Genomic DNA, 57,671 nt, shown 5'->3' on the forward strand with positions numbered 1-57,671 from the left:
AGCTTATTCTCTCCCAAAGTGCCAGTATAAATATCGACAAAACGGGCTATATTACGTGTCCCAATATTCACACAAGAAAAATTCATTGTAAACATGAGTTTAGAATGTCCAATTTTGCTCAGTTGTCAAAATTGGACAAAGTGCAGAGTAATAATGTTATTGGACAAACCACAAAGCACTGTATATAAAAACAGTTAAATTATTTTTTATTTTATATAAATTTATTAACTAATTGTCAGACCTTGAATGTACTGAACAGCCTAAGCGTTTTTTTAAAAATACTATAATTAGGATTACGAAAGGTAAACTAAAAGAGAACAGTTTAGTTTTATATAAGATAATCTATTGAAGGGTTAGGAAAAGCTGGTCGGCATAGCAGGATTTGAACCTGCGACCCCTGACACCCCATGACAGTGCGCTACCAGGCTGCGCTATATGCCGACTTGGTAGCAACTATACAAGATTAATATTAAAAGGCAACAACCTGTTGGATTGTTTGAACATTTTATGTTCTTTGTTACTTGTTTGTTGCCTCTCGCTACATCATTTGTTTTTAAATAACTTTTTAGTGGTATTCAATTTAAAGTTTTATTGAGCAATCGACTTTGCATGCCAGTCGCTAGAGCGATATGTTAGTTCACTGACTATTAGTTTTGTGTTATGCGCATCAAAGCCATAAATGCGTTGAAAATCATGAAGTCTTAAATGCTGGCCCTGGCTATCAAGTTGTTGAATTTGTTTTTTATTTATTTGCTGATAAAAATATGGGCCTGCATTGATAATTTTTCCAGTATCTTGAATTGACCCATTTAACTCTTTGGCTATTTTAAGCTCAACATCAGGATTAAACATTAGCGGTTCTAATTCCACCAGCCCATGTGATGTGTGCAGCGCAAACCATCTCGCTTCACCATACTCTGAACGGAATAACTGTAGCCACTGTGATGGTAATTTTTTAATGCTATTGAGTTCTGTGTCATATATTTCTAACCAAGTGGCCGACTTAGTTTTATGGCGCACTATTAGGTGTTTATCGTCTAGCCATGTCACATCTTCTAACCAGTCAATGTTATTAAATACTTTAGTGATTGGTAAGCTTTGAGCATTGGTTGCAAACAATAAAAGTTGGTTATCAACTATGGCTGCTAATCGATTATCGTTTGGGCTAACCGATAGTGCATGAACAATATGGTAGCGCGTAAAGTTACTTATCTGTTTTGGTGGTGAGAGCTTTTGTTGCGAATAAATTTGGCTTTTGCCAGAGCGTTTAGACACAAATGCAATCCCCTTTTTATGGTGCATCAACGACGGAGTCATGTCGTAAACTGTGGAGTTATCTACTGTAAAATCAGGCTCCCCTACCCACTCAATTTGGTAGTTTGTGGTATTTGTTCGATAAATAATCTGATTCAATGATTGCGAAAAAATCATTTCACAGCATAGGTATTCGCTCGATGTCGCTACTATTGTAGGGCTAGAGTTCTGCTCTATCGAGCGCTTCAATATGCGCTGAGCAGGTGGCGTGTCGGTATGTAAAATAAATTCATTGTGCCAAATGGCGTCTCTCACATATGCGTCAAACTCATGTACTTTATTGAGTTCTTTGTTTTTTGGCGTAAACGCATAAACAATTGAACGCGCATTAGGGCGCTGACCCAAAAGTAATATCGCTTCTTTGTTTATGCCACTATCAACTCTGGTTAATAATACATTGTCATTTTTAGGCAAATAAAGCGGGACTATGTCAGTTAAGTTTTGATCAACCCGATATAAGCCTCGGTCTTTTATTGAGGTTGTTTGCGCAATTAAATAGAGTTGTGCGAGATGGCTTGAAAATTCGATATCATAAATTGCAAGCTCTGAAATATCGAGTTGCTGCTCAACAATAAAAGTGTTGTTGACAATATAGCCTTTGACCAGCCAATTTTTGCCTCCTTGTTTACCCACTATATAGAGTTGCGGTTTTGAAATAGCACCGACAACAAAAGATAAAAAGTCGAACTGATGTTGAATTAACTGAGTTTGTTGGGTGTTTAGATCTTGAAGAATTAATTCTGAATTCTGCGGCTTTTGATTAATAAACACTGTTGTTAAGTCGTTCTTATAAAAGCTTATGCTCCATTTATCACCTTGCATACGAGTGAGTGTTTTTATGTCTTGCGCAGCTGTGGAACTAGGATTCAGCCATAAGAATAAGTAAATAGATACTAAAATAAGGACCGTAACAACCAAGCCAAGCAAAAGGAGATTCGGTTTGAATGAAACGGTGTTGTTATTGTGCTCGATGTTTACCTTAGAGGGCGCTCCATCAAAGATCTCAAGGTTAGCAATAAAGCGATAGCCTTTTCTTGCAACTGTCTCTATGTATTTGGGTGATTTTGCATTGTCACCTAATAACTTTCTGAGCACTGCGATATGTTTGTTTATGGTGTTCTCACTGACTATCACCCCGCTCCAGCTAGTTTCTAAAAGCAGCTCCCGAGTCACTATTTCATTTTGATGCTGACACAATAAAAGTAACGTTGAGTATTGCTTAGGCTCTAACTCTACGCGTTGTTCGTTGGCAAATAACAACTGTTGTTTTGTATCTAGAACATATTCGCCAAAAGCATATCGCATGTTTGTACAACCTAATTAAAAGCAGGGCTTTGCCCATAATAGAAAACACTTGCGTTAAGAAATATACGTGAATTTTCATGATTTCACCACATTGAGCAGCGTTCAAAAGTGTATATTTCACAACTTCACCACAACTTCTAAGCTACTAATTATTAAAGTAATGGCGCTCAATAACAAAAATCTATAGGACCTATTATTTTGAAAAAATATCTGACAAATTTTATTGTGTTAAGCGTGTTTATTTCGATGATGCTCTTTGAAGTATCAGCAAAAAATAAAGACGTTACTGAAGATTATATAAAAGTACCCCAAGGCAAAATTTATATTCGCACTGAAGGCCAAGGCCACCCTGTTGTGATTATTAATGGTGGACCAGGTGGTGGTCACACTGTATTTGTAGGTTGGTTTGATTTTTTAAAAAAGCAGGGTTATCAATTGGTGTTTTTTGATGACATTGGTCGGGGTAGATCAACACGTAAAATAGAGGGGAAATTTACCCCACAAATGACAGTAGACGACATTGAGTCAGTCAGACAGTATTTGGGGGTTAAAAAAATAACTTTAATGGCACATTCTTATGGTGGTATTCCAGCTATGCAATACGCACTTCAACATAGCCAGCATGTCAAAAAATTAGTGATGCTAAATGCCTCTTACGACACTAAAAGCCAACAAATGAATGCTAATCAATACTTTCATATTATCCGCACGCGATACCCTGAAAAGTGGCGTCAACTAGAATCACTCAAAGCACAAGGTATAAAAAGTACTGATGATAAATTTGCCGAGATTGCTTATGGTCGTTACATGGATTGGTATCAATGGTTTGATGTTGCAAATAGAAGTAAAAATAGAAAATACCAAACAAATGATGAGCGTGACTATTTTAACCTTCAGGTTTTTGACGACATTATTGACTTAGACTACGGAGAAATACGAGGCACTTTACTCGGCATCAATATTGAAGAACAAATAAAAGACTTTGCGATCCCTACCCTTATCACAGCTGGACGCTATGATAATGCATCTACACCTGAACTCGTGCATCGATTGTACGACATGCTACCAAAAGGCATCGCAACCTACAGCATGTTTGAGCAAAGTGGCCACTGGCCATGGGTAGAAGAAACTGCAAAATTCGAGCAAGTGCTGAGTCACTTTTTAAACAACTAACAATTTTAAATCTTAGTTTAAATACGCATATTTTGGTGTATGCGTATTTATCTAAGCTACTTTTTTTCTGATTGAAATGCAGTCTTGCTTACTGTGGTATTCAAGCTCACCAAATTGCCTGAGTGCACATCAAATGTGAAGAACTTGGGAGAATCCCCTTTTTGAGAAATAATCAATTTGTTGTTGGCAATCAAATTAAATGAGCCAACGTTGTTAAGTATCAGTACCAAGTTTTGTCCATCATAATTTGAAGAAAATAATTTTGCAGCGTCTTTTTGATCTAGGTATCCATTTTGATTGGTATCTTCATCGATGATCAAATAAAGATTCTTATCTAGATGATAAGCGCCTTCGACTGGCTCTGGCGTAACCTTAGAAAACTCGACGATTAACCCGTCTCTTTTTAGAAGCATGGTTTGAGTGCCGTCTTCTCTTACAAACATTAAATTAACTGCATTGTGCGATAAATAGCCATCAACATACAAATCGTGCGAAATTGAGGCTGAGTTAAACATTTCTAACACTTCGGTTTCGTGAAACTCGTTTGTATCTATCACATCAGATGTTAATTCAAATATATAAACGTCTTTTAGCCGTGTTAAATATTCAACGGTATAAACAGGCCGTTTAAGCTCATCTTTAGATTGAGTGCTATCAACAAGTTCTATTTTAGGTGGCTCATAATTCTTTTTGAAAAGTTTTGAGGCCATTTCAAAAGTAAAACCACCAATAAACACGACTATGACTAGAAAGAACAATACATGATTAGATTTTTTAATGAAATTTAATGCTTTTTCCATATAAGTTTCCCATCTTTTTATTTTTTATGCGACATCATGCGCCACAAACTACTCAGTTTATTAGTGTAACTATTTTTAAAAGCTCATCACTTCGCTTTAATTCAAGCCAATTTTATTTAAGGGTCTTTTTAGCTCACATTAAAATACGCATGTCGTCGTTTTTATTTAATTTACACTCAATTCTATTTCGTTTGAAAGCGTTATAACCGGCTTAAAGAGGTCAAATTAGCTCAAAAAGGCTATTTTTGGGTATCTAAAAGATGTAATTACTTCTTCCAAGGCTTCCCCGTAAGTCAGCTGAAACATTTATGTCATTTTTCATCGTTACTGTCTGCCGCAATGATTTAGTAACAGCTTTAAGAGCTCAACATGACAAACACATCTTTAAAATTATCTTTGTTGATTGGTGGATTACTTTGTAGTGGCGTTGCCAATGCTTCGCAGACTAATAAGCAATGGCTAACCGAGTCTGAGTTTATTTCGCCTATTGATGCCGCTCATACTGCCCATAAGCAGCTTGCTGTGAGTGAAGCGCACGGTATCGCTTTACTCGATGAGCAATGGCGAGCTTTATCGACAATCAATTCTAAGTCTGAACATTTAGATTTTAGGTGGCTACCAAATTCTCAGTCTGTTGGGGTGTTATCAACACTAAATAAAAACACCGGTAATATCGAGCTCGTTAAAGTTGATTTTAAACACAATCGTATTGAAAAAGCGTATGAGCTTTTGGCTGATAAAACAGCATTTGATGCAATTTGCTTAGGCTCATCATCTGAACATATTGAGTTATTCACTGTTGATGTAAACGGCATCGTTAGTCAAATGGCGCTAAATACCGCAAACGATACTGATTGGCAGTTAAGTGAAATTCGACATTTTGCAGCGGGCCTTAATATGAAGTCTTGTGCAGTGAACGACCTCACCGAGTCACTCTATATTGCTGAAGAAAATATTGGCGTTTGGCAGTACTCGACTAACCCTGAGCTTGAAATTATTCGAGAACTTTTACAGCTTCCTGAGGGGCTCGAAGTAGAATACTTAGATACAACCGCTTCGGGTGATGTGTCTGTGGTGTCACCGAGTACAAACCAGCTTTGGCTACTTGACCAAAATAATCACGCGTTCAAACCTTTTGAGCTGCCCAAAGACATAGCGCCTAAAACTGTTCAGCTTTACCGCTCTGACAAAAACTTAATTGCTTATGTCTTCGATGATGAGACATCAAAGAATATCAAAATCAATTTGGGCAAACATAAGTTACCCTTGAAAAAGAAGAATGAGCAACCGATTGCCAATCTGATGGCCTTTGCACAAACGACCCCTGTTGTATCTCATGGTGATGCCGCAGATGACCCTGAGATCTGGGTAAATAGAGTTAACCCTTCAAATAGCTTGGTTTATGGTACTGATAAAAAGTCAGGTCTCAACGTATACGATCTTAAGGGCAATCTTGTAAAAACTTTACCTGTTGGTCGAGTAAACAATGTCGATATTCGTTACGGCGTTGAATTCAATGATGAAGTTGTTGATATTGCAGCAGCCAGTAACCGAACCAATAAAAGCATCAGCCTATTTAAAATCGATCAAAAATCTGGGCTCCCTACTTTGCTTGCCGATATTAAAACAGACTTGGCTGATCCATATGGTTTATGTCTGGGACAATACGGTAGTGAACTGGCGGTATGGATTAATGACACCGATGGTCGCTTTCAAAAATACGAGATCGCATTTAATAAGCAAAAGGTAACAGGCCAGAAAACTCAAGAATGGACAGTGCCTAGTCAACCTGAAGGCTGTGTAAGCGATGATGCGAATAGACGCTTGTTTTATGGTGAAGAGTCAACGGGTGTATGGTTAAAAGACCTTAAAGGTAAACAACCTGACAAGCTAATCACAGGTCTAAATGAGCAAGTCGAAGCCGATATTGAAGGCATGAGCTTATATCGCTTAAACGGCAAACAATACCTTGTTGTATCTAGCCAAGGTAATAACCGCTATGCGGTATACGCCGTAGATAATAACAATGAATTTTTAGGTGTTTTTGAAGTCGGGGCAAACTGGGCAAGCATGATCGATGGTGCTTCAGAAACCGATGGTTTGGCAGTAACAAGCAGCTATCTTGGTGAAGCCCTCCCTAATGGTTTATTGGTTGTTCAAGATGGTCATAATGTAATGCCTAAAAGCACACAAAACTTTAAGCTAGTAGATGGCAGTTTGTTAAGAGATTGGATTTTAAATAAAGTCGCAAAGTAGCTTCTAAAAATACAGTGCAGATCAACATTGCAATGTTTGAGTTAATATAAAAGCTCACATGTCTAAGTGAGATGCTAGAAGAAGCGTCTCACTCATACTTGCTTTCAGCTAGCGTAAGATTTACCTGCTTATTATTCATTTTTACCAAATGATTTATACGCTCGAACTCTCCAGATTTAAAGCTACCGTAAATTTCTAATTGAGTTAGATTAGGTGTTTGTAATTCAGATAAAAATGAATCTACCAATGTATATTCTTTGTCTTCTTCAAAACGTTCTAAATCTATTTCAACTTCTTTAAGTTTTGGAAAGCGAGATTTAAGAAGATTATCTAACGTAGCTTGTGCAATCGGTCCACCATTTACGCACGTATAATAATCATCTAGTTGGATAGTTAACCTTTCTAACTCAGGAAAATAAAGAGGTTTATGTAATTCAAAGGCCCCACCTAAATATAAGTCTTTTAATTTAGGCATACCTGTAAAACTATTAGTTATGTCACCTATGGTGCCAAAAACACAATGAGCATTACAAAATAGTTCACTTGCACCCAAAGAGAACTCTTTAACATTTGCAAAGTTAACTTTCGAAACTGCTTCAGTTATCTTGTCATACTTTAGGCCAGACCCTAAAGCATAAGTTGAATCTCCGATAACCAATCGTTCTACTTGATTTACATATTCTGACTGTAAAAATTGTTCTATGACTTCGATGCCATCTGAACCTAAATAAAAATAAAAACCTTTAGCTTCTGTCGGTAAGTTTCTAAATTCACGATAACTTTTAGGTAGGTTTGAAGGTATACCAAAATAAACATCGCTTTGACGTTCCATCTCAATTAGTCGTTGCTTTTCTTTTCTGGCGTTTATTTCTTCTGATCTTTTAGCATTACCATCTGAGTCAGAATTAAATTCTAATATAGGTAAAAATTCTAAAGCCCACTCATCAACTCTGTTGAGATGAATACGTGCAGAGACAAAGCTAATACCAAATATTAAAGGAGTTAATAAGTAATAAAGTGGACTTAACTCTAAATATAAACAACCAGTAATATGCAGGCAAACTGCGATTAATCCTACTGGTATTCTATGCTTGGCCTTATGTGTTTTTCCTAAAAATTTTGCAGTAACTCCAACAATCAATGGGGGTAAAAGAAACAATAGTATTGCTGCAATGCGAATGTCTTCGATTAATAAATACACGCATGCAGCTGGTATTGAACCAATAAATGCCCCTAATATAGCACCCGATGGACTTTCTTTTCTTATGAGTTCTTCATAAGCTGTTTTCATTTCTTCATTTGAGAAAAGCATGCAACATTCCTTTATACTTATAAATATCAGTTTTCTGGATAGACTGAATTAAGTATTGATTTCTGCAAACTGTCCTTGCGTTAATTCACATAGAGTATCTGCCGCCAGTTCTATTTCGAGCCCTCTGCGCCCTGCACTCACAAAAATGGTTTCAAAAGTTTTGGATGAGCTATCTATTACGGTGGCGAGGCGTTTCTTTTGTGCCAATGGGCTAACGCCACCTAAAATATACCCTGTTGAACGCTCGACTAATTGCTGTGGTGCCATGGCAGCTTTCTTTGCACCGATAGCTTTTGCCAACGACTTTAAGTTCAGTTGTTGGTTTACGGGTAAAACCGCGACCACAAGTTGTTTGCTGTCAGTTTCAACTACTAAGGTTTTAAATACTTGGGATGGGTTTAAACCTAGCTTTTCAGCCGCCTCCAAGCCATAAGATTGCGCTTTTGGGTCGTGCTTATACTCGTGTACGTTAAATGTAATTTTGGCTTTTTTGGCGAGTAAAATCGCAGGAGTCATAACTTTAATCCTTTTACTTAACTTTTCCAATGTAATCGCTGTTACTTTGGATAACAAATAAATTTAATAAAAGTTGTCACACTTTAGGTTGCTCAATTGACTTAGTTATATAACTAACAGGAGCTAATATGATTAAGTCACACATCAAACCAAATAAACCTACAAAATTAAGCCTATTGATTGTTTTGTTCATCGCGATTGCGACAGCATTAAATAGCGCACAAGTATGGGCGCATAATCACTTTACTGTTAAAACAGTCGGAAATGACCAAACAGAAAATGCCGATATCATTCTGATCCCGGGTCTTATGTCTAACGGAGAAGTTTGGCAAAGCACCCTAGACAAATTCAAAGATAAACACCGCGTACATGTGGTATCAATCACTGGATTTGCCGATAATCAAAAACCCACAAAATTTTCGATGACCGCGTTACTAAACGAGCTAATTGATTTTATTACTGAAGAGAGTCGAAAGTCAGAAGCTTCAAATGCTGTAGCAAATAAAACAATTCTAATTGGTCATAGTCTGGGAGGCTTTTTAGCTATGTCTATCGCATTAGAAAAGCCAGAACTTATTAGTAAGGTCGTTTCAGTTGATAGCCTACCCTATATTGGCCCGATATTTACCGGCACAAATCAAACGACACCTGCTTCACTTAGCAACCAAGCTGAACGTATACTTTTAATGCACAAATCAATGACTCAAACACAACTAGCTGAGCAAACTAAGCGCGGTATATATATTCATGCGACTCAGGCTATGCATCAAAAACACATCATTGATATGGCTGAACACTCTGATCCGGTTACTGTTGGCAAAGCTATGCACTATTTAATGAGCAATGATTTAAGACCATCACTGGCTAAAATAAAAGCGGACTTACTTATTCTGGGTGCATCTGGTGGATTTAACGATAACTCGCGTAAACAAGGCGTTGAACAACTTTATAAAGGGCAAGTGGCAAATTTACCTAACGCTGTAGTCAAAATGAATACAACTTCTCGCCACTTTATTATGTATGATGATCCTAAATGGCTAAATAACCAAATTACGGCATTCATTAAGGATAAATCATGAATACATTAGCGTATAAACTAGACATAAAAGACAGTGCCAGTATTGCTTTATATGTGTCGCATGCACGAAAAGGTGATGTAAATGCCTTTGAAGCACTTCACAAAGCATGTCGACAACTCATTTGCAGCATTGCGCTCGCTATCACGAAGGACGTGCATGCGAGTGAAGATGTAGCGCAACAAGTATTTATCAATGCATGGCAAAACCTCGATAAGTTAAAAAACGATCACAGCTTTTTACCTTGGCTTCGCCAAACTGCTCGTTATAAAGCTTTAAACGTATTGCGAGAAAAGTCGAATTTAGTATCTGACAATGATGAGTCACTCGAGCAATCACTTGAGCAGTTACTTGCTCACCATGATTGTCCTGATAGTGATTTATTAAAAGATGAACAAGTAATGCTGATGAATCAACTTGTTTCAGCTTTACCAGAAGAGAGCCGTGAGATTTTAATCTTATACTATCGAGAAGAGCAATCGAACAAGCAAGTCGCTGCATTATTAGATATCTCTGAGGAAAAAGTACGTCAGCAGTTATCAAGAAGCCGAAAGAAGCTTAAGTCTCAATATTTAAATCGCTTTGGTACATTGGCAATTTCGACGATTACCCCAGCTGTTGCTTTAGGCTTGGTCGCCCCAAGTGCACCCGTTGCTGCGGCAACACTGGTCAGCAATACAACGTATAGCTCACCAATATTTAAACTTTTTGCTGTGCTTGGTGGTGCTTTTATCGGCGCATTCGCAGCTATGCTCGTGGTGTTTTACAGCATGAAATTGCCAATTAAGTATGCAAAGACTGAGCAGACAAAAGCAATACTTAAAGTTATGAGAACCAGAATGTTAATCACCACGTTTGTATTTGGGGTGCTATTCGTTATGAGTTACTCATTTAGCTCGGGGTGGATTATGCCAGCGCTCGCTTATACAGCATTTGCATTGATACTTGGCTTACAGATTTTCCAAGCTCAAAATATCATTAACAAAGACCTGCAACACATGACTGAAAGTGAAGTGGCAGCAAAACCATTTCTATGTCGCCCTAAATGGCAAAAGCTTTTTGGCCGAATTGGTCTGGTGCTTGGGTTTGCCAGCGGCGGCTTTGGTTTAGTGATGGGATTAATTGGCTCGGGCAGATTGGTTTTATGAGGTTGTTCTGTTCGAAAGTAGCAAGATTGCGCGATGTAAAAAGAAAAACGCGACATTAAGTCGCGTTTTCATACATCTGTTTCAATTTAATAATCGCACCTTACAAATTTTCTTTATACACTTGCAATGCTTGCTCTAAATCTGCTACCAGGTCTTCAACATCTTCTAGGCCTATGTGCAGGCGAATAATCGGGCCATGCTCCCACCCTGTTGTTGAACGAAGCTTCGCCATGGTTTTATTGGCAGTGACTAGGCTTTCGTAGCCTCCCCATGAAAAGCCCATTTTAAAATGATGCAATGCATCTAAAAATGCATTGATTGATTTTAGGTTGCCCTCTTTCATAACAAACGAAAATAAACCGTTACTGCCATCAAAATCGCGTTTAAAGAATTCATGCCCAGGGCATGTTTCAAATGCAGGGTGGCGAACATGATCAACCAATTCGTGTTCAGACAACCACTGCGCCACTTGTAAGGCCGCTTTTTCGTGTTGGGCCAAACGCACAGGCATAGTACGAAGACCACGTAATGCTAAGTAAGCATCATCGGCTGACGTACATTGACCTAACAAATAAGAGTGTTCACGTAATGTCGGCCAATGGACTTCGTTTGCAACTGCAACGCCCATCATCACGTCTGAGTGACCAACAATGTACTTGGTAGCAGCTTGAATACTGACATCAACGCCAAAATCAAGCGGTCTAAAATGCCAGCCATTTCCATAGGTATTGTCTAGCATTGTGATGATGTTATGTTTTTTCGCAACCTCAACAAGTGCAGGCACATCTTGAATTTCCATGGTGATTGAACCCGGCGATTCCAAGAAAATCACTTTGGTATTTTCTTGTATATGGGCTTCGATGCCAGCACCAATTGTCGGGTCATAATACGTTGTGGTGATCCCTAGGCCGGCTAAAATCTTATCGCATAGATCACGTGTCGGCTCGTATGCATTATCAACCATTAATAAATGGTCACCTGACTTCAAAAAAGACAATAAAGATTGACTGATGGCAGCGGCGCCCGATGGATAAAGTGCACACCCTGCACCATTTTCAAGTTCGGTAATGGCATCTTGCAGCGCATAGTGTGTGTTTGTACCACGGCGACCATAAAATAAAGTGCGATCAGCACGCTCTTTGATGGCAGTTTGCATTTCTTCTACGGTATCAAATACGACCGTTGAGGCACGTTGAACAACTGGGTTTACGACCCCTTGGGTATATTGTTTTTTTCTGCCAGCACTGACAATCTTAGTGTTCTTTTTCATTGTTAAACCTTGGTATTTCTAACTTAATTTATTCGCCAAGTGCGCGCCAATATTCGACCAAATAGCGTGAAATTGAATCTCTTCGGGTAAGTTTGAACCCAGGCGTATCATCGCCCCACTCAGCAAATGTATTTAATTCTGCTCTTGAGAACCACTTAGCATCTTGTAATTCATCTTGTTCCACTGAGACCTCTGTGGTTTTCGCTTTAGCAATAAAGCCCAGCATTAATGACGACGGAAAAGGCCATGGCTGCGATGCAATATATTGGGCATCATCTGCGATAATACCCGACTCTTCTTCTACTTCACGCAGTACCGCTTGCTCCAGTGATTCCCCCGGGTCAACAAAACCTGCCAGCGTTGAATACACGCCTTCTGGCCAGCTTTCTTGACGACCCATTAAACAACGCTCAATGCCATCGGCAAAAGTATGGGTTACTAACATGATCACCGCCGGATCAGTGCGCGGGAATGTAATATGACGACATTCACTATTTTGACAACGACGCGCATGACCGCCTTCATAGGGCTTATTTGCTGTACCACACCGGCCACAAAAAACATGAGTTTTATGCCAATAACACATGCCCCTTGCGAGCACACCAATAGACGCTTCAAAGCCATTCAGTTTTGGCCCAACTTTACGCATATCTTCAAATGTGCCACCGGCAGATAAATCATTCACTTCATCTGGATCTATATTCGACACATCTAACACAAAATAGTGTAATTCGTCTTGATGACCAATATACACGGCATCATCGGTATTTAAGTGTGCGACTGAAGACCAGAGTAATAGCTGAAGCTTTTGTAAATCAGCGCTAAATAAGTTTTTATCTTGGTGAATTAAAAGCCATCGGCTGTTGGTCGTTTTTTGCGTGTTTAGCCAGTTGCTATCTTTGCGTTGCTGCGACGCTCTGTCTAAACTCATCTGCGTGTAATGAAGCATATTCACTCCTTTGCGTGATTTGAGCCTAAGCTAACACACAGACACTCTAAGCTAAATAAATAAGCCGTAAAATTTGCAAAAAAAAAGCCCTAACGGGCTTTTAAAACATGTAGTTGCGTAAAGGGCCTGTTACTCTTTGCTGTTCGAGTTTTACTCTTTCTGAGCGGGCTTTTATCGCGGCACTCAGTTTTATACCTAGTGGGCTAAGTAAAAATTGAGTAACAATGAGAAAAGTTCGCTCAGAAGAGCCAATTTGGCAGCGCTTGATTAGCATTTCTACTGTGTTATCGCCTGACTTACATGGAAAAACCATGCTACGCAGGCTCTGCCGTGTATAAATACCAATCAAACTGCTGTAAAAACGAACTTGAAAGATCAACAGGTCCTTAGGACAAAGAGGCTAAGTAGGCCTGAAGCTTTTGATTTTCAGCTTCGATGTGCTGATAAAACTCAATGTCTTTTAACTTGCTTGCTGCAGCCTTATCAATCACGATAACCGCATCACGGTGCATTTGTAGTGCAGATGCTGGGCAAGCTGCCGTTAACGGGCCTTCAATCATTGCATGAACCGCTTCAGCTTTGTTTTCACCCGTTGCCAGTAACACCACTTTTTTGGCATCAAGAATAGTACCGATACCCATAGTGATAGATAAATGCGGTTGGTATTCGTCTTCTTTGAAGAAACGCGCATTATCATCAATGGTTGCTTTGGTTAATGTTTTAACACGTGTACGTGAAGTTAAGCCTGAAGACGGCTCGTTGAAACCAATGTGACCGTTACGACCAATACCCAATAGTTGAACATCAATACCGCCTGCCGCAACAATGTGACCTTCATATTCTTGACATGCAGTGATTGGGTTTTTCGCATCACCAGGTGGTACATGGGTTTTATCTTTGTCTATGTCTACATGGTTGAACAACTGCTCGTTCATAAAATAACGGTAGCTTTGTGGGTGTGAACCATCTAGACCTAAGTATTCGTCTAAGTTGAATGTTGTCGCATCTTTAAAGCTAATTTCACCTGCTTCGTTACGACGAATTAGTTCTTGGTAAAGCGCTACTGGTGTTGAACCGGTCGCTAAACCTAACACAGACTCTGCTTTCTTTTGTAGTTGTTTTGTAAAGATATCTGCGCCATAAGCTGCAACTTCATTGGCGTCGTTTAAGATTACTATTTGCATGGTTTTGGCTCGTTGTAGAAGAAAAGAAAAAATGGGATCTGGGCTTACTTCGCGTGCAATCAAAATAAGCGCCAGATCAAAACCTAATCGGGATAATCTTATTAGGCTGTACCATTATGACAACGCTGTCATTATTATCATTAATTGAGCGCTTGTAAAGTAAAAGTGAAAAAAAAATTGTGTTTTTTTATAACAAAAAGGCCCATTAATATGAGCCTTTTGCATAAGTAAATAATCAAGGTTTGAAATTAAACGCTAACAAAGATCTTACGACGATACATCCAGTGTAGCACTAACATTTGCACCGCCATTAGCGCAGTGACCGCCAATACCGGCTGCCATTCACTTGGGGCTGCGTTTACCACACCACCGAACACACTGCGGCTAATGTACTCCCAATCAACTAAAGATGACGCTAGATAGATAATGATTGAGTTTGCACCAATAATTACAAACGGATAAGCCAGCTTTTGACCATTTAGAATGTCGACTGCTGCGTAGAAAACAGCGAGTAAAATCGCACTCCACCCTACTGTTACCAATACAAATGAACTGGTCCAAAGCTCTTTATTAACTGGGAAGTGTAAATCCCATGTCCAACCAAGCACTAAACTTACAACACCTGCGCCGAATAAAATGCCACAGGTTTTCCATTCACCGCGCTCATTGGCTCTGGCAATCAGTTGTCCTGCAAATACACCTGCAATCGCATTCACAATCGCTGGCAAACTCGACAAAATGCCTTCAGGGTCAACTACACGGTTTTGATATGAAATGCCAGGTAAAAGGTGCTTATCGAACCACGCATTCCAACTACCTGCCGCAGATAAGTCACCTGCAACGCCACCCGGTACAGGAATAAAGCAAAGAAGTACCCAATAGAAGATTAAAATACCGATACCAGAGTATGCTAAAACACGTAAGCTAAAGTGCCAAACTAATAAAGCACAGAAGAACCAAGCGATTGCGATTCGCCCTAACACACTGGCATAACGTACTTCTTCAAATGCAAATGGTGCACCTGTACCCCAGCCGTGATTATACAAAACACCAAATGCCATAAGTAAAAACAGTCGTTTAATTGCTTTGTTGTATAACGGGCGCCTTTCGTTAAAAGGAAGGTGATCGATACGTTTAGGTGCCAGACCCGTAGCAACACCAGATAAAAAGATAAATAGCGGGAATATTAAATCGTAAAAAGTAAAGCCATGCCATGGGCTATGGACTGTGTGTGCTTCAAACGCTTTCCATCCCTGCCAGCCAGTTAAAACAAACAAAGCGGCAAAAATACCTTGTCCGCCTAAAATCCAAAACATGTCCATGCCTCGGAGTGCATCTAAAGATGCTAATCGTTTTTTTTGTGTTTTTGCTGTCATATTTTATTCCAGTACAAATAAAAAAGCCCCGCTATACTGCAGCGGGGTTTTTTCCTCAGGGAAAATTAAATCTGAGCACCAGCGATATACGTTGCCTGTGCAAATAAATTCTCATCAAGATGAACGAAGTCTGCATCTGCCCCTTCGCGTAAATGGCCTTTACTGTTTAAGCCTAAATATTGCGCTGGATATAAAGATGCCATACGAAGGGCTTCTGGTAGACTTACATCTAACCAATCAACCGTATTTCGAACCGCGCTTGCCATATCTAACACACTGCCAGCAAGTTCGCCGGTTGTTGAGTTTAAACGATCGCCAGTACGAATAACTTTACGGCCATCGAAAAAAGCAAACTCAGTATCGTCTGTACCTACAGGCGGCATCGCATCTGTCACTAGCATGATTTTGCCACGCTGTTTAGAGCGGATCGCTAATTTAGCAGACGTGTTATGAACATGGTGACCATCAACAATTAGACCGCACCAGCTGTTGTCGTCCCATAACGCTGCACCAACAACGCCCGGCTCACGTGAAGTAAACGCAGACATAGCGTTGAATAAATGGGTAAAGCCATCGGCACCGGCTTTAAGCGCAGTGTTAGCTGTTTCAAAATCTGCATTTGAGTGGCCGATGCTTACTTTAACTCCTAAGCTAATTAAGCGTTCAATATCAGCTAAAGGCACTGTCTCTGGCGCTAGAGTGACCATTTTTATGCCCAAGTCTTTACGCGCATAAATCTCGAATTCTTGTTCAGTGATTGGTCTAATAAACTGCTCGCTGTGCGTGCCTTTTTTCGGGTGAGACAAGTGTGGGCCTTCAAAATGGATCCCCACAACACCAGATTGATTGCTTTCAATGGCAGCTGCCATCGCATCAGCTGCCGCTTGCATCACTTCAATTTTATCTGTGATCAAAGTTGGCATAAGCGCAGTCGAACCAAATTGTGCATGCGCCGACACCATTTTCTCAAGGCAGGCTGTCGTTTGTTCAGCATTATAAAACGCCCCACCACCACCGTTCACTTGAACGTCGATATAGCCAGGCACGACTAGTCCATCAAGATTGATTACTTCAGCGTTTTCAGCCGAAACGTTATAACTAACTTTGCCGTCTTCTACTGAGAAAACAAAATCATGATGAAAATGTTCACCATCAAAAAGCTTTTTAGCTTTGTAAATATGCTGGCTCATTAGTTCACCTTTTTAATTTCATGCTGAGTGCTTTCCATCGCAAAATAAATAGCACCAATTTCTGGCGGCTGTTTTGGTTGCTGAACAAGTTTCGCAATATCAGCATCTAACCATTTATTTAACGGCTCAGCTAACCCCCCGATCATAGATAAGCGCGGTGGGTTAATTTCTAATAACCTTTTCGCAAGGTTGCTAATATATTCAGCACCTTCTTTAACAATTTGCAATGCAACTTCATCATTCTGCTCTGCAGCTGCAAATACGTGTCTTGCTAGCTTTGCATAACCGCTTGAAGGTTGACCTGCCATTTGCTCTGCGATCCCCATTGCGTCAGTAACATGAAAATGTTGCTTTAACGTGTCTGATAACACGGTTTTTGACCCGAGACCATCAAGATCTACAAGTACAGCTTTAACAGCCTCAAGACCCATCCATGCACCACTGCCCATATCACCTTGAGCAAAACCATGACCGCCGTAATTGACTGTTTCACCGTTTACAATAGCGAAACCGCATGAGCCTGTGCCCGTAATAATCACTGCGCCGTCATCACCGTCATGTGCACCAATACACGCTGTGTGCAAGTCGGTTGTAAGATACATTTCTTTAAATGGATGGTCCCATTGCATGATTTTGTCATACAGACCTGGAATATTCACACCCGCTAAACCAAGGCCAGCTACAATGTCATGCACCTGTTCAACACGAAGTCCCGCGTCTTGTAAGGCTAGCTGAGTTGATACCATGATTGACTCTAGTGTGCGCTCAAGACCATGTAATGGATTGGCAGGACCGCCTAACCCAGTACCTAACACCCCTTGTGTAGCAGAGTAGATAGTTGCACGACATTTTGTACCACCACCATCTATTCCAATAAATAACTGGTCTTGTTCAACCTGTTTAGCCATCATTTAGCGACCCCTGATCTGTAACGTGTTGCTCAAATAGTTTGTGATTATTTGGCAGAGCATTTTTTCATGTTGATTTAATGTTACACACAAAATGACAGCGTTGTCATTAAATTTTTCAGAAAAATGTTCGAAATTGACAATTTCTAATATTGCACAAAAGAATCTTTTTGTCACCGAAACCAAAGTCTAACAACAGACAGAATTACGCTTTCTAATATAAAACATTAATAATTATAGGGATATTTAACTGGTATGAGGTCTTTTATATTCTTAGTTAAGACTTATAAAGGAGTAGCAGGCTACTCCTTATATTGTGAAAACTTTTATGATGCACTTTATAAGATAGAATAAAGTTGGTTTTTAGATGTAATCGTTGCTTCTTAAGTGACTCAAGATATTCATCTGAGGTGTTTTCGACCCCCTCTTCAATGCGGATCACCTCATGATCCAAGTTATGGTAATCATCAAGCAAGCGCGCAAAATGTCGATCATTCATTTTTAGTTCGTGGATTTTTTCTTTAAATTCAGGTAACTCTTTGGCTAAGCTGTGGCGTTCAATAATCATAATGAAGTCCTGTTTAAGTTGTCATTTTTCCAAACAAACCTGATGCTTGGCTCACTTTCATAGTACGCCTGCAGCCATGGTGAATGTTGATCTAGCACAAGCTTTATTACACATTTATAAAACGGTTTTATAAGGGGCTTAAAACAGAATTTTTAATTTGATTTATGAGCTATAAAAGTTGTCAAAAAAGAAAAAAGCCTAACAGCGAACCGCTAGGCTTGGGCAAGTAAAGAAATTGAAAAAGGTTTATAGCTTAGCTGTCGATTCTCTTACGATAAGCTTAGCTTCAAGTGTAGTCTGAGTTTTTTCTACATCAGGGTCGCTTATCTGAAGTATCAACTGATCAACAGCTTGTCGCGTCATCTCTTCTACAGGCTGTGCGATTGTTGTTAACCCAGGCCAAATATGACGAGCTATAGGTGCGTTATCAAAACCCGCTATCGAAATATCTTCAGGTACATTCAACTTTGACTGTGTCGCCAATTTTAACACCGCGGCTGCCATGTAATCATTCGATGCAAATACTGCACTCGGTCTTGGTTGTAAATCTAAGATTTCTTTTGCACTATCTGCACCTGAGTGATAACTGAAGTTACCTTCAGCCACCAGCTCTGCATCGAATGCAATATTATGCTCTGCAAGCGCTTTCTGATAACCCGAGAAACGCTGCTCTGTGGCACTGTGATCTGGGTGACCCTTAATAAATGCAATTCGGCTATGACCCAAAGAAATCAAATGCTCTGTAATTTCGAAAGCACCTTGCTCATCATTACTTCTGACTGAAATTGACGTGTCATCTTCAATCGCTGAAGCAACCCGTGCGTAATTAATACCCTTCTTTTGAAGAAATTCGATTAATTCTTGAGAATCAGAAAATGGTGGCGTGAGAACTAGGCCATCTAGGCGAGATGTTGTTAGTAGATGTTCGATGTTTTCAATGAGCGCTTCGCCACGCAGTTCGCATGGGTGTATAAGCAAGTTGTAATTATGTTTGTGACATGCTTCTAAAGCGCCACTTTGAACACGTGTGATATAACTTTTACTGGGGTTATCGTACAAACAGCCGATGATAAAGCTGCGATTGCGGGCAAGGCCTCTGGCAATAGGATTCGGTGTGTAATCAAGTTCTTTGAAAACTTTTAGTACTTTTTCACGTGTTGCCGGGCTAACATTGGGCTCATTATTCAATACGCGTGAAACGGTTTTTTTCGATACGCCGGCGTATTCTGCAACACTATTTATTGTTACTTTCTTCATCTGGTTTCCCGCTCTACATTCGAGGGAGTAAGCACTTCAACCTCTACTGCAATTCATCCTGAACGAAAGAAATATCAATCTAGAATTCTTTGATTAATGGGTTATCATTTATTTTAAAAAAATGCTGCCCACATACATGGGCAGCCAACACGTTTTGACAACAAAATGATAAAACGCCGACATTATGACACCGGTGTCAGACTTGCGCAATAAAATTTTTCAATTGACTATTTCTAGCTGCCTATTTCTTGCCCTAGCCTTTTCATAAACTCCTTCATAAACAATACCCTAGCTTCTGCTTCTTGCTTTCCTGCATACGTGTGCATAACTTCAGGTAATTTAAAGAGTTTGTTATAGAAATGGTCAACGGTATATGAATAATCATCGGGCGCTCGATTTTCACAGAAGGGATCGTCAACATTATATACGCTTCGATGCATCGCACCGCCAACGGTAAAACAGCGTGCAATGCCAATTGCTCCCAAGCTATCTAGCCTATCTGCATCTTGAACGATTCTAGCTTCCAGTGTTTCAGCTTCCACATTCGCACTGTAGCTGTGCGCAACTACGGCGTGATGCACAGCAGACAACTTTTCACTTGGAAAGTCGATACTTGTTAAATATTCGATGGCTTTGTCAGCTGCCAATTTTGAAGCTTGGCTCCTTAGCGGGCTATTTTTAGCGACTGCCACACAATCATGTAGCCATGCTGCCGCAACCACTACTTGCAAATCTGCCTGCTCTTTTTCAGCCAATAGTTTGGCAGTTGTGACCACCCTTTGCACATGCGCTAAGTCATGCCCTGCATCGGCTATGGGTAATGCTTGTACAAATTCGCGACAATTTTGTTCTAAAGACGCTAATTTATCGTTATTCAATGCCCTACTCTCCGGATAATTCGTTGATCAACATTGTATGTTTGTAAACGCTTAACTAAAATGCTCAGCATACAATTAAGTTAGGAAAAATTCATGTCTTGTGCAGTGTACTTGCAGCCTGGTAGAGAAAAATCATTAAAACGTAAACACCCTTGGATATTCTCCAAAGCCATCAAAAAAGTAAAAGGTAAACCTGCTCTGGGTGATACCGTAAAAATTTACTCTAATGAAGGTAAATTTCTAGCTACTGCTGCATATAGTCCTGACTCTCAAATTAGAGCACGTATATGGAGCTTTGATGAATCTGAAAGCATAGACAAAGATTTTTTCTTACGTCGTTTAACGCGTGCTTTTGATGCCCGCAGTCAAGTTATTGAAGAAGGCGACTTAACCGGTTTTCGCTTAAGCGCAGCAGAGTCTGATGGCTTACCCGGTATCACCATTGATAAATTCGACAATTACATTGTATGTCAGCTATTAAGTGCGGGTGCAGAGCGCCATAAAGGCGATATCGTTCAAGCACTTCGTGAGCTTTTTCCTGATTGCCACATTTATGAGCGCTCTGACGTTGACGTACGTAAAAAAGAAGGCCTAGAAAAAACCACTGGTGCACTTTGGGGTGATGCACCGACTGAGCCTGTTGTCATTACAGAAAATGGCTTAAAACTTGAAGTTGATATTTTAAACGGCCACAAAACCGGTTTTTATCTGGACCAACGTGATAGCCGTGCAGCACTAGAGCGTTTTTCTAAAGACAAAGAGGTTTTAAACTGTTTCTGTTACACAGGTACATTCGGTTTATATGCGCTACGTGGCGGCTGTAAGAACGTCATTAACGTAGATGTATCACAACCAGCCCTTGATACTGCAAAAAGAAATGTAGAGCACAATGACCTTGATTTATCACGTGCTGAGTTCGTTAAACAAGATGTATTTAAGCTGCTTCGCCAGTACCGTGAAGAAGGCCGTCAATTCGATACTATCGTGATGGACCCACCTAAGTTTGCTGAGAGCAAAGCACAACTAACTGGTGCATGTCGGGGTTATAAAGATATTAATATGATCGCAATGCAAATTCTAAAGCCAGGCGGCACACTACTAACTTTCTCTTGTTCTGGTTTAATGGAGCAAAACCTGTTCCAAAAAGTTGTTGCTGACGCAGCCCTTGATGCAGGTAAAGAGTTGTTGATTATGGAGCGTTTGAACCAAGCAGCCGACCACCCTATCGCGGGTAACTACCCAGAAGGTTTCTACCTTAAGGGCCTTATTTGCAAGGTTTATTAATGTAGAAAGAGTTTAGAGAAGAATTGGATAAACTCGTTACTAAGGCCACAGAGTGGCCTTTTTTTATGTCTTGAATATAAAAAAAGGCGCTCATCCTAGAGCGCCTAAGTTTGCTTAACATTCTTTTCTTCTTAAGCTTATTCGCTTAAGTCACCATATTGGTTATTTGTACTTAGTAATACTGCTTTATCAAAGCCAGGTAAACTTAAGCTGTCTTGGCTTAATACTAATTCGTTTTCATCAATCATACCGTTGCCAAAGCGATAAATAAGTTCATATTGGCCATTGTCAGCGGCTTGCTGGTAGTCAGCTTGAGCCAGCTTAGTTTGCTCTAACTTTGCTTGATAGGAATTTAACTGCGCTTCAGAATAGCGCTTCGCTAGCAACTTATTGGTAAAGTTTGGCGAAAATACCGTTGCTGTTGCGTTGTTACCACCGAAACCTTTTGAGTTGATAAAAGCCACATCCATAGGTGCACACTCATAGTGCTCATTACGAATATCTAAATGTTCAACGTGAACGTCGTCAGCCACTTTATCAATCGTTGTAATACCTGGCATGATGTTGTGACTAAATACGCCCAGCGCTAGCGCGAGTTGGTCGCCACTTGCTGGCGCAATGGTGTGCCCTACGTATGCCTTTGGAGCAACCACTTTCCAACCATTGATTGAAAACGCTTCTGCCACTTTATGGTAAATCAGCGATTCAGTTACACGGTTTTGCGGTGTACTTGAGCCGTGCGCCAAAATAAAGCTACGCTCTCTAATAGCATCAGTGCCAGCAATTTGCTCAGCTAATGCAACTGACTTAGCCATAGTAATGTAGTTACCAGGGCCAGGTGCCGTAATAGACTTTTTAATACCATCTGCATTAACAAACACATCTACTACTGAGCCCATAACTTCTGCACCAAGCTCGAGGGCAAGCGCATCATCCATCAGGATCGCAACCTGAGCACCTTCACCGATTGTGAAACCACAGTTATCACCAAATGGACGGCTTGTGCGACGGTAGTCAACGTTTTCTGTATTATCTAGCTTGCGAAGACCTTCTTCGTTTGCCAATGCGCTCATGTTACCAAAACCTTCAATGACTTCTGGCGTCAACGCACATTCCACGCTCGCTACAATCGCAACTCGCGTACGGCCAGCTTGAATATCATTCACTGCAGCGCGTAAGTTATATAAGAAGGTTGCACATGCACCAGAGGTTGTGAACGTCGTACCAACGCTGCCTGTCACGTAAGCATTAATAAAGTCTGTCGACATGGTATTTAAACCCAATGCCAATTGTTTTGTACTTACGCGATCACCTTGCTGACGAGAGCGGATCAAACCACCAAAGCCTTCTTGCTGCATTTGGCCAGCGACTGATGCTGAATAAGTACCAATTTTGTCTGGTTCAACACTGTTCATGACGGTATCCCAATCAAGGCCCGTTGAACGAATTGCATCGGTTGCAGCAAAAATAGTAGCTTGTAAACCACGAGGTTGGTAACGACTGTTATAAAGCGATGCCGGATCAAAGCCGGAAGGTAATTGACCCGCCGCTTTGATTGGATTATCACGATAGCTTTCGTGTTTTACTTCTAAAGAATCAGGTACAACCACATTGACTGTTTTTGCGTCTAGTTCTTCAACTTGCCAAGAGGCAGGTACTGGGTTTGGTAAATCACGTTTACGACAAGTGAACTTTAGTCCCGCCTCATCATTCGCATTAATAGTTAGCTTTTGCTGCCAGTGTGTTGCATCACAATCAAAGTGTTCTTTTTCTATTTTACGGATCAAAGTACCCGCTTTAATCTGCTCACCAAATTGCGCTTCGACTTGTTCAGCTGAAATTTCATCGCCAGTGTGTGTAACTAGTCGACCGTCTTCGAAACGCACTAAATTCATTAGTGTTGCAAGGCCTAAGAAAGTTTCTAGACGTGCTTGTTGATCTAGCTTATCTATAACAATACGGCGATAGCCCTGATGAAAAGATGTACGGCCAGCAGCATTAATGCCACCCATACCGACAATAATTGGTAATGCAGTCATAAATAATCGTTCTTAAAATTTTCACACAACTTAGATATGTTCGATTCTAGTTTGAACTTTAGATTACATTTTGCAAAAATAGCCAAATATCATTTATTTTGCGCCAAATAAGCATGGTCAGACCAGAAACCCCGATAAAAATTGGCTTTTGTATTTATTCAAGCATGCTTTTTACCAGTGTTTCTCTTCCCGCAGAAATGCTTAGAGCAGGTGAAGCTTTTGCAAAAAGACACTTAGGGCATGACTTTAAACCGTTACGCGTAACTTGGCTGGCAAATGATACCTCGCCAATCAGTAATGAGCTTGGGTTACAAATACACCCTGACGAGGCATTTGGCTATTTGTCAGAGCAAGATTACATTATTGTGCCGAGCATTTGGCGAAACCCAAGACCTGTACTTAGAAAAAACCAATCACTTGTAACGGCTTTAAATCAAGCTTGGCAACTAGGCTCGACCATTATCGGTGTCGGCACTGGGGTCTGCTTTTTAGCAGAGTCTGGTTTACTCGAACAGCACCCTGCGACAACACACTGGCATTATGCGAAACAATTTAAGCTCAATTACCCGTCAGTCGATTTGAAACCTGACTTCTTCATTACCCAATCTGAGCGTATTTATACCGTAGCCAGTTTGAATGCCCTCGCAGATGTCATTGTACATTTGATTTCGCAATTATATGGGGTTGCCGCGGCGCAACACGTGCAGCAAAACTTTTCTCATGAAATTAGAAAGCCCTACGAAGAGCAGCGTTTTCTTGAAGGCGATGCAGATACACATCCAGATGAGTTAATCGCATCGATTCAATTTTGGTTGAAAAACAATTATCACACCGAGATTGTCCTTTCAGATGTGGCGGAGCAATTTGATTTAAGTTACCGGACTTTTAATAGACGCTTTAAAGCAGCAACGGACCAAACAGCCGTGCATTATCTGCAAACTTTACGCTTAGAAAATGCCAAAGAGCTATTAGCTTCTAGTAATTTGTCAATTCAAGATGTGGCAATATCGGTGGGGTTTAATTCTCAGGGCTTACTCACTCGGGTCTTTAAGCAAAGGCTAAATCAAACACCGAGTGAGTATAGAAAAATCGTGCGTAAAAAGTTGTTTTCTCAAAACCACTAAATAATTACAATTCGGCTTCAATCACTTTCAATGCATTAGATTCTGACTCAGTCACTATGCCATCAGCCTGTGCTAGTTGAGTCGTTAATCTTAAAGCCAGCTCCTTTATGGGTGCATCAACAATGTGTTTCATTCTATGGTGAATAAAATGCTCTGTATCACCTTTTGCAATCACGTCTTTGCAATGGGTGATCATATTCGAGATATAAAGACCTGATTCTATCTCGCTATTCCAACATAGCTTCTTTATCCACTGATTTAAAACTGATAACTCTTTTTCACATACCTCGCCATCAATTGACATAAGCAATACAGCTAAATCTACCACAGACTCAGTTTGTAATTGATCAACGCAAACGCCTGAATCAAGATGATTAAGTAACTGTTCGAATTTCATAAAGTCCCCTTTTATAGCGCTCGATAAACACGATTTTCAACGTTTTAAATAACATCAACTTAACAAGATAGTGAACTAGTTTGCTCTTGTCACTTTAATTTATCTCAACTTATACGATACTTAACTCAAATACAGACCAATGAATCATGTTTATGAAATGGGTATGTTTATTTTTGTGCTTTTTTACATCTTTAAGTAGCAAGGCAAAAATTCCAATTTCGATTGAAACCGACATTTATAATTACGCACAACAAGTGCTCGGCGAAGATAGCATAGAGTCTATCGAGCATTTCAAGCACCCAAGCTGCCTTAGGGATGTTGTTGAATTTATCCTAGTACAAAAAGCAATAAAACTCGGAGGTCTTAACCTGGAGTATGATTTTGTGCTAGGTGATTATGATGCGAGAAATATTCGTCTTATCCAACACGGGCTACTCCTGATCAGTTTTGACTCCATTTGGCTTAATGAAGCATCCCAATACGAAAATGATGTATTTATATCTGAACCTGTGATCCGTAATGGAGAGTTTTACGCAGGTATCTATGTCGCAGCTAATAAAATAACTAAGCTGAAACCAAAACTTACGAATGGCATTTCAGACCTTAGCTTTGTGACCAGTGAAGCCTGGCACGCTGATGTAAAAACACTAACCGCGCTTGAGCCCAAAAATTTAGTCATTGAAGCCGATTGGTTAGTTATGGCTAAAATGGTAAGCAGTGGCTGGGTCGATGCCATGCTGGCCCCTTTCAAACCAGCACAGCCTTTTGAGTACACAGGAAAAAACTACAATATTCGAGCAATAGATGGTGTTAAAGTCGCTCTTCAAGACAGCAGACACTTTGTAGTATCAAAAAAACATCCTCTCGGAAACAAAACATTTAAAGCACTACAAAAAGGCTTAAAGCAGCTAAGACAGTCAGGATACATAGAGCGTGCTTATAAGGAATGCGGTTTTCTTAACCCACTTGTTGAAGACTGGCAAGAAATAAAAGCAGAGGTACATTAATTTAAGCTTTAAGTATTAACTCCATATTTTATTCATTTTCTTACATTACTTTGCATGCCTATAAAAAAGGTACGTAGGAGTTAAGAAATGTACGAAATTAAATCTTCAATCAATTTTGGTTTTTATATTCTTGCCGCGAGCGTTATTGCACTTCTTGTGTCAATAAGCAAAGTATTTAACTTTACTGCTTGGTTAGAAGCATTAGAAATAATGCTTATATTCACTCTCAGTTTATTTGTGGTTGTAACATTAATTCAAACCTTAATGGGCAGAAGAAGATCATCATGGTGTGTGAATGGCTTGAGCTACTATAACTTTTTAGGTGCACAAAAATATGTTCCTGTAGAACAAATTCAACAAATTAAAGTTCATACCATTATTTGCTGTCAAGTCACACATGTGCAACTTGAGCAAAGAAGTATTTTTTTATTCAGCTGTAAATTAACGTCACAGCAAAAAAGTCGACTTGCGCAACTTGGTTACTTTGCGAAATAAGCCGCTGTAATAGTGTTCAGATGGTGTGCAATTAGATTTAATTACTTTACTGGCCCCAGCTTTATCACTAGGATGGCAAAAAACTTTCACCGAGGACGATTATGACAACCGCATACCCAATTGGCACGCCTGGCACACCATGGCAAGAAGCAGAAAAAAAACAGTGGCTCGCAGCACAAGTGATTAAGCGTAGTTACCAACAAGAAGTAGAAACTAAAATACTTGCGCTCGCTGACGAGTATGACGTTGAGCAATATGGCGAACTAAATTACGGTGAACATGAATATAAATTGTATGCGATAAAGTCTCGTGACTTTTCTGACAATAAGCCAACTGTTTTAGTGACAGGTGGTGTGCATGGTTATGAAACCAGTGGCGTACATGGTGCGATTGAGTTCATAAAATCACAGGGAAAACATTACCAAGCTAATTTCAATCTTGTGGTACTGCCATGTATTAGTCCTTGGGGTTATGAAACAATCAACCGTTGGAACCCTGAGGCGATTGATCCAAACCGCTCATTTTATGCTGACAGCCCAGCGGCTGAGTCAAAACAAGCAATGGCTTATGTCGCTCAGTTTGATGATTTACTTTGTCATGTCGATTTACATGAAACTACTGACACAGATAATTCAGAGTTTCGACCAGCGCTTGCGGCGCGTGATGGTGTAAGTCATGATAATTGGAATATTCCAGATGGTTTTTACTTAGTTGGTCATACTCAAAAACCACAGTACTCGTTTCAAACTGCGATAATCAAAGAAGTAGAAAAAGTCACCCACATCGCCCCTGCTGACGAAGAGGGCAGATTGATCGGTGTTCCGATTGAGCAATTCGGTCTGATTAATTATGACGGCACTAAACTGGGTCTTTGCATGGGCATGACAAACGCTGAGTATGTGACAACAACCGAAGTTTACCCTGATAGCCCAACTGCAAATGATGAAATTTGTGTGCAAGGCCAAGTAGCTTCTATCGTTGGTGCTTTAAACTACATAAAATCAATCGAAGACAAGTAAGCCACAAAAGTAGCGCAATTTAACATTGCGCTACTTACCCCTTTGCATTGTGATATCTAAATAACCGTTTAAATAGTTAACTCTTTAGAAAAAGCCGAGTGGACTTTCACTATAGCTAACTAATAGATTTTTAGTTTGCTGATAATGGTCTAACGCTTTTTTGTGAGTCTCTCTACCCACACCTGACTTTTTATAACCACCAAATGCCGCATGCGCTGGATACATGTGGTAGCAGTTTGTCCATACACGACCAGCTTCAATCTTGCGACCAAAATGATAGGCGCGATTCATGTTTCGTGTCCAAACACCCGCACCTAAACCAAATTCAGAGCTATTCGCAAGTTCTAATGCTTCAGCTTCATCTTTAAACGTGCAAAGTGAAATAACGGGACCAAAAATCTCTTCTTGGAACACACGCATTGAGTTATTGCCTTTTAGCAAGGTTGGTTGAATGTAATAACCCGAATTAAACTCTTCAGATAACTGTTCGACTTCGCCACCAAACAGTACTTCTGCACCTTCTTGTTTACCAATTTCGATATAACTTAAGATTTTATCAAACTGCTGCTGAGAGGCTTGCGCGCCCACCATAGTTTCAGTATCGAGCGGATTACCACGCTTAATTTGCTCAGTACGCGCTTTCACACGCTCAATAAACTCATCATAAATGCCTTCTTGAACAAATAAGCGCGAAGGACAAGTACATACTTCACCTTGGTTAAAATAAGCCAATACCGCGCCCTCAATACACTTACTTAGATAATCATCGTCTTTGTCGAGCACGTCATTGAAGAAGATATTAGGTGATTTACCGCCAAGCTCTACAGTCGATGGAATAATATTATCGGCAGCGCATTTCAATATGTGCGAACCAACCGGAGTAGAACCCGTAAAAGCAATCTTAGCAATTCGTGTGCTGGTTGCTAAAGCTTCACCTGCTTCTTTACCAAAACCATTCACCACGTTTAAAGCACCCGAAGGTAGTAAATCACCGATCAGTTCAACTAATAACATAATTGAGGTGGGTGTTTGCTCTGCAGGTTTTAGTACCACACAGTTACCCGCAGCAAGGGCTGGGGCTAATTTCCAAGCGGCCATTAATAGCGGGAAGTTCCAAGGTATAATTTGCCCCACTACACCTAGCGGCTCATGGAAATGGTAGGCCACCGTGTGCTCGTCAATCTCCCCAATACTGCCCTCTTGCGCACGAATACAGCCAGCAAAATATCTAAAATGATCTGCTGCTAGCGGAATATCAGCGGCGAGGGTTTCACGTACGGCTTTGCCGTTGTCCCACGTTTCAGCAACGGCCAAATACTCTTTGTTATCTTCAATGATCTGAGCAATTTTCAGTAAAATATTACTGCGCTCTGTCACACTGGTTGTGCCCCACGCCTCTTTTGCTTCATGTGCTTTATCGAGTGCCAACTCGATATCTGCTGCTTTAGAACGTGCTACTTGGCAAAACACCTTTCCGTTCACAGGGCTTGTGTTTTCAAAATATTCACCATCTAAGGGAGCAAGCCACTCACCACCGATGTAATTGTCATACTTGTCTTTAAAATTAACGACTGCGCCTTGGGTATTCGGGTTTGAATAAATCATCGTGTCCTCTTTTATCAACTTGTTGCCCGGCTCATACTTCGGTTATGTGTTTATTTTTGAGCCCATTGAATTGACATTAATCGAAAGGAGGCCTAAAAAATTAACTCTAGGTATTTTTTGCTTAACTCTCCGTCTTGATATTCATAAGGAACAGATATGCGCTTTGATTTGCAAGCTAGGCACCAACACATTGATAAATTGGTAGAGAATAAGCTCAGCTTTGATTCAGATGACGCGCAATTGAGTATTTATGACACTTATGAAAGCGCATTTAATGTGCCCTTATCATCAAGCAATGTATTATTTTGCGGTATGCTACAAGGCAAAAAGATGATGCATGTAGAAACATGTGATTACCACCATGATTTTTTGCCTAATGAAAGCTTTGTACTTGCACCAAACCAAACCGTCCATATTGACTTTCCTGACGCATCAGGGACAACACCCACAACCTGCTTAGCCATTGAAATTAACTCTGATAAACTGGCTGATATTGCTCAAAAGCTTAATATACAAAATCAAACTAGTATCGAAGTGGCTTATCAAAATGAACTCGTCCATGTCGAGCACAATTGGCAAACTCAGGCATTACTCGACCGTATGGTGCATTTATTTACTGAAAATGGAGATCAACGCGGATTTTTGATTGATTTAGCACTGAATGAATTGGTGACACGATTGCTCACTCAGCAAACTCGCGAACTTATTTTAAAGTGCGCAAGCTCGCACAATCATCAAGACCCAATTACAGAAGTCGTTCAATACATTGAGCATCATTTGAGCGAGCCTCTAGATATTGATACTTTGTGTAAAATTGCTTGTATGAGTCGCAGTAAATTTTTTAATTACTTTAAGTCATGCTTAAACATGACCCCACAACAGTGGCTGCAAACACGGCGACTTTCTAAGGCCAAAGAGCTGCTTAAAAAAGGTAAAAGTATTACCCAGATAGGGTTTGATTTAGGCTTTAATCATACCAGTCAATTTAGCCGTACATTCAAAAATGCCTTTGGTATTTCTCCAAAGGCATTTCAAAAGAACTAAATTATTTTTCGCTATTCAGTATAACGTTTTATACCTACCATTTAGAGTCTTGTAACTTAGTCCAAAGCATATTTGTCGCACTTGCCACTGCTTGACTCACGCCAAGTCCTAGCTTTTCTGGTAGAGATTTTTTGCTGGTATATTTTACCGTGTAAATTTGATGGCTATCTAGTAAAGATAAAATATGGTCATCACTGGTATTCAATTCATCGACTAAACCTAATTTTTGCGCCTCAGAGGCAAACCAATATTCACCTGTGGCCACTTTTTCAAGATCTATATCAGCTCTGTTAGCTTGTACAAACTCTTTAAACAAGCCATGGGTAGATTCAACTTCTTGTTGAAATTTATCACGTCCCTTATCGGTATTCTCACCAAATAGTGTCAACGTGCGTTTGAATTCACCAGAAGTAATCATTTCAAAATCAATGTCATTCTTTTTAAGAAGCTTATTAAAGTTAGGAATTTGCGCAATGACACCAATTGAGCCAATAATTGAAAATGGTGCAGCGACAATTTTATTTGCCACACAGGCCATCATATAGCCGCCACTTGCAGCAATTTTATCGACACAAACAGTTAAAGGCAGTTCTGCGCTAGTAAGACGCTTTAACTGCGAAGCTCCTAACCCGTAGCCATGAACCACACCGCCGCCACTGTTGATATTTACAATCACTGAGTCCTTATCTTTATCTGCAATTTGTAGTACCGCTGTAATTTCTTCGCGTAAATTATTCACTTCATGAGCATCTGAACTACCATCGAAATTAATCACAAATGCCTTTGCAGAAGTCTTATCTTCTTGCTCTTTCTTCTGCGCTTTTTTGTAAGTCTTCAGTTCTTTTTTATCTAGAGTCTGCTCGATAAAGTTTTGCTTATTTCGCTTTAGTTTTTTAGATAAGTCTTGAAGCTCGACTTCACCTGCGCTTGCCTTAGGCTTTTGACTCGCACCCACTGCCAAAATGATGATAACCCCAATAGATAATAGTATGGTGACTGCTTTAGCTAAAAATAAACCGTATTCAAATAAGAACGTCAATCTAGTCTCCTCGTTGTTCTTATGATTAAAAATATTTTTATAAAAATAAAAAAAGCCGCTTATCGCGGCTTTTTCATCTTCTCGTAATTAAACTTAATTAGCAATCACTGCAGTGTTTTCAATTGGTAACTTCATACCTTTTGATGCCAAGAAAGTTGCAAGTTGCTTTTGCATTTCAAATGTTGTCATCTCATGGCCTAGAGCGGTACCACCTACAGCTTCATTAAATGAAGTTGTTGCAATCGATGAGTGATGACCTTGAGAAAACTTAACTACATAATTCTTAGGTTCACCTTCCTGAGTTTCAGTCACTGGTGTCATACCGAATAATTGCGCCATAGGCATAGTACCAGACAAAGGCAGTGCCGTTGTTGGCGGAATAACTGCATCAGGTAGGTTACCATCAACGCCACCTGTTACTACACTTAAGTAGGTTGGTGTACCAAGTGCTTGAACTGCTGCTGCGTAGTTTACTGGGTCTGCACTGTCTAACGTTGTTTGAGCAACGGTCACGAACTGGCTGATCACAGATTGAATACCAGCAAGTGCCGCTGTATTGCCTGCTTCAACAAGTTGCTTTTCGTATAGTGCATAAGAACAAGGGATCTTAGTCTCTGCAGGGCAAGCTGCTGTTGCTTCACTTGCTACGAACTCTAAGAAAGCTTTAGAAGATAGATTACCCGCTGCAGCTAACACAGAGCCTTTAACAAACGAACCAAATGAACCCGACTCAGTTAAGAAATTAGCGATACCTGCACCACCGCTTGCAAGACCAACTGTATTCACTTTAAATAAGTTATCAACCGTTTCATTACCGATAGGCTTATTTGTATGCGCAATAAAGTTAGGTGCTACAATAGAACCTAAAGAGTGACCAAAGAAGCTTACATCTGTTGGATTAATACCAAGTGTTGGGTCAATGAAGTTCAGACCAAGTCTAAGTGCTAATAGATCAGCTGAAGACTGCCTTAGGTTATCACGTGCGACGAGTAGCGACGTCAAGTTCATGTATGAAAGTACTGAACCCTGACCACTTGTTGCATTAAAGTCATCTTTACCATCTAAATCGATATCTAGACCACGAGCACCGTGCATTGGGTGATCAATAGCGACCGTTGCAAAACCAGCGTTGCTTAATGCAAGTGTTAACCCTAGTAGGCTTTCTTTGTTAGCAGTAATGCCGTGTTGCAAGATAACTACAGGCCAACCTGTTGCTGGCATTTCAATATCTAACAATTCTGCACGTGGCTTAGTAATTTGAACTGGCACGTTTGCAATCCATTCAATTGAAGGAATGCTATTAAACTTAGTTAAAAAACGGCTTTGATCTAAGCCAAAATCACGTAGTTTAGTTTTTGAAACAGCATTACAGTACGCATCGTTCGCACCTGGTGTTAAAGCTGATAACTGTTCTTCTGATAGACTTGCGATAATTGCAGCATTATCACATCGAGCTTTCCAATAGGTGCCCGCTAAATCTTCAATTGCTGTACCTTCTGGTTTCTTCGAGTACATAGGTAACATAATGCTACCTTGCATGTATTGAACAGCCTGGAAAGGCGCACGAGTTTCAGCATCAGGAATGACTGCCGCTAATGCATCTGATACTGTGATCATAGGTTGCTCTGGTACTACAACTTTAGGGTTGGTCTGAGTGTTTAAGCTTTCAGCAAGTCCTAACTTAATATTATTCATTACCGCACCAACAGACTGAATCGTCATTGCTGCGGTATAAATCACATCTTCTTTTGCCACCTGGCCAGAGATAACATTTTCATATTGTTGTACAACAGCCTGAAGGCTTCTTTGTGAGTCGGTAACTAAAGGCGCTTCCGCTTTCACTAAACTATATGAAGATGATGGCTCAAGTGGACGGCCATCAGCCATTACAATACTTTTTGTTAGTGCAGTAATATACGATGCACCAGACTTAAGTGGTTTAAGCGGCACTACCATGATGCCTTTACCTGAATCAGTCAACTTAGCGATGTAATCAACACCAAACGTCAACTCACCCACATATTTACAGGCAATACCCGCAGGCACTTTATCACTCGCGCAGTCAGGATCTGTAATACTCGCGCCCATGACAACTTCAAAAATGCGAACAGCATCAGGTGTGGCAACAGACTCAGCATTAATGCTAACTTCGCTTGGCACATCTAAATCGATGACGTAAGGCATATTAGTAGACCAACCATCTAAACCACCCATTGTCAGACTTGGGTTAGCATAAGCTGCTGCGGCTAAAGGTTGACCTTGATCGTCAAATTCACCAGGTAAATTCAACGTACCATCTTTAGTACCATTTAAAAGTAAGTCATTCGGAATTGATATCACACCATTTGATGGATCGAATTTCACTGAAGCTGAAGGTAAGACAGGGGTCGTTTCTTGTTTTACATCTTGTAGTGTTTCACCGCCGCCACAGCCGACCAAAGCCGTAGAAATTGCGAGTGAGAGAAGCATTTTTTTCATTGAATGGGCTCCGACAAATTTTATTATTCTTATGCAATTAACGCGTTAATATAATGTAATTGTGTTTTTAATGAGACATTAGACCAGTTAAACTTAACTCAATATGTAAAGTTTCGCCACTCAATTTTGCAATAATTTAGATAACTTACCCTAATGCTGTGATAAAATGCGCAAAACGTTCAAATAGAGATCTACAATGCATAATTATCAAGCAGCAGACAACGCACTAGAAAATAAAACCATTTTAATCACAGGTGCTGGCGATGGAATTGGCCGTGTTGCGGCATTAACATATGCGAAACACGGTGCAACTGTAATCCTACTTGGTAAAACAACTAAAAAACTTGAATGCGTATACGATGAAATCGTGAATGCAGGCTATCCACAACCGGCTATCGTACCTATGGATATGCGCGGTGCGACAAAACAAAACTACCGCGACCTTGCTGCAACCATAGAGCAGCAATTTGGTAAATTAGATGGTCTACTGAACAATGCCTCAATCTTAGGTTCACTTGGTCCACTGGAGCATTTTTGTGTATCTACGTTTGAAAATATCATGAAAGTAAACGTGACTGCACAAGCGATGATCACAAAATATATGTTTCCACTACTTCGTAAATCACCGTGTGCATCTGTGATTTTCACTTCATCAGGTGTCGGCCGTGAAGGGCGAGAGTTTTGGGGTCCTTACGCAATCTCAAAATTTGCAACTGAAGGTATGATGCAAACTTGGTCTAAAGAAGTAGGTAAGACTAACATTCGTATCAACTGTATTAACCCTGGTGCGACACGTACAAGTATGCGAGCTTCAGCTTTCCCTGGTGAAGATAAAGAAAAGCTTAAAACTGCTGAAGAACTCATGCCGACGTATTTATACCTAATGGCAGATGATTCTAAAGACGTTAACGGTGAATCGATTAATGCACAGTAACTTATAGTTCTGACACCATTAAAAAAGGCACTCAATCGAGTGCCTTTTTAGTTTGAATCCAATTAGAAAGTTACTTTTATAAAGTTACTTTCTCTTTGGCTTTTGCGCACGTTGGTTGTGCTTTTTCACAGCCTTTCTGATCTGATTGATCTTAGCACGCTTGTCTTTACGCTTTTCTGGCATCACAGAAAGCTTAGTTTGCGTTTCAGGGCGCATTTTCACAGATTTACGTAAGTAGTTTACGTCTTCTAACTTAAGCTCTTCCCAGCCACCTTGAGGAAGACGTTTGTTAAGCTCTAATTTACCGTAACGGATACGAATTAGGCGCGATACTTCTACATCTTGAGATTGCCATAAACGACGTACTTCACGATTACGACCTTCAGTTAGCGTAACGTTGAACCACTTGTTAATGCCCTCACCGCCCATTGGCTTAATTTTTAGGAATTTAGCTGGGCCGTCGTCTAATTCAACGCCTTTAGTTAAGGTATTCAGTGTTTGGTTTGTTACTTCACCGAATACGCGTGCAGAGTACTCACGCTCTACTTCATATTTAGGATGCATTAAACGATTTGCTAACTCACCGTCATTGGTAAATAACAATAAACCTGAAGTATTGATATCTAAACGGCCAATCGCAATCCAACGATCGCCTTCTAAACGAGGTAGTCTATCGAAAACCGTGCGGCGACCTTCAGGATCTTTACGCGTACATAATTCGCCTTCAGGCTTGTGATACATTAAAACACGACAAACACGCTCTTCTTGCTGCTCAATTTTAACAACATGACCGTCAACACGGATAACCGCATTTTCTTCAACACGATCACCTAAACGTGCCACTTTACCGTTAACGCTGACACGATTAGAGTCAATGTATTTTTCCATTTCGCGGCGTGAACCCACACCAGCACGGGCCAATACTTTTTGTAACTTTTCACTCATTAGGATGGTTCTCTCACAGAAGGATCACTCAATATCTGTTCTAGTTTTACATCTTGTTGCTCAGGTAAATTAGGCAACTGTTCTAAACCAGATAAAGAAAAATAATCTAAAAATTGTTTGGTGGTTGCATATAGCGCAGGTTTACCAGGTACATCTTTTTGCCCAACAACCGTTATCCATTCACGCTCTAATAAACTTTTCATTATATTGCTGCTCACAGCAACCCCTCTTACCTGCTCTATCTCACCTCGGGTAATAGGTTGACGATAGGCTATCAAGGCAAGGGTTTCTATGGTCGCTCGAGAGTATTTCACCGCTTTTTCAGGCCATAATTTACTTAATGGCTCAGCCAAAGAAGGCCCTGCTTGAAAGCGATAACCAGACGCCACTTCAACCAACTGAACACCTCTTGTTGAATAGTGCACAACCAGTGAGTCTATGGCTTGGTTTAATCTTTTAGCAGAAATATTGAAATCTTGCAGAACGGTTTCTTGTAGACGACGCTTACTTAATGGCTTCTCAGAAACAAAAATCGCTGCTTCGACTAGCTCAACGAGTTGTTCATCACTAAGACGCTTAAAAGCCATATTAATCTACAATTGCAAACACAAGACAATATTATGACAGAGGTTCGGTTACTCTTGTAGTTTTAAAGATAAATAAATCTCTGATTGCGGGGTAATTTGGGTAAAAGTGACTAATTGCTCTTTGATCAGTTCAAGCATTGCGATAAATGTCACCACCACGCCTTGGCGCCCTTCAGTAAAATCAAACAAAGTGACGAAAGCACACGGACCATTATTTTCTGAAAGGTACCTTAGAATTCTCGACATACGTTCACGAGTAGACAAAACTTCACTTGATATTTGATGGTGAGCGAGCGTTTTTACCCGAGCCATCACATTACCAAATGCAAGCACTAAGTCTTTTAAACTTAAATCAGGTGGTTTTTCTTCATTAAGTGCACTGTCAACATACTCTGCATTAGCTATGAAGAAGTCTTTTCCGACATGAGGCTGCTCTTTTAATGTTTCTGCAGCGGTCTTGAACTGCTCATATTCTTGCAAACGCTTGACTAATTCAGCACGCGGATCGGCTTCTTCTTCAAGCTCTTCATGGGTCGGTAACAACATGCGCGACTTAATTTGCGCCAATAAAGCTGCCATCACTAAGTATTCCCCTGCCAATTCAAGCTGTAAGTCTTTCATCAGCTCAACATAGCTCACATATTGTTTAGTAATGCTATGGATTGGCAGTTGCAGAATATCTAGCTTATGGCGCTTAATGAGATATAAAAGCAGATCGAGCGGGCCCTCAAAGCTTTCTAATATCACTTTTAGAGCATCGGGTGGTATGTATAAGTCTTCTGGCTTTTCTAAAACGGCTTCGCCATGAAGAAAGGCCAGTGGCGCAGAGTTACTCATTTAATGACTATTTTAATGTCTATTTTGTTAGCTATTGAAACGGCGTAACGTCACCGCATCCTTCGCGAAGAATGACAATATCATCGTCAGAAAAGTCGATCACAGTAGTCGCTTGTTCAATTAAATAACCACCATGAATAATAAGATCGACCTGTTTTTCTAGGCTCATACGAATGTCATCAGGGTCTGACTCGGTAAATTGCTCACCAGGTAAAATCAATGAACATGACATAAGCGGTTCATTGAGCTCTTCAAGTAACGCGGCGGCAATTGGATTATCGGTTACACGCATACCAATAGTTTTTTTCTTTTCGTTTAGTAAACGCTTAGGTACTTCTTTTGTGCCTTTGAAAATAAAGGTATATGGCCCTGGCGTATTGTTTTTTATTAAACGAAAAATTTGATTATCAACACGAGCATACGTTGCCAGCTCTGATAAATCTCGGCAAACAAGTGTAAAATTATGGTGTTTTTCAATACCGCGAATACGTTCAATTCGCTCTTTCGCTTGTTTATTACCAATACTGCAACCAAGTGCATAGCCTGAGTCGGTTGGGTAGACTATCACCCCACCCTTGTGAATAATTTCAACCGCTTGTTTAATTAAGCGTGCCTGCGGGTTTTCTGGGTGAATATGAAAAAATTGGCTCATTAGTGACACTCCTGTGCGTCTTGCCAAAACTGCCAAACAGCTTGACAATCTTTTGGTAAGTATAGGTTTTTTCCGAGATCTGACCAAGGCATAGGATAATGAAAATCTGAACCTTGACTCGCGAGTAGATCAAACTCTTGGCTTAATTGCCCTAAAAACTGTCTTTCGCTCGGTGCTTGCTGTGGTAAAGCGACTTCCATCGCCTGCCCACCAGCAAGTTTAAATTCGCTGAGTAATTTACGAAGCCATTTATTAGACATTTGATATCGACCAGGATGTGCTAGCACGGAAACGCCACCAGCAGCCTGAATCGCCGCAATGGCAGTTGCCATATCACACCAATTGCTTGGTACATAGCCCGTTTTTCCTCTGGCTAAAAACTTTTTAAACACACCTTGGATATTCTTAGCCACACCACGTTCGACCAAAGCTTGCGCAAAGTGCGCTCGGGTGATTTCAGCATCTTTTGCCAATGCTTTGGCCTGTTCATAAATATCTTCATAGCCTTTTTTCGCTAAGCGTCGACCAATCTCTTGAGCACGAGCTTCACGTTTGTTTTGCTGCTCAGTCAATAAATTAAGAAGATGAGTATTTTCAGTATCTATAGAAAGGCCGACAATATGGATTTCAAAGCTTTCCCATTTTGTCGAAATCTCAACACCAGCCACTAACTCTAAATTTAAATCTCGGTCAGCTATAAATTGCTTTGCAGGTTCAATACCCGCAACGGTATCATGATCAGTAAGGGCTAAAACATCAACGCCCTTTTCTGTTGCTCGCTCAAGTAATGCGCCTACGCTTAAACGACCATCAGAAAAGGTGCTATGACTGTGTAAATCATATTTTATCAAGTTTATTTCTCTTCATTATTATTTGTGTTCGTGTCAACGGGTCGGATTATATCACTAATACACCCCATTAAATTTTGTATACTTTATATTTTTAATGTTTTTGCAACTTTTAAGCTTGACTCGCTCGTTCCGATAAGGTTTACTGTGTATAAATTGATTCGACATATACCTGATATGAAAACATTAACTAAAAATAAAATCTGGTGGTGGCACTCGTAACATTGCGGGCGCTTTGTCGTATCTATACGAACTCTAAACCCGCACACAAATGCGGGTTTTTTTATATCTAAATTTTTTGGAATACAAACATGATTAACAACAATATCAACACACATTCTTGGTGGTGGCGCCTGAACTAGCGGGACGGCATTGTTGTATCTGTTACACAACCCCCGCAAGTTAACACTGGCGGGGGTTTTTTATTATGGGGAATGAGGTTTTGATTTTTAGTCATATTACGACAACACCAGGGGAAGTGACGAGTATGAGACAACGGCGCGATTACATTAGCAGCCCATTGTCATTGTATGCGGCACTTGATAAAACAAATTCATTATTACTGGAGTCTGCAGAAATTGACTCAAAAGATAATGTTAAAAGTATTATTTTAGTTGATGCAGCACTTCGCATTGAGTGCAGAGGCAAAACCGTTATTGCCAAAGCACTGTCTAACAACGGTCAGCAAGTGTTAAGTTACTTGGCCGAACAAGTTGAAAACTGTACAGCGGTTGTTGAAGATGATGTATTAACACTTGAATACGCACCGTTCGAAGCTGAACTGGATGAATATAGTAAACTTAAAGCAGATAATTCATTCAGTGCCCTACGTACTTGTATAAATAAAATCAAACGTAACTCAGATACTCCTTTTGCATTATTCTTAGGCGGTGTATTTGCTTACGACATGGTAGCCAACTTTGAAACACTGCCTGACGTCCCAGACGGTGATAATGACTGTCCTGACTATGTGTTTTACTTAGCAGAAACCCTGGTATTAATCGATCACCAAGCCCAAACAACTGAGTTAATTGGTAATGTTTTCAACGGACCAGAAGTTCATGCAAACTGTTTTGAAGTTGGTAAACAGCTAGAAGAGCTGAATACGCGTTGTGATAATTTAACGCCGTATTTAGCAGCGCCAAATGAAGGCCTGTCTGAAGTAACAGTAAACATTGACGATGAAACTTACTGTCATCAAGTCAAAACTTTAAGGCAAAACATTATCGATGGTGATATTTTCCAAGTTGTGCCTTCTCGTACATTCTCTTTACCTTGTGCTCAGCCACTAGCAGCTTACCAGCAACTTAAAAAGCAAAATCCAAGTCCGTATATGTTTTATATGCGAGATGAGTCTTTTGTTTTGTTTGGTGCCTCACCTGAATCGGCATTGAAATATTGCGTCAACAGCAATCAAGTTGAAGTTTACCCTATTGCAGGCACACGCCCTCGCGGTAAGTTTGCAGATGGCAGTATTAATCCAGATCTAGATAGCCGCATTGAACTTGAGCTTCGCAACGATCAAAAAGAGCGTGCTGAGCACCTAATGCTGGTAGATTTAGCACGTAATGACGTAGCGCGAATTAGCGTTGCAGGCACACGCCATGCAAAAGAGCTGCTAAAAGTAGACCGCTATTCACAGGTCATGCATTTAGTATCACGCGTTGTGGGTCAATTAAAACCAGATTTAGACGCACTGCATGCCTATCAAGCTTGTATGAACATGGGCACATTAGTAGGTGCACCTAAAGTAAAAGCAGCAGAGTTAGTACGACATACTGAAAAACAACGTCGTGGTAGCTATGGTGGTGCAGTTGGCTATTTAACGGGCGATGGCGCAATGGACTCTTGTATCGTTATCCGCTCTGCATTCGTAAAAAATGGTACCGCATACGTGCAAGCAGGTGCTGGCGTTGTATATGACTCAGATCCACAATCAGAAGCAGATGAAACGCGTGCTAAAGCACAAGCCGTCATAAAAGCCGTGCAATCTACGTATCAAGGAGCCTGCTAATGTCTAGTAACACAAAAGTATATTTTTTAGATAACTTTGATTCATTCAGCTACAACCTTGTTGATGAACTGACGCTACTAGGCCTAGATTTAGTGGTTTACCGTAACAATATCTCCGCTGAAAAGATCTTCGCTAAGATGCAGCAAGAAACTGTACCGGTAATTTTAGTGTTATCGCCAGGCCCAGGTAACCCAGCTCAAGCAGGCTGCTTATTAGAGCTAATTGAACTCGCTAAAGGCCAATTCCCTATGCTGGGAATTTGTTTAGGCCAACAAGCTTTAACACAAAGCTATGGCGGAACTGTTGGTCATGCAGGTGAAACAGTTCATGGTAAGTCTTCAATTATTGAAGCTGACGACCACCCTGTATTTGCAGGTATTGGCAAACGCTTCCCGGTTGCGCGTTACCACTCTTTAATGGCGACTCATATTCCTGAGAGCTTAAAAGTGATTGCCAAATACGACACTATTCCGATGGCCATTTATCATCCTGAAGATAAGGTGATCGGCTATCAATTTCACCCTGAGTCTATTCTTACCCCAGACGGTGCTCAGTTATTAAAACAAAGTATCGACCACTTAACACAATAGGAGCCAACATGGACAGTTTAAATCTATTACTTGAACAACAAGACTTAACATTCGAGCAAACAAATAGCTTCTTCGATCTAGTCATGCAGGGTGAAGTGTCTGAAATTGAACTCACCGCCGCACTGATTGCATTAAAAATTAAAAAAGAAACGGCACAAGAGATTGCTGGCGCAGCAAAAGCAATGCGCGATCATGCCACAAAGTTTAACGCACATAATCTTGTTTGTGCTGATAGCTGTGGCACAGGTGGCGATGGTTCAAATACCATCAATGTCAGCACAACAGCAGCAATTGTGGCTGCGGCATGTGGTATCAATTTAGTGAAACACGGCAATCGCAGTGTATCAAGCAAATCAGGTTCTGCGGATTTACTTAGAACACTGGGCATTAATATCGAAATGACACCTGAGCAAGCCAGTGTATGTTTAAAAGAAACCGGCTTCACCTTCTTATTCGCGCCGCTTTATCACTTAGGTGTGAAACACGCGATGCCAGTACGTACCACGTTAAAAACTCGTACAATTTTTAATATTTTAGGTCCACTGACTAACCCAGCAGCCCCACAAATACAGTTGCTGGGTGTATATGATAAAAGTTTATGCCGTCCGATGGCCGAGACTTTAAAGACACTCGGTACTGAGCGAGCAATGATAGTGCACGGTGAAGGCACAGATGAAATTGCCCTACATGGCACAACCCATGTGGCTGAGTTGGTTGATGGTGAAATTAAAGAATACACCTTAACCGTTGACGACTTTGGCGTTGAACATTATTCATTAGACCAAATCGCTGGGGATACGCCAGAATACAATGCCAGAGCCAGTATTGAGATTTTAAATGGCACAGCACCTGATGCGCACAACGCCGCTATTGCGGTAAATGTCGCTGCATTATTGGTAATGCATAATTTGGCCGCTGATTTTAAAGCCGCCACGCAGCAAGTATTAGCAGTTTTAAAGTCTGGACAAGCCGCAGACAAACTGAAAGAAATCGTTGAGGTAAGCAATGGCTAACGTATTAGAAAAAATCGTTGCAGATAAGCAGCAAGAAGTCGCTCTAAGAAAACAACAAAAGCCACTAGACGCTTTTATTAACGACCTTGTGCCAAGTGACAGAGATTTTCAAGCGGCACTGACAGCATCAGGCACACAGTTTATTTTAGAGTGTAAGAAGGCATCTCCTTCAAAGGGCCTGATTAGAGATAATTTTAATCTTGATGAAATTACTGGCGTATATGGCAAATATGCCACGTGCATCAGTGTGTTAACCGATGAAAAATATTTTCAGGGTAGTTTTGATTACCTTACGTATGTCAGCAAAAAAGTTGATCAACCACTAATTTGTAAAGATTTCTTTATCGACGAGTATCAGGTTTATCTAGCGCGCTTACATGGTGGTAACGCCATTTTGCTTATGCTGTCAGTACTTGATGATGCGCAATATACACACCTTGCCAATGTGGCAAAATCACTGAATATGTCAATCTTAACCGAAGTCAGCAATGAAGAAGAAGTACACCGCGCACTTGATCTGAATGCTGAAATTATCGGTATTAATAACCGCAACTTACGTGATTTGAGCACTGATTTAGTGACAACCGAGAAGCTCAGAAAGCTAATTCCTGATGGCAAAGTGGTGATCTCTGAATCAGGTATTTACACCCATCAAGATGTGAAGCGGCTAGCACCACTTTGTAATGGTTTCTTAGTGGGCAGCTCTATTATGGCTGAGCAAGACTTAGAAGTTGCTTGCCGTCGTCTTATTCTGGGTGAAAATAAAGTTTGTGGTTTAACACGTTCTCAGGACGCCCAAGCGGCTTTTAACGCAGGGGCAATTTACGGCGGCCTTATCTTCGCCCCTAAATCGCCCCGCTACGTTGACATTGACTGTGCTAAAGCTGTTATTGATAGCGCACCTTTAAAGTATGTTGGTGTATTCGTAAACGAAGATTTAGAACAAGTCAGTGAAATTGCGCAAACATTAAAACTTGCAGCCGTGCAGTTACACGGCAATGAAGATAAAACTTATATTCAAGCGTTGCGTGCAAAGTTACCTGTAACTTGCCAAATATGGAAAGCACAAGGTGTGACTGATGTGCTACCTGAACCAATTTCAGGAGTAGATAAACATTTGTACGATACTAAAACCTCTGCAGGATTTGGTGGCACAGGTGAAGTATTTGATTGGTCATTACTTGCTGAAAAGAGCGCAAACAGCTTTATGTTAGCTGGCGGTTTAAACGCAGAAAATGTACTTGATGCAGCTTATACAGGCGCACAAGGACTAGATTTGAATTCAGGGGTTGAACTTAGCCCTGGTAAAAAGTGTTCGCAAAAAATTGCAGATGCTTTTAAAAACATAAGAGGTTATTGAGGTGGAAATGAATAACGCAGCATACTTTGGCGATTTCGGTGGCATGTTTGTACCCGAACTACTCGTCCCTGCACTAAAGCAGCTTGAAGGTGAATTTAATAAATCCCAAAAAGATCCTGAATTTCAGGCTGAATTTACAAAATTATTAAACGAGTACGCGGGCCGTCCAACGCCACTAACGCTTACACGTAATTTAGTTACAAACCCAAAAGTAAAACTGTATTTAAAGCGTGAAGATTTACTCCACGGTGGGGCACATAAAACCAACCAAGTACTTGGCCAAGCATTGCTTACTAAGCGCATGGGTAAAAAAGAAGTAATCGCAGAAACAGGTGCAGGTCAACATGGTGTGGCAACAGCCCTTGCCTGTGCCCTACTTGGCTTGAAATGCCGTGTTTACATGGGTGCAAAAGACGTTGAGCGTCAACAGCCAAATGTATTCAGAATGCGTTTAATGGGTGCCGAAGTGATCCCAGTAACTGCTGGCTCTGGCACGTTAAAAGATGCTGTAAACGAAGCCATGCGTGACTGGTCTGCAAACTATAAAACAGCCCACTACCTTTTAGGTACGGCTGCTGGTCCACACCCATTCCCGACCATCGTACGTGAATTCCAAAAAATGATCGGTGAAGAAGCAAAACAACAAGTGTTAGACACTGAAGGCCGCTTACCTGACGCTGTGATTGCCTGTGTTGGTGGTGGTTCAAACGCCATTGGTATGTTCAGTGACTTTATCGGTGATGAAAGTGTGAAACTCATTGGAGTTGAACCTGCTGGCAAAGGTCTTGATACAGAAGAGCACGGCGCTGCTTTGTGTAAAGGTACTAAGGGTATTTTACACGGTGCTTACACGTATATTATGCAAAACAATGATGGCCAAATTGAAGAATCTTACTCTGTATCTGCAGGCCTTGATTACCCTGCTGTTGGCCCTCAGCATGCATTTTTGCATGAAACAGGTCGCGCTCAGTATGTGGGTATTTCTGATAAAGAAGCACTTGATGCATTCCAAGCACTTGCTAAGCATGAAGGTATTATTCCTGCGCTTGAATCAAGTCACGCCCTTGCATACGCATTAAAATATGCCGAAGAGCAAACTGAAGAGACTATTTTAGTGGTGAACTTAAGTGGCCGCGGTGATAAAGACTTAGCACACGTTCACCAAGTATTAGCAGAACAAGGAGCGCTATAATGAGCCGTTATGCACAATCTTTTGCAGCCCTTGCAGAGACAAATCAAGGTGCGTTTGTTCCCTTCGTGACAATTGGCGATCCAAACAAAGAACTGAGTTTTGAGATCATTAAAAGCTTGATTGACGGCGGTGCTGACGCGTTAGAGCTAGGTATTCCATTTTCAGATCCGATTGCGGATGGCCCAGTGATTCAAGCTGCGAACATTCGCGCCCTAGAGCAAAATATTAATACCCAAGACTGCTTTGATATCATTAAGCAAGTTCGTGAATACAATCAAGATATTCCGATTGGCCTATTACTGTATTCAAACCTTATTTTTGCACGTGGTATCGATGCTTTTTATCGTGAAGCTAAAGACGTGGGTGTAGATTCAATTTTAGTAGCTGATGTGCCGCTTCATGAGTCTAAAATGTTTAGAAACGCTGCGAAAGCTGCAGACATTGAACCTATCTTCATTGCAACACCAAACGCAGATGATGATACTGTTCGTACTTGTGCAAGCTACTGCCGCGGTTATACCTACCTGCTTTCACGCGCTGGGGTAACTGGCACAGAAACAAAAGCGCAAATGCCAGCTGACTCTATGATTTCTAAATTAAAAGAATATCATGCAGCGCCTGCACTGTTAGGCTTTGGTATTTCAACGCCTGACGATGTAAAAGCGGCACTAAAATCTGGTGCTGCAGGTGCAATCTCAGGCTCTGCTGTAGTTAAAATTATCGAGCAAAACCTGAACGAGCCAAGCGCTATGCTAGACTCGTTACAAAGCTTTGTTGCGACGATGAAAGCTGCAACCCAAAAATAGTTTCTCCCTCCTACTTGAAGCTGCAGCGGTGTTGGCCACGCTCGTTAACCCAGCTCCCATAGAAAATCTATGTTCATTGGGATTAACTCACTTGCCTTCTAGCTGCAATTCTAAGTAGTTTGACGAAGCTTTGATGCTTAGTTTGCTAAGGTGTCTTTAAGCGCCTTAGCAACTTTAAATTGTACCTTGTTTGCCCCTTCAATCATGATCTCTTCACCCGTTTGCGGATTTCTGCCCATTTTTGCTGGATGATAACTCAATGCAAACGTACCAAAACCAGAGATAGGCACCTGATCGCCCTCAGATAAGCGTTTCTTTATGACCGCCAAAATACTATTCAAAGCTGCCTGAGAATCCTTTTTCGTTAACTCGCTATGTGCCGCCATGGCCGATACTAATTCTGACTTGTTCATATATATACTGGTTTATTACTGCTAGAGGGTGGCAGAGCCTAAAAATATTTTTTGTGAATGTCAACTTGCAGTCTTACCAGAATATTGTTAATACTTTGTTGTAGGACGTAATTTAAGAGAGGTATCTATGACTGCATTATTTGAATACTTACCCCTTATCCTATTTTTCTTAGTCTACAAAGTGGTCGATATATTCTGGGCAACTGCGGTATTGGTCGGTATATCATTACTGCAAATTGCGTATCAGTACTTCACTCAGGATAAAATATCTACCAAAACTTGGGTCTTCTGTGTGATTGCTTTATTCCTAGGCGGTATGACAATCATATTCCAAGATGAACAGTACATTATGTGGAAAACGACGGCTATTTATGGCTTGCTCGCGGCTGCCTTGGTCATCTCTCGATTCATATTTAATAAGAACCTCGTAAAAACAGCATTACTTAGTATGCTAAAGACAGCAGCCGAGAAACAAGGTGAAAAAGAGTTTAAGGTGGAGGTACCAAAATCTGTGTATGAAAAGCTCAATACGATTTGGTTTGTATTTTTAATCAGTATTGCAATTTTAAACCTTTATGTTGCCTATAACTTCTCACTCGACTTTTGGGTTAATTTCAAAGTCTTCGGTCTCGCAATCGCCACATTTATAGCTGTATTGCTGACAATTTTTCGTATTTTTGAATACTTACCCGATGGCTTTCAAGAACAAGAAAACAAAAAATAACCCCGTAAATTTAATAAAATTGTCGCTTTTTTAGTCTAAGGGCAAACTATACTTTTTTAGTTATGTTTAAGTATGGAGTTGCCTTTGACTGCTTCGCAATATCGATGGTTTGAGCTCTGTGGCGTATTTTTCTGCTTACCGTTAGTTACTTATTTATTTAAAGATTACCTGTCCAGTTGGCTGTTCCCTGCTTTACTCATCCTTATGATTGTTTGCACCTTTCTATTGCTCACCGATCCGCACTTTAAGCGCTTTCGTTTAACTTCTTTGGGTCAATTTTCACAAGTCAAACATCGACTTTTTACTGGCTTCTTCATTGGCGCATTGTTCAGTGCCATGTTATTTGGCTTGGCTAATCAAACGCTATGGTTTGATATGCCAAAGAATGAAACCACTCAATGGCTAATCTTATTGATTGCATATCCACTGCTTTCTGTTTTGCCTCAGGAGCTTATTTTTAGAAGCTATTTCTTCCATCGTTATAAACATATTCTGCCAAGTAAAAATGTGCGTATCTTTTTAAGTGCGCTCAGTTTTGCCCTCGCCCATTGTGTATACGATAACTGGATTGCAATTGCGCTTTCATTTGCTGGCGGGTTGTTATTTTCTTACACCTATGCGCACAGTCGCTCATTGATGGTATGTGTATTAGAGCATAGCTTGTGGGGTTTATGGATGTTTACTATTGGGGTTGGCAGCTATTTAGATTCTGGGATGCGAATAACCACGGGATAAAAATTAATACCAACCCTCAATAATAATTAATCATTTTGAGGGATTAAAACTGACGATAGCTTCGTTAAAAATTTCTTATTTAGAACAACTAAATAGCAAAATTTTCGCCTTGCCTACATGGAAGTAGGTACCTCAGCGTGAGCAGGAACCGTTAGCGGCGCTATCGACAAGTTTTCCTTGTCTCAAAATAGATCACTTAATTAAGAGGGGTTGTATAAAAAAGGCCGAATAATCGGCCTTTAAGTTATCAATTTTTGATGAGATTTAGAAACCAAATAGGCTCACAGCAAAGAATTTGGTTGCTACGGTATTCACAAAAATAAGTAGCAAGATCACAGGTATGAAAGTCGACAGTGAGAAATTGACATATTTTTCCATAAAACTACCTGAGTAGCTGTCACAACCTTGAGACAGTTCTTCCGAAAGTTTGGCTTTCTTCCAGCGATAAGTAACAAATAAACAAACCATTAAACCATTCAGCGGTAGAATTGTGTCGTAGAAGACGTCGTAAACGATATCGAACATACTCTTGTCCGCGCCACCATAACTAACAAACTGAGTTAGCCAATCAACCATACCAAATGACATCGTACACAACACAGCCAGTAAACCTGTGGCGCCCGCTAAAATTAATAGTGCAACTTTACGACTTACCCCTTTTTCTTCAATTAATGCTGCTGTTGGTACTTCGACAATCGATACAAGAGAAGTAATTGCCGCAAAAAATACCAATAAGAAGAAGACAAAAGCCACGATCGACGCACCGGTATAACCAATATCAGTTTGCAATGCTAAAAGAATTTTAGGCAGATAAACAAAAATCATTGAAACCGATGAATCAGATAATTCCTCAGGATTCGTCGCTGGATTAAAACTGAAAATAGCAGGCAGAACCATAAGACCTGCAATAAATGCCACTAACGAGTCAGTGATTGCGACCATTTTTGCACCACCTACAATGTCGTCTTTTTTAGAGATATAAGACGCATAGGTCATTAAAATACCCATTCCTAGAGATAATGAGAAAAAGGCTTGAGACAAAGCCCCATTTAGAACACTGGCATCCATCTTAGAAAAGTCTGGAACAATGTAATACTCAACACCAGCCATGGCGTTATCTAGCGTGAGTACATATGCGACTAGACCAATTAGTAGTACAAATAGTGCGGGCATTAGAAACTTAGCTGCTTTTTCAATGCCTTCTTTAACTCCGCCTACTAAAATAAGGTTAACTATGATCGCCACAACAATCATGTAACCAAAAACCGTATTTTGATTAATGAACTGACCAAAATGATCTGGATTAGCCAGCATATCCAAGTTACCTAATGCAGTTTGCGCTAGATAACCAAATATCCAAACTGTAATTACCATATAAAATACAGCAATCATAAAAGGGGTTAGTACCGCAAGGCCGCCGGCAAAAGACCACTTTTTGTCATTACCAGATAAAGATTTATATGCACCGTATGGGTCTTTCTCCGCTTTTCGACCCATTGCCATTTCAGCCATCATTACAGGCAAGCAGATAAAAGCCACAAATAATGCATAAACTAAAAGAAAGGCTCCACCACCATTTTTTGTTGCAGAGACGGGAAAACCAACTAAGTTACCTATTCCTACTGCAGAGCCTGCAGCAGCTAAAATAAAGCCTAGTTTTGAACTAAAATGCTCTCTGTTCGCACTCATTAAAACGTCATCCTGTTGTTATTGTTTTTTTCTTCCGCCCGACTCTACCGTCATAGGATACTGTTATCAAGTTTTTAACGTGAAACACTGCGTCTCATAGTATTGCCATTTACAAAGGGCGTATAGAAAGCTTACCATTGCATACAATTTCATACAGACTTGAATAAAGTGAATTTTATGTTGTATATGATCTACTCTACTGATATTGAGAACTCTTTAGAAAAACGTTTAGCAACTCGCCCTGCTCATTTAGAAAGGCTCATGGCTTTAAAAGAACAAAACCGTTTATTCGCAGCAGGTCCTCTTCCTGCCATTGATAGTGAAGACCCAGGTTCAGCTGGCTTTACCGGCTCTCTTGTCATTGCTGAGTTTGAGTCTCTTGAAGCTGCTCAGCAATGGGCTAATGAAGATCCATATATTGCTGCTGGCGTTTATGCTCACAGCGTTGTTAAACCATATAAAAAAGTTTTGCCTTAACAAGTTCAGCTTTGGTTAATTCGTTAACTTATATTCTGAATACAATTGTTAAGCAGCCCTGTAACTGGAGCTCAAAATGCGTCTAACACTATTTGGTTTTGTTGTTGGCTTAAGCTTGTCACTGACGTCAGCGGCAGTCATTGCCGATAACAAAACCAATATCGACAAAAAACAAGCTATTACGCTGGCCCTAGCAGAGTATGCAGGAAAAACGTTAAAAGTATCAGAAGAAAACACCTATTTTGTCGTGAGGATATTGCAAAAGGACGGACGCATTGTTGACCTCAAAGTAGACAAAAAAACAGGCAAAGTGAAGAAGGATTAGTATGCGAATTTTAGTGATCGAAGATGATATTCAACTGGCTGAGAATTTGCGCTCAGCACTAGAAAAAGAAAAATACAGTATCGATTTATGCCATGATGGTGAGTCTGGTTTATTTCACTTACAAGAATACCCGCTTGATTTAGCGGTAGTTGATCTAGGTCTACCTAAATTAGACGGTATCGAACTAATTAAGCGTGCCAGAAAAGCGGGGGTGACGATCCCTATTTTGATTCTAACTGCCCGCGAACGTTGGCAGGATAAAGTAGAAGGCCTAGATGCTGGTGCTGATGACTACTTAACAAAGCCATTCCATGTTGAGGAGCTTGTTGCTCGCTGTAATGCGCTTATTCGCCGGAGTGCAGGACAAGCGAATCCTGAAATTAATATTGGCCCTGTTAAAATTCACACCCGCTCACAACAGGTTTGGGTCAATGAAAAAGAATTAACGCTCACCGCCTACGAATACAAAGTGCTTGAATACTTAATGATAAACCCGCAAAAGGTGATTTCTAAATCTGAACTTACTGAGCATATTTATGATCAGGACTTCGATTTAGATTCAAATGTAATTGAAGTGTTTGTGCTTAGGCTACGTAAAAAACTCGATCCTGAAGGCGTACTTAACCCAGTCGAGACTTTAAGAGGCAGAGGCTATAGGTTTAAGAGTCAGTGGTAAATTCTACACAGGTCCCATTAAAAATAAGACAAGGCTTCGTCCTTGTCTTTGTGCTTATAATCGCCCTTCCGGTATTGTTTTACTCTGTAAGCAGCGCCTATTATGCGTCACTTGTCGATGCCACCGAAAAAAACTTAGAAGCGCACTTATATTCACTCATTTCAGAAGTCGAGTTTATTGATGAATCGGTAAAAATGCCCAATACCATATTGGCACCCGAATTAAATCGCATTGACTCAGATACTTTCGCGCTTATCTACCAAAACAATGATTTAGTTTGGTATTCTGAGTCTGCTGTCTCACTTGAATTTAACCCTGATTCAATAGACTCTGAGACTGGCGCATCTGAATTCAAACAAGTGCACTACCAAGGAAATGCATACTGGCAACTCAGCCTCACTGTAATTCTGGGTAATGCCGAACAATCTCAACAGGCTGTGTTTATCCTGCTGCGAGATGATAATGCTTTAGAAGATATATTGTCCGAGTTTACAGACACATTAATGAGTTGGATGTTAATTCTTGGTGCCATCATGACACTGTTAATGAGTTTAGGTTTTATCTGGAATATGCGTCCTCTGCAACGTTTAGACAAAGAGATTAAAGCGATTGAGTCTGGTAAAAAAGAACGTTTGTCACATACTTACCCTGTTGAGCTCCAAGCTATTACAGAAGATCTAAATTTACTTCTTGAGTCTCAACGCCGACAAAAAGAACGATATAGAGCGTCATTAAGCGACTTAGCACATGCGCTGAAAACGCCTTTAGCTATCTTAAAATCTAGCCCTATGGCTGATGATAATGATGCGCAAGAGCAGCTCGATAGGATCAACAGCATGATCGAACATCAGTTAAAGCGTGCTGCGACTGGTGGTACGGATACTTGGAAGAAAACCACCTCTGTTGCACCTGTACTTGAATCGATTTTAAATGCGATGAAAAAGGTATATCATGAGAAAGCAATTGATTTTCAATCGAATTGTACTGATAAAACTAAGTTTTTAGGCGATAAAACAGATTTAATGGAGATACTGGGCAACCTTATCGACAATGCCTGTAAAGCCTGTGTAAGCACTGTCCATGTTAACGTCACAAGTGATGAAAAGACCCTGAAAATTGAAATTTGTGATGATGGACCAGGCATTGAAGTCAGAGCTCGTAAAAAACTGTTACAACGCGGCACCCGCTTAGACACTTATGAATCGGGTCATGGCGTTGGACTCGCAATTGTGGCAGATTTGGTGAATGATTATCAAGGAAACATAGAGATAGGCTCTGCTTCATTAGGCGGTGCGTTGTTTATTGTTGAGTTTAAATATGACTAAATTTTTTAGATTACTTTTTTGTGCAAAATTACCACTAATATCACTTTCAACACACGCCTATGAGCTTAGAGAGTGTATGCCAATACAAAGTAACTCTCCTGCTGAGGCTAGACAGTTTATAAAGTGCCTTGATAGCAATATTGAGACACTAGACAGGGAAAGAACTATCTGGATTAAAAAGCTGGTGATGGATATGGAAGAACTTGAGCAAGACACCGGTAATACTCAGCTGTTACCAATTATAAGACGTAGTTTAAAACATCAAGACAACTACATTGAAGACAGCTGTAGATGGCGCTACCTTCATAAAATGCCTAACTCAACCAAAGCTGCTATTGCATATAAAGAATGCAAGATACGTTTATATACACACCATATTGAAGACTTGAAACTAAGTTATTAATCTGCAATAAAAACGGCGCTCTTTCAGCGCCTTTTTTATTAATTAGCCTAGCTTTGATTCTGTTTCTTCACCACTACCGAGCATAGTCGCTAGCCACAGACCTTCTTCGCTATTTTCTAAGGCAATTTTCACCACCATGGTTAATGGTACTGATAACAACATCCCCACAGTGCCAAACAGCCAGCCCCAGAAGATTAAAGAAAGGAACACAACTAAAGTAGATAAGCCAAGTCCTTTACCCATATATCTAGGCTCTATAACGTTCCCCATAACCGTGTTTATCGCCACATAACCAAGTGCAACAAAGCCACTGACAAGAGGACCTTGAGTAATAAGTGCAATTAAAACCGCAGGCACTGCTGCAATAATAGAGCCGATATTTGGAATATAATTTAATAAGAACGCGACAACGCCCCATAAAACAAAGTAGTCAACATCTAATATCCAAAGTAACAACGCAGCGCAAAAACCTGTAGCTAAAGACACCAAAGTTTTAATGGCCAAATAAGAGTTAATAGATTCTAGAAATTTATCGATTTGTTTTTGTCGCATTTCAGGGTCATCTAGCGCCAAATGTACTTTTTTATTGATCATCGGCGCTTCGAATAACATAAACACCACAGTTAAGATGATTAAGAAAATATTGGCCATGGCCGCACCAAAGCCAGTCAGCATATTGGTTGCCATATCAATCATTTTACCCGGATCAAACAAAGCAATGAGCTGTTGTTTGTCGATTAAAATATTGTATTGTGCGGCAGTATCAACCAGCCAAACAAAACGGGCCTGTAAATCTTCTCTATATTGTGGCAATTGTTGCGAGAAATCATTCAGAGATTGACCAACTAGGCCAGCTAAACTAGAGCCAACAGCCACTATCATCAATATGATGAGTAAAATAGCAATGCCTTTAGGTACTTTATAGCGGGCAAAGAATCTTAGTAATGGATTGCAGATGATGGCAATAAATGCAGCCAGTATAAAAGGCACAATGATATCCGTGGCCAGTTTAAGGCCTGCCAGCACGATAAACAGTGATGCGATAATCACCAAGCTTTTACTTAAACCTTGAAGAGACGACACATAAATTCCTTCGAAAACAAGTTTACATTTATTCTACTTCAACAATACTTAATTGATCCATCAATGATTTTTAACGTATCAAAACTAAATGTAAGCGCTAAGGTTGTAGGATGAAAATACTGATAACAGGTGCAACGGGTTTAATTGGCTCAGCACTTTGTAAAATACTCGCTGACAAGCACGAACTGATAGCTTTAACGAGAAACATAAATAAAGCAAAAAGCACATTAGCAAACTCAATCAAATTTATTGGTGATCTTGAAGATTTAAATTTTGATGATTTAGATGCAGTGATTAATCTTGCTGGAGAGCCCATCGCAGACAAACGTTGGAGCGCTCAACAAAAGCAAAGAATTTTTCAAAGCCGTATAGGTATTACCGAGCAGATCGTCACTAAAATAAACGCCAGTGATGAACCTCCTGAAGTGTTTATTTCTGGAAGTGCTATTGGATTTTATGGTCGTCAACCTGCAGAGAATATTGTCACTGAGTCATGCTCTTCAACCTACCCTGAATTTAGTCATCAGCTCTGTAAACAATGGGAAGAACTCGCACTACAGGCACAGTCACCTGAAGTGAGAGTTTGCCTGCTACGAACCGGTATTGTACTCAGCAAACAAGGTGGTGCTCTGGACAAAATGCTCCCCGCTTTTAAGCTAGGATTGGGTGGCAAAATGGCATCAGGCAATCAAATGATGTCCTGGATCCATATCGATGACATGATCAACGCCATCGTATTCTTACTTGATGCGCCAAATGCCCATGGTGCGTTTAACCTGACAGCCCCTGAGCCTGTAAGTAATACAAATTTTACTCATATCCTTGCAAAGGCCTTAAAACGCCCTGCTTTGTTTCCTATGCCAGAATTTGTTTTGAAACTGCTCTTTGGTGAAATGTCTGACTTATTAATATTTGGGCAAAATGTCATCCCTGTAAAGCTCGAACAGCAAGGGTTTAAATTCAAGTATAATACACTCGATACTGCTCTGAATGAGATTTTAAATTGATCTCAATCTGTGCCATAGACATGATTTTGGAAAGTATATAAAAATAAAAAACCACACAATTGCGTGGTTTTTTATTATAAGAATTACTTGGTTCTAAAGAAGTTTAAGCAATCTTTCTGACTGTAATTCAGCAGCAGGCGTATTTGATAAGTATGCAGATAAATAATGTTCAAAACCTACATTTTGACCTTGCAATTTATCATCTAACATAGCAACTTGTTCTGCCATACGCTCTGGACTTGAGCTCTCATCGTTCATTTTGTCAGATAAGATTTCAAGGCGTAAAATCAGCTGCTCGCTAGACAAATTCACATCGATTTTGCTAATAAACTCAGCTGGGATCGAGCCACCATTTTCAAGCGCCACCTTTAATGCATCAAATCGAGCGGTATTGGCACGCTGCTCAAGCTCAACTAACTGCTGCTGTAATTCAGAAATGAACTTTTGAGCTTGCTTTTTGATTGCTGGCAGAAAGTTAATTTCGGATAATTGAGAAATCAACTTTTTGATTTCAGCTTCGCTAATGTTTTCAGGCAACTGAGCTTTAATTTCATCAAATTGTTGCTGCTGCTCTGAGTTTAATGCATCTTTTTCTGCTTTTTGAGATTCAAATTCCGCGCTGCGTTTCGCAAATACGGCATCGTTATGCTCTCTGAAAGCTTGCCATAACTGGTTTTCTTTCTTGTTACCAGCAAAACCGATTGTTTGCCACTGCTTTTGTAACGATTTCAATACGTCGCACGCTTGTGCCAAATCCTCAGCAGCAATATGCTCAGCCGCTGTATCAACTAGACCTTGCTTTAATTGAGCATTGTGTTCATGTTGTGCACGGATCGCATCACCAATGAGTTTAGCTTGCGTTTTGAATGAGTTATTCAGTGATTTGTATACGTGACTATCAACGCTGCCTGCTGCACGCCATTGTTTATTTAGCTTATTAAACTGGCTTTCATATTCACGCCAGTTAAACCCTTCTACTGATGTGTCTGTTGCGGCAAGTTCTGACATTTGGTTAATCAAAGTTTCACGCGCTTGTTTTGCTTTTTCACGTTGTTGCTCTTGCTCAGCAAAGAAAGCACGACAAGGTGCAAATAACAATTCTAGCTTTTCATCAAACTGTTTCGCTTGCAACTTCTCTTCGTCAGTATCAACTCGGCCTAATTCATGCCATTGTGCACGCAACTTTTTTACAAATTCAGCACGTTGCTTAGGCGCTAAATCACAGCTTTCAATATGCTCATCTAACACAGCTAAAAGCGCTACACGCTTTGGCGCTGACGCATAGTTTTGCCAATCACGAATATCATCTAACAGCGCAGAAATTTGCTCTCGAAGCGGTTCAAGTTGCGCTTGGTTTGCTGTAGTTAAACGCTCGTAGTGTTCGTTGAACCCTTTGAACACACCAAATGCGACTTTACTTCTGCCTTGCTCAACAAGTCGTTGGACATCTTTGGCTTTGCGTCTAGCTTGTTTAAGCTCATTTTGTTGCGCATCAAGTTGTTCAGCCATGGCTGATTTAAATTGCTTGCTTAACGCACTAAGCTTTGCTTTTGCAGGTTTTTTTAATGTGTTAGGTAACTGTTCAATAATGCTTTTCGCATTGTTGTAAGCCGATTTTTGCGAATTTAGAGTGTCATCAAGCTCACTCAACTCTGTTGATGGCGTGATATTAGCAAGGGCGTCAAGTGCAGTTTGGGCGGCTTGGTTTGCAACAACCAGTTCAGGTAATTGCTTTAATTGACTTTCAAAGTCTGCAAGTAAGCCTAAATGCTTAACAAGCTCAGCACTGTACGCACTAGATGTTATTTCATTACGTACCTGACTAAGTTGAGTCTCTAACTCCGTCTGTTTTGAAACATCTAGTTGTTCTAGTGCATTAACTAACGCTTGTTCAGCTAGATTCAAGTGTGACTCAATTTCTGTCAGGAACGCCTCTTTTTCTCGCTTAGCTTGCTCAGCTTTTTCTGCTGCTTCAAACTCAGTTTGTAAAGCAGTCAAATGTGAAGAAATACGCGTTTCTATTGCACTGTATTTTTGTTGATTTTCTTTAACCGCTTCCTCATCTAACCAAGACAGCTCTAGACCTTCCCACTGCTCAGTTAAAATTCCGAATTGGTTGTTTACTTCTTTGTAATCGTGCTTGTCTCTAAGCGCATTAAGCTTAGCTAAAATCATTTTGACTTGTGCAAGTACTTCAGCCGGTTTTTCTTTTGCCAGTTTTTGTTGCTCAAGAGCTTGCTCAAGTGCTGATTTCGCTTGGCCCTTCGCTGATTTCAATAACTGCTTTTGTAAGCCGTATTGCTCGACCAAAGGTAAAAGCAGCAACTGTAGCTGTTCGTTGTCTTGTTTAAAGCTCTGCTCTATCAGTTTAGGCTGAGCAAGACGTTTTAATAATTTTACTCGCACTTCTAGGCTTGATTCAGAGAAAGCTAGCTTTTCTAGCACACGTTTCGATGCGTATCGATCTACATATTCTTGGCGAATAGTAGCGTCAAGTTCACTTTTACCATTTAATACTGCACTACTAATATGCTGTTCAGCCAGGTCTTTAAGGGCTTGGTCTTGTTTATAAGCTTGCCACCAAAGGCTCAAGCTATTTAATTTATTTAAAGCTTTTTGTCTGATTTCAGTGGAATTATCTTCTAATGCCATCGTCTTTAAAACATCGGCATCCTTGTCTTGCTCTAGCTTATTAAGCGCCTGAAGTCTTACTTCAGTTTTTGGGTGTTTCCATTTTGGTGTAAATAGGTGTTTAAAGATCATTTTCACTGAACCTAGCTATCTCATTTTCTTTTTTAAATTCTTTTTGTAGTTCTCTTTTCGACTTCTGAACCATTTCACCTTCTGCGTTGATGGTGAATTGCTCATTAGTCTTGGCTACTTTCGCCTGATAAAGCATAACAAGTTGTACTGTTTGCTCTTTTTGAGCTTCTGTCAGAGGAGTGCCATCAGGCCACTTACCTGTTGAGGCCCCATACTGCAAACGCTCAAATAATTCGGGTGTTAAATTATTTACTAAGCTGTC

54 protein-coding genes and 1 tRNA gene (1 of these 55 running past the window's edge) are annotated in these 57,671 nt (G+C 40.3%); 25 read left to right on the forward strand and 30 right to left on the reverse strand.

Annotated features, from left to right (window positions below; all coding sequences use genetic code 11):
• Window positions 1–364: 364 nt before the first annotated feature.
• Together ACGHEH_RS00005 and ACGHEH_RS00010 are read right to left on the reverse strand one after the other, a co-directional pair.
• A tRNA-Pro gene (locus ACGHEH_RS00005) sits at window positions 365–441 on the reverse strand.
• Window positions 442–588: 147 nt separating this feature from the next.
• Window positions 589–2,619, reverse strand: a complete 2,031-nt coding sequence (locus ACGHEH_RS00010; RefSeq protein ID WP_390440614.1) for a transcriptional regulator — start codon at window positions 2,617–2,619, stop codon at window positions 589–591.
• A 198-nt stretch (window positions 2,620–2,817) separates the two neighbouring features.
• On the opposite strand from ACGHEH_RS00010, the gene ACGHEH_RS00015 reads away from it, so the two are divergent.
• Window positions 2,818–3,792 (forward strand): alpha/beta fold hydrolase, encoded by a 975-nt coding sequence (locus ACGHEH_RS00015; protein ID WP_390440615.1) that lies wholly within the window; start codon window positions 2,818–2,820, stop codon window positions 3,790–3,792.
• A 56-nt stretch (window positions 3,793–3,848) separates the two neighbouring features.
• On the opposite strand, the gene ACGHEH_RS00020 is transcribed toward ACGHEH_RS00015, so the two are convergent.
• On the reverse strand, window positions 3,849–4,592 hold the full coding sequence (locus ACGHEH_RS00020) for a hypothetical protein (protein WP_390440617.1): 744 nt from the start codon (window positions 4,590–4,592) through the stop codon (window positions 3,849–3,851).
• Between the two features lie 369 nt (window positions 4,593–4,961).
• On the opposite strand from ACGHEH_RS00020, the gene ACGHEH_RS00025 reads away from it, so the two are divergent.
• Entirely contained in the window at window positions 4,962–6,848 is a 1,887-nt protein-coding gene (locus tag ACGHEH_RS00025; RefSeq protein ID WP_390440619.1) for a phytase, read from the forward strand.
• Between the two features lie 88 nt (window positions 6,849–6,936).
• On the opposite strand, the gene ACGHEH_RS00030 is transcribed toward ACGHEH_RS00025, so the two are convergent.
• Window positions 6,937–8,160: a hypothetical protein gene (locus ACGHEH_RS00030; RefSeq protein WP_390440621.1), complete on the reverse strand. Its 1,224-nt coding sequence runs from the start codon at window positions 8,158–8,160 to the stop codon at window positions 6,937–6,939.
• Window positions 8,161–8,208: 48 nt separating this feature from the next.
• Window positions 8,209–8,676 carry a Cys-tRNA(Pro) deacylase gene (gene ybaK / locus ACGHEH_RS00035; protein ID WP_390440623.1) on the reverse strand — a complete coding sequence of 156 codons (468 nt, stop codon included), beginning with the start codon at window positions 8,674–8,676 and terminating at the stop codon, window positions 8,209–8,211.
• Window positions 8,677–8,804: 128 nt separating this feature from the next.
• On the opposite strand from ybaK, the gene ACGHEH_RS00040 reads away from it, so the two are divergent.
• Complete coding sequence (locus ACGHEH_RS00040) at window positions 8,805–9,755, forward strand: alpha/beta fold hydrolase (protein ID WP_390440625.1); 951 nt, start codon at window positions 8,805–8,807, stop codon at window positions 9,753–9,755.
• Window positions 9,752–10,900 (forward strand): RNA polymerase sigma factor, encoded by a 1,149-nt coding sequence (locus ACGHEH_RS00045; protein ID WP_390440627.1) that lies wholly within the window; start codon window positions 9,752–9,754, stop codon window positions 10,898–10,900. The genes ACGHEH_RS00040 and ACGHEH_RS00045 overlap by 4 nt, the downstream gene beginning before the upstream one ends.
• 100 nt (window positions 10,901–11,000) lie before the next feature.
• Here the strand turns inward: ACGHEH_RS00045 and ACGHEH_RS00050 are convergent, their stop codons facing one another.
• The 10 genes from ACGHEH_RS00050 to ACGHEH_RS00095 form a co-directional block, all read right to left on the reverse strand.
• The gene (locus ACGHEH_RS00050; RefSeq protein ID WP_390440629.1) at window positions 11,001–12,170 is read right to left on the reverse strand and encodes a cystathionine beta-lyase; all 1,170 of its coding nucleotides are present in this window, start codon (window positions 12,168–12,170) and stop codon (window positions 11,001–11,003) included.
• Between the two features lie 28 nt (window positions 12,171–12,198).
• Window positions 12,199–13,119, reverse strand: coding sequence for an NAD(+) diphosphatase (gene nudC, locus ACGHEH_RS00055; RefSeq protein WP_390440631.1), 921 nt, complete (start codon window positions 13,117–13,119; stop codon window positions 12,199–12,201).
• Window positions 13,120–13,219: 100 nt separating this feature from the next.
• Window positions 13,220–13,498, reverse strand: a complete 279-nt coding sequence (locus ACGHEH_RS00060) for a hypothetical protein (protein ID WP_390440633.1) — start codon at window positions 13,496–13,498, stop codon at window positions 13,220–13,222.
• 7 nt (window positions 13,499–13,505) lie between these two features.
• The gene (gene nagB / locus ACGHEH_RS00065; protein WP_138630691.1) at window positions 13,506–14,303 is read right to left on the reverse strand and encodes a glucosamine-6-phosphate deaminase; all 798 of its coding nucleotides are present in this window, start codon (window positions 14,301–14,303) and stop codon (window positions 13,506–13,508) included.
• 248 nt (window positions 14,304–14,551) lie between these two features.
• The gene (gene nagX, locus ACGHEH_RS00070; protein ID WP_390440636.1) at window positions 14,552–15,679 is read right to left on the reverse strand and encodes a transmembrane glucosamine N-acetyltransferase NagX; all 1,128 of its coding nucleotides are present in this window, start codon (window positions 15,677–15,679) and stop codon (window positions 14,552–14,554) included.
• Window positions 15,680–15,744: 65 nt separating this feature from the next.
• Window positions 15,745–16,869: an N-acetylglucosamine-6-phosphate deacetylase gene (nagA, locus tag ACGHEH_RS00075; RefSeq protein ID WP_390440638.1), complete on the reverse strand. Its 1,125-nt coding sequence runs from the start codon at window positions 16,867–16,869 to the stop codon at window positions 15,745–15,747.
• The gene (gene nagK, locus ACGHEH_RS00080; protein ID WP_390440639.1) at window positions 16,869–17,780 is read right to left on the reverse strand and encodes an N-acetylglucosamine kinase; all 912 of its coding nucleotides are present in this window, start codon (window positions 17,778–17,780) and stop codon (window positions 16,869–16,871) included. Before nagK ends, nagA begins: the two co-directional genes overlap by 1 nt.
• Before the next feature lie 274 nt (window positions 17,781–18,054).
• Window positions 18,055–18,345 (reverse strand): YdcH family protein, encoded by a 291-nt coding sequence (locus tag ACGHEH_RS00085; protein WP_390440641.1) that lies wholly within the window; start codon window positions 18,343–18,345, stop codon window positions 18,055–18,057.
• Between the two features lie 246 nt (window positions 18,346–18,591).
• Window positions 18,592–19,602, reverse strand: coding sequence for a LacI family DNA-binding transcriptional regulator (locus ACGHEH_RS00090; protein WP_390440644.1), 1,011 nt, complete (start codon window positions 19,600–19,602; stop codon window positions 18,592–18,594).
• Between the two features lie 233 nt (window positions 19,603–19,835).
• A complete protein-coding gene (locus ACGHEH_RS00095; RefSeq protein ID WP_390440646.1) occupies window positions 19,836–20,480 on the reverse strand; it encodes an HD domain-containing protein in 645 nt (214 codons plus the stop codon).
• A gap of 93 nt (window positions 20,481–20,573) precedes the next feature.
• Between ACGHEH_RS00095 and ACGHEH_RS00100 the strand changes: the two genes are divergently transcribed.
• On the forward strand, window positions 20,574–21,764 hold the full coding sequence (locus ACGHEH_RS00100; protein ID WP_390440649.1) for a class I SAM-dependent methyltransferase: 1,191 nt from the start codon (window positions 20,574–20,576) through the stop codon (window positions 21,762–21,764).
• 137 nt (window positions 21,765–21,901) lie between these two features.
• On the opposite strand, the gene ACGHEH_RS00105 is transcribed toward ACGHEH_RS00100, so the two are convergent.
• Window positions 21,902–23,803 carry a beta-ketoacyl synthase gene (locus tag ACGHEH_RS00105; protein WP_390440651.1) on the reverse strand — a complete coding sequence of 634 codons (1,902 nt, stop codon included), beginning with the start codon at window positions 23,801–23,803 and terminating at the stop codon, window positions 21,902–21,904.
• A 113-nt stretch (window positions 23,804–23,916) separates the two neighbouring features.
• Here ACGHEH_RS00105 and ACGHEH_RS00110 point away from each other — a divergent pair, with 113 nt between their 5' ends.
• Window positions 23,917–24,927 (forward strand): GlxA family transcriptional regulator, encoded by a 1,011-nt coding sequence (locus tag ACGHEH_RS00110; RefSeq protein ID WP_390440653.1) that lies wholly within the window; start codon window positions 23,917–23,919, stop codon window positions 24,925–24,927.
• A gap of 4 nt (window positions 24,928–24,931) precedes the next feature.
• Here the strand turns inward: ACGHEH_RS00110 and ACGHEH_RS00115 are convergent, their stop codons facing one another.
• A complete protein-coding gene (locus tag ACGHEH_RS00115; protein WP_390440656.1) occupies window positions 24,932–25,324 on the reverse strand; it encodes a hypothetical protein in 393 nt (130 codons plus the stop codon).
• 152 nt (window positions 25,325–25,476) lie between these two features.
• Between ACGHEH_RS00115 and ACGHEH_RS00120 the strand changes: the two genes are divergently transcribed.
• From ACGHEH_RS00120 to ACGHEH_RS00130, 3 genes are all read left to right on the forward strand, one after another.
• Entirely contained in the window at window positions 25,477–26,331 is an 855-nt protein-coding gene (locus ACGHEH_RS00120; RefSeq protein WP_390440659.1) for a hypothetical protein, read from the forward strand.
• An 87-nt stretch (window positions 26,332–26,418) separates the two neighbouring features.
• A complete protein-coding gene (locus ACGHEH_RS00125) occupies window positions 26,419–26,826 on the forward strand; it encodes a hypothetical protein (RefSeq protein ID WP_390440661.1) in 408 nt (135 codons plus the stop codon).
• A 101-nt stretch (window positions 26,827–26,927) separates the two neighbouring features.
• Entirely contained in the window at window positions 26,928–27,845 is a 918-nt protein-coding gene (locus ACGHEH_RS00130) for a M14 family metallocarboxypeptidase (RefSeq protein ID WP_390440664.1), read from the forward strand.
• Between the two features lie 84 nt (window positions 27,846–27,929).
• Here ACGHEH_RS00130 and ACGHEH_RS00135 read toward each other — a convergent pair whose 3' ends face one another.
• Window positions 27,930–29,450 (reverse strand): aldehyde dehydrogenase family protein, encoded by a 1,521-nt coding sequence (locus ACGHEH_RS00135; RefSeq protein ID WP_390440667.1) that lies wholly within the window; start codon window positions 29,448–29,450, stop codon window positions 27,930–27,932.
• A 156-nt stretch (window positions 29,451–29,606) separates the two neighbouring features.
• Here ACGHEH_RS00135 and ACGHEH_RS00140 point away from each other — a divergent pair, with 156 nt between their 5' ends.
• Window positions 29,607–30,494, forward strand: a complete 888-nt coding sequence (locus ACGHEH_RS00140) for a helix-turn-helix domain-containing protein (RefSeq protein ID WP_390440670.1) — start codon at window positions 29,607–29,609, stop codon at window positions 30,492–30,494.
• A gap of 34 nt (window positions 30,495–30,528) precedes the next feature.
• Here the strand turns inward: ACGHEH_RS00140 and sohB are convergent, their stop codons facing one another.
• Both sohB and ACGHEH_RS00150 read right to left on the reverse strand, forming a co-directional pair.
• Entirely contained in the window at window positions 30,529–31,533 is a 1,005-nt protein-coding gene (gene sohB, locus ACGHEH_RS00145) for a protease SohB (protein ID WP_390440672.1), read from the reverse strand.
• Window positions 31,534–31,626: 93 nt separating this feature from the next.
• Window positions 31,627–34,011: a VolA/Pla-1 family phospholipase gene (locus tag ACGHEH_RS00150; protein WP_390440674.1), complete on the reverse strand. Its 2,385-nt coding sequence runs from the start codon at window positions 34,009–34,011 to the stop codon at window positions 31,627–31,629.
• Between the two features lie 196 nt (window positions 34,012–34,207).
• On the opposite strand from ACGHEH_RS00150, the gene ACGHEH_RS00155 reads away from it, so the two are divergent.
• Entirely contained in the window at window positions 34,208–34,945 is a 738-nt protein-coding gene (locus tag ACGHEH_RS00155; RefSeq protein ID WP_058030016.1) for a YciK family oxidoreductase, read from the forward strand.
• 84 nt (window positions 34,946–35,029) lie between these two features.
• On the opposite strand, the gene rluB is transcribed toward ACGHEH_RS00155, so the two are convergent.
• From rluB to ACGHEH_RS00180, 5 genes are read right to left on the reverse strand one after another with little or no spacing between them, the layout of a single operon-like run.
• Window positions 35,030–35,890, reverse strand: a complete 861-nt coding sequence (gene rluB / locus ACGHEH_RS00160; protein ID WP_390440676.1) for a 23S rRNA pseudouridine(2605) synthase RluB — start codon at window positions 35,888–35,890, stop codon at window positions 35,030–35,032.
• On the reverse strand, window positions 35,890–36,477 hold the full coding sequence (gene scpB / locus ACGHEH_RS00165; RefSeq protein WP_390440678.1) for an SMC-Scp complex subunit ScpB: 588 nt from the start codon (window positions 36,475–36,477) through the stop codon (window positions 35,890–35,892). The genes rluB and scpB overlap by 1 nt, the downstream gene beginning before the upstream one ends.
• Before the next feature lie 48 nt (window positions 36,478–36,525).
• Window positions 36,526–37,314: a segregation and condensation protein A gene (locus ACGHEH_RS00170; protein WP_390440680.1), complete on the reverse strand. Its 789-nt coding sequence runs from the start codon at window positions 37,312–37,314 to the stop codon at window positions 36,526–36,528.
• 31 nt (window positions 37,315–37,345) lie between these two features.
• On the reverse strand, window positions 37,346–37,966 hold the full coding sequence (locus tag ACGHEH_RS00175) for an L-threonylcarbamoyladenylate synthase (protein WP_058030020.1): 621 nt from the start codon (window positions 37,964–37,966) through the stop codon (window positions 37,346–37,348).
• Window positions 37,966–38,817, reverse strand: a complete 852-nt coding sequence (locus ACGHEH_RS00180) for a PHP domain-containing protein (RefSeq protein WP_390440682.1) — start codon at window positions 38,815–38,817, stop codon at window positions 37,966–37,968. Before ACGHEH_RS00180 ends, ACGHEH_RS00175 begins: the two co-directional genes overlap by 1 nt.
• Before the next feature lie 439 nt (window positions 38,818–39,256).
• Between ACGHEH_RS00180 and ACGHEH_RS00185 the strand changes: the two genes are divergently transcribed.
• From ACGHEH_RS00185 to trpA, 6 genes are read left to right on the forward strand one after another with little or no spacing between them, the layout of a single operon-like run.
• Window positions 39,257–40,828 (forward strand): anthranilate synthase component 1, encoded by a 1,572-nt coding sequence (locus ACGHEH_RS00185; protein WP_390440685.1) that lies wholly within the window; start codon window positions 39,257–39,259, stop codon window positions 40,826–40,828.
• The gene (locus tag ACGHEH_RS00190) at window positions 40,828–41,418 is read left to right on the forward strand and encodes an aminodeoxychorismate/anthranilate synthase component II (protein WP_390440687.1); all 591 of its coding nucleotides are present in this window, start codon (window positions 40,828–40,830) and stop codon (window positions 41,416–41,418) included. Before ACGHEH_RS00185 ends, ACGHEH_RS00190 begins: the two co-directional genes overlap by 1 nt.
• An 8-nt stretch (window positions 41,419–41,426) precedes the next feature.
• Complete coding sequence (trpD, locus tag ACGHEH_RS00195) at window positions 41,427–42,431, forward strand: anthranilate phosphoribosyltransferase (RefSeq protein ID WP_390440689.1); 1,005 nt, start codon at window positions 41,427–41,429, stop codon at window positions 42,429–42,431.
• Window positions 42,424–43,791 (forward strand): bifunctional indole-3-glycerol-phosphate synthase TrpC/phosphoribosylanthranilate isomerase TrpF, encoded by a 1,368-nt coding sequence (gene trpCF / locus ACGHEH_RS00200; protein ID WP_390440691.1) that lies wholly within the window; start codon window positions 42,424–42,426, stop codon window positions 43,789–43,791. Before trpD ends, trpCF begins: the two co-directional genes overlap by 8 nt.
• Window positions 43,792–43,798: 7 nt before the next feature.
• Window positions 43,799–44,983 (forward strand): tryptophan synthase subunit beta, encoded by a 1,185-nt coding sequence (trpB, locus tag ACGHEH_RS00205; protein ID WP_138484564.1) that lies wholly within the window; start codon window positions 43,799–43,801, stop codon window positions 44,981–44,983.
• Window positions 44,983–45,789, forward strand: coding sequence for a tryptophan synthase subunit alpha (trpA, locus tag ACGHEH_RS00210; protein ID WP_390440693.1), 807 nt, complete (start codon window positions 44,983–44,985; stop codon window positions 45,787–45,789). Before trpB ends, trpA begins: the two co-directional genes overlap by 1 nt.
• Window positions 45,790–45,926: 137 nt before the next feature.
• On the opposite strand, the gene ACGHEH_RS00215 is transcribed toward trpA, so the two are convergent.
• Entirely contained in the window at window positions 45,927–46,202 is a 276-nt protein-coding gene (locus tag ACGHEH_RS00215; RefSeq protein ID WP_390440695.1) for an HU family DNA-binding protein, read from the reverse strand.
• Window positions 46,203–46,329: 127 nt separating this feature from the next.
• Between ACGHEH_RS00215 and ACGHEH_RS00220 the strand changes: the two genes are divergently transcribed.
• Together ACGHEH_RS00220 and ACGHEH_RS00225 are read left to right on the forward strand one after the other, a co-directional pair.
• Window positions 46,330–46,926, forward strand: coding sequence for an inner membrane-spanning protein YciB (locus ACGHEH_RS00220; protein WP_390440697.1), 597 nt, complete (start codon window positions 46,330–46,332; stop codon window positions 46,924–46,926).
• Window positions 46,927–47,010: 84 nt separating this feature from the next.
• Window positions 47,011–47,661: a CPBP family intramembrane glutamic endopeptidase gene (locus tag ACGHEH_RS00225; RefSeq protein WP_390440699.1), complete on the forward strand. Its 651-nt coding sequence runs from the start codon at window positions 47,011–47,013 to the stop codon at window positions 47,659–47,661.
• A 264-nt stretch (window positions 47,662–47,925) separates the two neighbouring features.
• Here ACGHEH_RS00225 and ACGHEH_RS00230 read toward each other — a convergent pair whose 3' ends face one another.
• Complete coding sequence (locus ACGHEH_RS00230; RefSeq protein ID WP_390440701.1) at window positions 47,926–49,350, reverse strand: sodium-dependent transporter; 1,425 nt, start codon at window positions 49,348–49,350, stop codon at window positions 47,926–47,928.
• 177 nt (window positions 49,351–49,527) lie between these two features.
• Here ACGHEH_RS00230 and ACGHEH_RS00235 point away from each other — a divergent pair, with 177 nt between their 5' ends.
• The 5 genes from ACGHEH_RS00235 (at window position 49,528) to ACGHEH_RS00255 (ending at window position 52,556) form a co-directional block, all read left to right on the forward strand.
• Window positions 49,528–49,827, forward strand: coding sequence for a YciI family protein (locus tag ACGHEH_RS00235; RefSeq protein ID WP_390440703.1), 300 nt, complete (start codon window positions 49,528–49,530; stop codon window positions 49,825–49,827).
• Between the two features lie 76 nt (window positions 49,828–49,903).
• Window positions 49,904–50,152, forward strand: a complete 249-nt coding sequence (locus ACGHEH_RS00240; protein ID WP_390440705.1) for a PepSY domain-containing protein — start codon at window positions 49,904–49,906, stop codon at window positions 50,150–50,152.
• A 1-nt stretch (window position 50,153) separates the two neighbouring features.
• Window positions 50,154–50,828: a response regulator transcription factor gene (locus ACGHEH_RS00245; protein ID WP_390440707.1), complete on the forward strand. Its 675-nt coding sequence runs from the start codon at window positions 50,154–50,156 to the stop codon at window positions 50,826–50,828.
• Entirely contained in the window at window positions 50,822–52,153 is a 1,332-nt protein-coding gene (locus ACGHEH_RS00250; RefSeq protein WP_390440709.1) for an ATP-binding protein, read from the forward strand. The genes ACGHEH_RS00245 and ACGHEH_RS00250 overlap by 7 nt, the downstream gene beginning before the upstream one ends.
• 76 nt (window positions 52,154–52,229) lie before the next feature.
• Window positions 52,230–52,556 carry a hypothetical protein gene (locus tag ACGHEH_RS00255; RefSeq protein ID WP_390440711.1) on the forward strand — a complete coding sequence of 109 codons (327 nt, stop codon included), beginning with the start codon at window positions 52,230–52,232 and terminating at the stop codon, window positions 52,554–52,556.
• Between the two features lie 42 nt (window positions 52,557–52,598).
• Here the strand turns inward: ACGHEH_RS00255 and ACGHEH_RS00260 are convergent, their stop codons facing one another.
• The gene (locus tag ACGHEH_RS00260) at window positions 52,599–53,639 is read right to left on the reverse strand and encodes an AI-2E family transporter (RefSeq protein WP_390440713.1); all 1,041 of its coding nucleotides are present in this window, start codon (window positions 53,637–53,639) and stop codon (window positions 52,599–52,601) included.
• Between the two features lie 110 nt (window positions 53,640–53,749).
• On the opposite strand from ACGHEH_RS00260, the gene ACGHEH_RS00265 reads away from it, so the two are divergent.
• Window positions 53,750–54,646, forward strand: coding sequence for a TIGR01777 family oxidoreductase (locus ACGHEH_RS00265; RefSeq protein ID WP_390440715.1), 897 nt, complete (start codon window positions 53,750–53,752; stop codon window positions 54,644–54,646).
• Window positions 54,647–54,739: 93 nt separating this feature from the next.
• On the opposite strand, the gene ACGHEH_RS00270 is transcribed toward ACGHEH_RS00265, so the two are convergent.
• Both ACGHEH_RS00270 and ACGHEH_RS00275 read right to left on the reverse strand, forming a co-directional pair.
• Entirely contained in the window at window positions 54,740–57,409 is a 2,670-nt protein-coding gene (locus tag ACGHEH_RS00270; protein WP_390440717.1) for a DUF349 domain-containing protein, read from the reverse strand.
• Window positions 57,399–57,671: the 3' portion of a YeaC family protein gene (locus tag ACGHEH_RS00275; RefSeq protein WP_390440719.1), read on the reverse strand. The gene runs 9 nt beyond the window's last position; only the last 273 of its 282 coding nucleotides appear in the window; the start codon falls outside the window, past its right edge; the stop codon is at window positions 57,399–57,401. Before ACGHEH_RS00275 ends, ACGHEH_RS00270 begins: the two co-directional genes overlap by 11 nt.

This window comes from Pseudoalteromonas sp. MTN2-4, from assembly GCF_042848605.1.
Taxonomy (GTDB): Bacteria; Pseudomonadota; Gammaproteobacteria; order Enterobacterales; family Alteromonadaceae; genus Pseudoalteromonas.

Bases quoted from the DNA above. Each gene is read 5' to 3' on its own strand.
- ACGHEH_RS00190 (WP_390440687.1), top strand. From the start codon at position 40,828: ATGTCTAGTAACACAAAAGTATATTTTTTAGATAACTTTGATTCATTC.
- ACGHEH_RS00140 (WP_390440670.1), top strand. From the start codon at position 29,607: ATGCGCTTTGATTTGCAAGCTAGGCACCAACACATTGATAAATTGGTA.
- ACGHEH_RS00120 (WP_390440659.1), top strand. From the start codon at position 25,477: ATGAAATGGGTATGTTTATTTTTGTGCTTTTTTACATCTTTAAGTAGC.
- ACGHEH_RS00100 (WP_390440649.1), top strand. From the start codon at position 20,574: ATGTCTTGTGCAGTGTACTTGCAGCCTGGTAGAGAAAAATCATTAAAA.
- ACGHEH_RS00010 (WP_390440614.1), bottom strand. From the start codon at position 2,619: ATGCGATATGCTTTTGGCGAATATGTTCTAGATACAAAACAACAGTTG.
- ACGHEH_RS00125 (WP_390440661.1), top strand. From the start codon at position 26,419: ATGTACGAAATTAAATCTTCAATCAATTTTGGTTTTTATATTCTTGCC.
- nagA (WP_390440638.1), bottom strand. From the start codon at position 16,869: ATGAGCCAGCATATTTACAAAGCTAAAAAGCTTTTTGATGGTGAACAT.
- ACGHEH_RS00240 (WP_390440705.1), top strand. From the start codon at position 49,904: ATGCGTCTAACACTATTTGGTTTTGTTGTTGGCTTAAGCTTGTCACTG.
- ACGHEH_RS00090 (WP_390440644.1), bottom strand. From the start codon at position 19,602: ATGAAGAAAGTAACAATAAATAGTGTTGCAGAATACGCCGGCGTATCG.
- rluB (WP_390440676.1), bottom strand. From the start codon at position 35,890: ATGAGTGAAAAGTTACAAAAAGTATTGGCCCGTGCTGGTGTGGGTTCA.
- ACGHEH_RS00255 (WP_390440711.1), top strand. From the start codon at position 52,230: ATGCCAATACAAAGTAACTCTCCTGCTGAGGCTAGACAGTTTATAAAG.
- trpD (WP_390440689.1), top strand. From the start codon at position 41,427: ATGGACAGTTTAAATCTATTACTTGAACAACAAGACTTAACATTCGAG.
- ACGHEH_RS00020 (WP_390440617.1), bottom strand. From the start codon at position 4,592: ATGGAAAAAGCATTAAATTTCATTAAAAAATCTAATCATGTATTGTTC.
- ACGHEH_RS00175 (WP_058030020.1), bottom strand. From the start codon at position 37,966: ATGAGCCAATTTTTTCATATTCACCCAGAAAACCCGCAGGCACGCTTA.
- trpCF (WP_390440691.1), top strand. From the start codon at position 42,424: ATGGCTAACGTATTAGAAAAAATCGTTGCAGATAAGCAGCAAGAAGTC.
- nagB (WP_138630691.1), bottom strand. From the start codon at position 14,303: ATGCAAATAGTAATCTTAAACGACGCCAATGAAGTTGCAGCTTATGGC.
- ACGHEH_RS00050 (WP_390440629.1), bottom strand. From the start codon at position 12,170: ATGAAAAAGAACACTAAGATTGTCAGTGCTGGCAGAAAAAAACAATAT.
- ACGHEH_RS00150 (WP_390440674.1), bottom strand. From the start codon at position 34,011: ATGAAAAAAATGCTTCTCTCACTCGCAATTTCTACGGCTTTGGTCGGC.
- ybaK (WP_390440623.1), bottom strand. From the start codon at position 8,676: ATGACTCCTGCGATTTTACTCGCCAAAAAAGCCAAAATTACATTTAAC.
- ACGHEH_RS00235 (WP_390440703.1), top strand. From the start codon at position 49,528: ATGTTGTATATGATCTACTCTACTGATATTGAGAACTCTTTAGAAAAA.
- ACGHEH_RS00265 (WP_390440715.1), top strand. From the start codon at position 53,750: ATGAAAATACTGATAACAGGTGCAACGGGTTTAATTGGCTCAGCACTT.
- ACGHEH_RS00245 (WP_390440707.1), top strand. From the start codon at position 50,154: ATGCGAATTTTAGTGATCGAAGATGATATTCAACTGGCTGAGAATTTG.
- ACGHEH_RS00270 (WP_390440717.1), bottom strand. From the start codon at position 57,409: ATGATCTTTAAACACCTATTTACACCAAAATGGAAACACCCAAAAACT.
- ACGHEH_RS00115 (WP_390440656.1), bottom strand. From the start codon at position 25,324: ATGAAATTCGAACAGTTACTTAATCATCTTGATTCAGGCGTTTGCGTT.
- ACGHEH_RS00130 (WP_390440664.1), top strand. From the start codon at position 26,928: ATGACAACCGCATACCCAATTGGCACGCCTGGCACACCATGGCAAGAA.
- ACGHEH_RS00170 (WP_390440680.1), bottom strand. From the start codon at position 37,314: ATGAGTAACTCTGCGCCACTGGCCTTTCTTCATGGCGAAGCCGTTTTA.
- ACGHEH_RS00030 (WP_390440621.1), bottom strand. From the start codon at position 8,160: ATGCTTTTCTCAAATGAAGAAATGAAAACAGCTTATGAAGAACTCATA.
- ACGHEH_RS00155 (WP_058030016.1), top strand. From the start codon at position 34,208: ATGCATAATTATCAAGCAGCAGACAACGCACTAGAAAATAAAACCATT.
- nagK (WP_390440639.1), bottom strand. From the start codon at position 17,780: ATGATGGCTAAACAGGTTGAACAAGACCAGTTATTTATTGGAATAGAT.
- ACGHEH_RS00230 (WP_390440701.1), bottom strand. From the start codon at position 49,350: ATGAGTGCGAACAGAGAGCATTTTAGTTCAAAACTAGGCTTTATTTTA.
- ACGHEH_RS00105 (WP_390440651.1), bottom strand. From the start codon at position 23,803: ATGACTGCATTACCAATTATTGTCGGTATGGGTGGCATTAATGCTGCT.
- ACGHEH_RS00045 (WP_390440627.1), top strand. From the start codon at position 9,752: ATGAATACATTAGCGTATAAACTAGACATAAAAGACAGTGCCAGTATT.
- ACGHEH_RS00135 (WP_390440667.1), bottom strand. From the start codon at position 29,450: ATGATTTATTCAAACCCGAATACCCAAGGCGCAGTCGTTAATTTTAAA.
- nagX (WP_390440636.1), bottom strand. From the start codon at position 15,679: ATGACAGCAAAAACACAAAAAAAACGATTAGCATCTTTAGATGCACTC.
- ACGHEH_RS00220 (WP_390440697.1), top strand. From the start codon at position 46,330: ATGACTGCATTATTTGAATACTTACCCCTTATCCTATTTTTCTTAGTC.
- ACGHEH_RS00040 (WP_390440625.1), top strand. From the start codon at position 8,805: ATGATTAAGTCACACATCAAACCAAATAAACCTACAAAATTAAGCCTA.
- trpA (WP_390440693.1), top strand. From the start codon at position 44,983: ATGAGCCGTTATGCACAATCTTTTGCAGCCCTTGCAGAGACAAATCAA.
- ACGHEH_RS00085 (WP_390440641.1), bottom strand. From the start codon at position 18,345: ATGATTATTGAACGCCACAGCTTAGCCAAAGAGTTACCTGAATTTAAA.
- scpB (WP_390440678.1), bottom strand. From the start codon at position 36,477: ATGGCTTTTAAGCGTCTTAGTGATGAACAACTCGTTGAGCTAGTCGAA.
- ACGHEH_RS00110 (WP_390440653.1), top strand. From the start codon at position 23,917: ATGGTCAGACCAGAAACCCCGATAAAAATTGGCTTTTGTATTTATTCA.
- ACGHEH_RS00025 (WP_390440619.1), top strand. From the start codon at position 4,962: ATGACAAACACATCTTTAAAATTATCTTTGTTGATTGGTGGATTACTT.
- ACGHEH_RS00215 (WP_390440695.1), bottom strand. From the start codon at position 46,202: ATGAACAAGTCAGAATTAGTATCGGCCATGGCGGCACATAGCGAGTTA.
- trpB (WP_138484564.1), top strand. From the start codon at position 43,799: ATGAATAACGCAGCATACTTTGGCGATTTCGGTGGCATGTTTGTACCC.
- nudC (WP_390440631.1), bottom strand. From the start codon at position 13,119: ATGCTTCATTACACGCAGATGAGTTTAGACAGAGCGTCGCAGCAACGC.